Consider the following 57,671-nt stretch of genomic DNA (forward strand, 5'->3'; position numbering starts at 1 on the left):
CCTCACGAGGCGGCCAGCACCGTCCAAATGCCCGCAGGCTGCCGCCGAGCAAGCCATTTCTAGCATTGGCATTGTGACTACGCCGCGCTGTACTCAGGTTCAGAACGCGGACCGCGCCGGTCGCCGACGACCGCCACCAAGGACCGCAATGACCGACGCCGCTCTCCTTCTCCGCGAGACCGGAAGCCCCTGGATCGACTACCACCAGTTCATGCTGTTCGACGTCGAGTCGACTGAGGCCCGGCCATCAAACCTCGCCCCGGCAGGAGACGGGGCCATCGCAGTCAGCGGCCACGGAGGAGGCAAGTTCTTCACCTTGGGTGAGATGACGGATGTCGTGGTGCACTTCGAGCTCTGGACAGCAGAACCCGCGCCGCCCACGTCTCCGTTCGAAGATCGGTTCGACGGGGCTTTCACCGTGGACACGGGTCGCGTCGTCCTCGGCTCCGTCACCGGCTCGCCGGCGGACGTCATCATCGACCTTCCCGTCCCCGGCCCTTTCCAGTTACGCGCGTTCCGCAGCAGCACCCCCACCACGAACGCCGACTTCCCGGATCTCGACTATCGACGCGAGCGATGGCTGCTCCAGACCTGGCCATCCAGTGCACAGACGTCACCAACGTAAACCTGCGCGGCATGCGCCTCCCGCGCCAGCTACCCGTATTTCACGATGGCCGGACGTTCTACGGGGACAACACGCTGATGCTGGCAGGTCAGTCACACTGCGGAAATCTACGAGCAGCCACGAGAGCTTCGCCGCCCCTGCGTCACGTCCCCGGCTGGCTTCCGCATCCTGGATCAGCGCCAGACCACCGCGCCTAGCTGCGGAGGTTGTCGATGACGAACTCGGCGATCTTCTTGACCGCACCGCAGGGATCGGCTCGCCACGGACCGGCTTCCGGCTTCCCCCACGTGTTGGCTTTGATGTGTACCAACGTGTTGTCGTCGACACCGAGAGCCAGCCTGCACGCCAGCGGCCCCTGGTCCCGCCTGCTCGGGATGTTCTCTTTGATTTCCACGATCACGGCCGGGTAGCCGTTGATCGTGACCTCTTCCCAGTGGTTGCCGGTATCGCGGCCAAGTGCACGATCGCTGTACAACGTGCGGATGCTCTCCCGCACCGGCGGAAACCACGATGTCGTCACGTCGACCGACGGACCGAGCACGATCAGGCATTGGCCGTCGCGGGTCTGTTCATGCCTGCCCTCACCGAAGCCGATGCTCTGCAGCTGCTCCACCGTGATCGCCGAGCACGGATCGGCGATGAACTTGGCGCCGTTCAAAGGCGCCGGGATCGGCGGGACCGACACCGACGGTTCGGGTGGCGAAGGTGGCGGGCTCGTTCCGCAGCCGGACAGCACGACCATGCCGCCGGCCATCAGTGTGGCGAGCCCGCGGGCCAGACGTCGTGTCACGAAGGATCGGCTCCCGGTTTGATTTGCCAGCGACGGGGTTCCCCGACCACCTCGACACTCGTGCCGACATCCGGGATCTTGGGGAAGTTCGTTTCGATGACCGTCAGCTCGAAGCCGCTTCCGATCAGCGCCTCGACAGAGGTGATCATGCCGGAGATGAGCGCGATGCAGTCACGCCAGAACTTCTCGAACGCCGAGTTGACCGCGTCCACGAAATCCTTGACCGCTAGAACCGCCAGAGGTGGAAGAGCTGTCGACGCGAGCAGGATTCCGAACTTACCGGCCAGCGCCGACAGGTTGGACGCACAGTTGCCGAGCGCGACCAACAGGTTCTTATAGGTAGCGATCACCGTTGTCGCGACCGTACTCATCGTTTTGGTCAGGCTCACGATGGAGACCTGACCCTTGTTCAGACCATCGACGACCATCCCGGAATACATCGAGAACTGATCGTAGGCATCCCCATGCCAGGCGGCCGTCAGCGACAGCTTGGCGTCATTGACGACTTCAGCCGCTTCCTTCAGCGCACTCTCCCGGGCGAACGCCTCTGCCAGTCTCAACGTCTTCTTCAGGTCGCCGGCGACGAACACGCGGAGCTTGTCGAGCAGCCCGATGATCCCGTTCGCACCGATCAGGTTCGCGTACTCCCGGATCTTCTGATCCGCGGCCTCCGGATAGCTCATCGTGGCCAGATCCGCCGCCGCCTGGCCCGGGTCGGGGGTGGTCACTTGATCTCACCCTCCAGCTTCTTCATCCGCTCATACGCTTCCTGATCCAGCTGCTCATAATGGTTCGCGGCCTTGCCCAACGCCGCGCTCAACACGGCGAGCTGCGTCGAATTCTCGGCCGTGATCCGCTGAATCGCGTCGATGGCCGCGTTGTACCGGTCCACCGTCCCCATCCCGTTAAGCCCCGGCATGATGTTCGTGACCGTTCCCGGCAAACCCAGGTCGTACGGGCCGAGCGCGACATCCGCCAAGTCCACCACCGCGAAGTCCTGCAGCAGCCCCGCCGCGTCCGCGATCGCGTCGGCCGCGGCCCGCAGCTTCTCCGGATAGACGTGATACCCCTGACCGGCCCCAGGATCGAACGGATCCGGAAGACTCATACCAGCCGCTCCTCATCCCGAACAGCCGCGATCGCCGCCTCATACCGCTGGGCCGCGGTCTCCTCAGCCCGCTGGATCCCCAGCAGCAGCTGCCGAGACAGACTCGACGCGCTGTAAGCCTTCATCGCGGCCACGTCCACCGACACGTCGACCAATTCACCGGCCCCGGTCACCGTCACCGACCCCAGCTCCCCCGGCAACGCCCACGTGACACGATCCCGCGCCGCGGCCACCGAGGCCTGCTCGACCGCGGCCACCGTCGCGTCGATCTCCCGCGCCAGGTGATACAGCTCGTCCTCGTAACTCACCAGCGACCCCGCCCCTCATCCTCGAGATCATCATCCAGGAAGTCGAGCTCATCGAAACTCTCCTCCTCGACCTCATCAGCATCTCGGCGAACTGCGCGCGGCTCGGCTGCCGCGCCAGCCCTGGGCGCAGGCGGCGGAACAGAATCGTCCCGATGCTTGGTCACCGATCCGCGGCCCGGGTCGGGAACCCATTCCTGGTCCTTGTCCACCACCGCGCGCATCTTGACGACGCCGACCTGCGCGGCCTCACGCCGAGCCGCCGACACCGCCTCAAGCACCGCGGGCCCCAGCCGCTGCGGATGCGTACTCCGGATCACATGATCCGCGATCGTCAGATCCGCCAGTTTGCCCTGACCGGTCACCACCGCCGACGCGAGACCGTCAGCCGATCTCCCGGTAAACCGGGCCTGCTCCAGCTCAGCATCAAGCTCACCAGCCTGCTGCCGCAGCTTGGCCACATTCAACGACACGCTGGCTCGCCCTCCCCGTCCGCCCGACATCTCCCCTACCAGCCGCCCCCACGGCCCGACCGCGATCACTACACGAGCGTAATCGGCCGAGCGGTCAGCGTAGTCGAAACCGCAGATCCGTGTCTCGTTGTTCCGGTCACTCTGCAGCGATCAGCAGCAGTTCGACGCGCCCTCGCGCTGAGGCCTAACTTCGCGCCGGCCGCGTTCACCCACGACCGCAAGGTCTCATGGTTAACCCCCAGCTCCCGGGCGATCTGACACAACGGACGATCACTCGAACCGACCAGCTCCACCGCATCCCGACGGAACTGCTCCGGATACTTCGACGAACGCGACACCAAGACATCCTCCCTCCAGACCCACGTCTGGAATCAAGATGTCCGGATCCAAGGGGCAACTCCACACAGCCGATCACAACCACAGTAGGCACATGTTCACATGACCTAAGGCGCCAACTGGCAGCCAAGTCGGAGTACTGACGCTTGCCATCCCACCGGTATCGGAACGGCGGAAGCATTCCGGCCGTTGGGCATTGGCCGCAAGACCAGCAATCGGTGACGAGCTGAGAACGACGGGCTCCCACCGCTTGCAGCAGGACGAGGCGGACTGATGTCGCTCGCGGCTGTGGAGTTCCACGAGTCGCGATGACTCCATCTGTACCTGGGTACGAGGTTCCTCAGTTCGAGCTTATCTCTTTGGCCCACCCCGTTTCATGCGTACGAATCGTTCCTGTGGCCGCAGGAGCTCTGGAAGACTTCATTCAGCGCTGCCGTACGTGGCGGTCTTCTCCGCGCCCACGGGGGCAACACAGGACGAACCCGGCCCGTGTCGGATCGCTTGAATCATCCCTACGTCCGCAGGGAGCACATCTTGACGAGCTTCGAGGCGTTCCGCGTGTTCGGATCATCCCCGCGCCTGCGGGGAGCACCAGCCGAAACGCCTTTCCCCACCTTTCACCGTCGGATCATCCCCGCGTCTGCGGGGAGCACGCGAGCTCGGGGCATCCGGGGGTGGAGCAGACCGGATCATCCCCGCGCCTGCGGGGAGCACACGCTGGTGATGTCCGGCAGGGTCTGCCCGTACGGATCATCCCCGCGCCTGCGGGGAGCACGACGAGGAGACCGCCACCCGCGTGGTCAAGGGCGGATCATCCCCGCGTCTGCGGGGAGCACAACCCGCCAGTTGCGTTCGTCCATGTCGCGGACGGATCATCCCCGCGCCTGCGGGGAGCACCGCCCGACGGCCTTACGGGTGAGACCGGTTGACGGATCATCCCCGCGCCTGCGGGGAGCACTCGCCGCTGTGCGTGAATCTGTTCACGATGACCGGATCATCCCCGCGCCTGCGGGGAGCACCGCCCGGCCGCCTTGGCCAATTACGAGTTTTGCAGATCATCCCCGCGCCTGCGGGGAGCACGGGGTGAGGGCATGGCAAAGCCCGGAGATGATCGGATCATCCCCGCGCCTGCGGGGAGCACTCTCCGACGGACGAAGGCCAGCATTCACGACGCCGGATCATCCCCGCGCCTGCGGGGAGCACTCTCCGACGGACGAAGGCCAGCATTCACGACGCCGGATCATCCCCGCGCCTGCGGGGAGCACATGCGCCGGTGACGCCGGGTTCGCGTCCTTCGCCGGATCATCCCCGCGCCTGCGGGGAGCACGGCCCCCGCTACCGCGTCGGCGATCTGCACGACGGATCACCCCCGCGCCTGCGGGGAGCACGTCGACGACATGCTTCTGATAGCCCAGGAGGCCGGATCATCCCCGCGCCTGCGGGGAGCACCCCAGTCGGCTTGTCCGGCGCGTTCTTTTCCTCGGATCATCCCCGCGCCTGCGGGGAGCACAGCAGATGCGGTCATCACCTACAACGGGGATCGATTCGGATCATCCCCGCGCCTGCGGGGAGCACGGGGTGTGGATGGTGGTGCTGCAGGTGCATTCCGGATCATCCCCGCGCCTGCGGGGAGCACGAGAAGAGTGATTCGAATCGTCATTCATCGTCCGGATCATCCCCGCGCCTGCGGGGAGCACGCGACGCCGATCGTGAGTGAACGCGAAAATGCCGGATCATCCCCGCGCCTGCGGGGAGCACCTGGTCTGGCGGTAGGACGCTGGACCAGCCGGCGGATCATCCCCGCGCCTACGGGGAGCACAACGTGCCCTTGCGGAGCGCGTCGTTTGCCCGCGGATCATCCCCGCGCCTGCGGGGAGCACTCCCCAGACTCCGCGATCGTTTCGCGCACTGCCGGATCATCCCCGCGCCTGCGGGGAGCACCGGGACGAGGTGTCGGTGATGTGGCCGCCGAGCGGATCATCCCCGCGCCTGCGGGGAGCACGTGACGGCCCTCTGACCTGGGGCTTACCTGATCGGATCATCCCCGCGCCTGCGGGGAGCACCTGATTCTCATGCTTACCGGACTTCTAGCCGCCGGATCATCCCCGCGCCTGCGGGGAGCACACTTCCTGACCTGCGGCGGAACGTCGGCTGGTGGCTGTTTTGCTTCACTTTGCTTGGCTATGAGTTGGTGACGTTAGTCCTTTTTGCGGAATTTTCGTCTGGCGTTGCGCCGTTTCCAGACGGTCTCATCGCGTGTCGAGGCGCCCTCTGTGGTGCCGTCCGCGGTCGGCGGCTGGGGGCGCTTGCGGGACTTTCCTGCGACGTAGGTGGGGATGGTTCGTCTGCGCATGAGGGTGATGCCGTCATAGTCGACGGGTGTCCAGTCGTGTCCGTGTACCTGGAATTCGAGTCGCTGTTCTCCGTGGGCAGAGTGGACCATCAAGGCTCGGCCTTCGGCGACGAACTCGACGATCCGTTCTCAGATGAGCTCACGGACGCGGGCTGAGACGTATCCGACGTAGACGCCAGAGCTGATTTCCAGCAGCCAGCGGGTGAGGTGGCCGCGGAGTCCTGGTGGCACTGCCGTGAGAACGATGACCGTCATGCCCCGTCTCCATAGGATACTCCGCCGGGAACTGGGTCGTGTCGGTCATCCCACAGCGACGCGATGGTGTCGATCTCGAAGTATTCGTAGGTGTCCATGTCGCTGGTCTCCTCGCCGAGCAGCAGGCCCTAAATGTCGCGGGCACAGCGCTGGAGCAGCTTTCCGTCGTGCAGGGCGTCGCGGACGTGTCGGCGGGTCTCGGCCGCGATGTCGAGGGACGTTCCGGCGGCGATGTCGAACGCTGCGGGGATCGTCAGTTCGGCCTTGTAGAGATCGGCGATGTCGTAGACGAACGAGCGGTGGTGTCCGGTGTGGACGAAGCCGAGTGCGGGTGAGCATCCGAGTGCGACGATGACTGAGTGGACGATGCCGTACAGGGCTGAGTTCGCCGCGGAGAGGGCTTGATTGATCGGGTCGGCTGTGTCCCAGTCGGTCCGGTCGTAGAAGCGGCCGGTCCACTCGACGCCGGTCCGATCGGCATGTTCCCGGTAGATTCGGCGGACGCGGGTGCCTTCGCGGCCACGTAGTTGCTGCATTGTCAACTCGGCCACGTCTTCGTCGGGGAAACGCATGGTGTACATCGTCCGCGCGACGCGCAGCCGGGACCGGCTGTTGGTCACCGCCTCGGCCTGTGCCTGGATCAGGCGCGAGGTTCGGGCCAACGATGCGCCGTGCGCGTAGTAACGCACACCTCGTTCACCGACCCACACCACGGTCGAGCCGCTGTCGGACATCAGCGCGATCGCCTGGTGCGTGATCGTCGTGCCGGGGCCCAACAGCAGGACACCAACGGCTGCGGCGGGGATGTGCACGGTGCCGCGTTCGTCGGTCGCGGTGATCGCGTTGCTGTCCCGGTTGACGACACAGCGGTCCAGGTAGAGAAAGGACACTCGGTCGGCCGCACGAACCAGCTCCTTCGGCGTAGACGTGCGTCTGCCGACGGTGCTCATCCGGCCCCTCCTGGGCGGGAGAGGGTGAGCAGCCCGCAACCGTAGGCTTTGGCGCGTCCGATGCCGAAGGTCAGCGACCGCCGCATGGCGTCGACGTCTTCGATGTCGAGGTGGCCGTCGAAGGTGGCCATCGAGATCGTCACAGACGCTCCGCCCCTACCGAATCGCCGCACGGAGCGGTCCACCACTGCCAGGTCGGGCTCGCCCGCGCCGGTTGTGCTGGGCGCGATCCGGAAGCCCAGGCGCTCGGCCCGGTCGAGCAGCCACTGCTGTTGCTGTTCGACGGTCACGTGCCCGAGGGGTTTAGTCTCGGTCCATTCTTCGCGCCGGCCTGATCGGACCGGGTTCGCGGTCAACCGGAACTGCCAGCGCTGCCCTGCCCGCAGGCTGCCCAGCAGACCGTCGTAGGCGGCGGTCTGCCATGCCTGGGTGGTGGGCCAGCCTGCTTGTTCGACCAGGTGGGTCAGATCTGGTTTGTCTGGGCTGGCGATGAACAGCAGCACGCGGTGTGTGGCGTAGGTGTCGAGCCGCCACAGTATCCGGCCGTCCTCGGTGGGCCGGGCGTCGGGAAATCCGGCGAGGACGGCGGCATGCATGGCCTGCGGTGAGGACAGCAGTTGCTGCGCGCCGCGTCGCCGGGGGTTGATCTGCATTTTCGTCAGGAACATCTTCTACCCTCCCAGCACTGTCATCGGATCATGTTCCGGTGCCGGGTCGCTGACTCCGTGCGGGTTGGGAACCTCGACGGTGTCGCGCACGACGGACCGCCAGGCGTAGTCGCGGTGATTCGGGTCGAAGCTGACGGGGGTGTCCCTGATGGACTCAACGGCGGTCTCGTCCGGTGCGGCGTCCCGGATCGTGGCGAGCCGCACCACACGTTCGCGGTGTTGCTTCTGCACCCGGCTGCTCGCCAGCCATGGCCATGTCTCCAGCACGTCGTGCAGGGACTGGTCGGACACGCCGAGCACGACCGGGCCGGCGGGCGGGCAGGAGCGGCGACCGAGGTAGAGCGGGAAGTGCGGCGCTCGCACTGCCTCGTCGATTCCTTCGACGAGTGCGCGTTCGCCTTCCAGCACGGCCAGGAAGGTCGCGTCCGTGAGGTAGTAGCGGGTCGACAACGGCAGCGACTGCCAGTCCAGGTCGCCGTTGCGGTCGCGGCGCGGCCGCTGCGCGGTCTGGAAGTCCCGGAGGAGTTGCCCGGGCTGGTCGATGCGCACACCGAAGCTCAGGTCCAGCAGTTTTTCCAGCGGGTCGGTGCGGCGCAGACCGCGCGCGGCGGCGATCATCCCGATGATGCCGCTTTTGGTGGGGGCGATGTCGGTGCTGCGTCGGACGAACCGGCTGCCAGATCCCCAAGCCTGCAGCGGCCCGGCCAGACGCAGCGCGACCACGCTCACGACTGTTCCTCGAGGCGTGTTCCGACCAGGATTCCGACTGCGGTCAGCAAGTCGTGCAAGGCGACGTTCTCACCGAGGTCGTCCAGGCTTGCAGTGTCGGTGCCGACCCGGGTGACCCAGGTCGTGACCGGCTGCTCGCCGTAGGCGCGTTCGATTTCGCGGGCTTCGTCGCGCAGCGCTTCCGCGGCCGCTTTGACTCGTCCGCCTTTTTCGAGTTCGCGGACCGGGTTCTCGAACGCGCCGACCAGGTTGATCGGCTGGCGGTCGCGGAGCTGCACCACGACGGCTTCCGGAAGAGTGCGGTTGGCGAAGGTGTTCTGCTTGCCGGTGGGCATGGACCGGACGAAGGCCTCAACGAACGCCTGAACCGCGCGCTGCGTTGCCGCGTTGTCGCCGAGGTTGTCAGCCAGCCGGTTCACATCGACGGTCGCGTAGCGGTAGAGAGTGGAGGAGTTGAACTCGACCGTGCCGATCATCCCGGCTCCGGTCTCCTCGTCGGAGTTGAGGTCGTCGACGGCGGTGAAGTAGTCGAACTCTGTTTCCACCGGGTGCACGCTGATCGCGTGCGCGACCTGGGCCGCGGCGTCGACGTTGATGTCGGCCTGGTCGGCGACCATCCGCCCGAACAGGGCGACGTCCACCGAGTGATCCCGGTCGGCGAGGTCCTTGACTTTCGCTGCCTTCAACGCCTTCGGGACATCCTCGGCGTCTGCGGCGTCGATCGCCGCCGCGGCGAGGTTCTGGATCTGCCGGCGGCTCAGGAACACCAGGTAGCCGGCTTCCGCGACAGCCTTCTTGTCCGCGCCGGTCTTTTTCGGCGCCTTGACGTCGATGCCGACGGCCCGGATGGTCTCAGCGGCGAGATCGTTGGCGCGGTCGGCCAAGTCCGGTGACTGCTCGGCGATCATCGTGGCGAGCAACTCGACGATGCGTTTCGTGCGCACTCCGAGTTCGGAACGGTCGAGGTGGTCATCGAACGCGACACGGGTAGCGCGTTTCCAGGCCTGGCTGGACACCCGTGCTCGGCGAACACCGCCATACACTGCGGATTTCGGCGCTCCTGTGTCGTCGCGGTTGATATTGCTCGGCGGCACGGTCTGCAAGATGTGGATATCGATCAGGGTACGGTTCATGGCTGTCTCACTTCTCGGTGTCGGGAACGAATACAGAAGCGTCGGTGGCGTCGTCTTCGGCTGGGCGGGTGGTGCGGTAGAAGGCGCGGCCCCATGCCAGCCGGACCGAGTGAGCTCGGCCGGGTGTGACCAGCCGGGCCAGGTCGTCGGCGAGGCGGGCGTAGTCGATTCCGCGTTGTTCACCGCGCAGCAAGGTGATCAAACCGCGGACATGGGTCAGCACCCCTTCCATTGACCCGGCGGTCGCCGCGGCCATGAACCGGCGCGTCACAGCATTTTCGCTGCGCTGGTCACTGAACCGAAGCTGACCGACCGCTGTCCCCAACGACACGCCCGGAACGTGTGCGGGCACGGACGACGACTGCTGATGCAGGGCATACAACGTAAGTGCGGCATGCGCGGCTTGCTCGGCCCAGCTAGACGTGTCCCCGTCCCAGCTCAGGGTCTTCGGCACGGCGCCCACAGTGAGCTCCCAGATCTCCGCAACGCTGCCCGCGGGTTTACCAAGCCCGCGACGCAGACGAGCGAGATCGGCACGAGCCGCCGGTGCCCCGCGCAAGTACTCCCGCTGCAGCCGCTCGAGACGCCATTCCAGGGCGTGGCCCAGCGTGCCCAGCCGCCGCGGCGCCTGCTCCGCGACACCAGGAGGTGATCCGCTGTCGGTCGTGGTCATCCCGTTACCTCCATAGGAGTGTTCGAGCTGGTGAATGCCAGAGGCAGGGCTTTGCGCAAGGCTGCGTTGAACCAGACCTCGGCCAAGGGCACGTTCACCAGACGCTGGTTGACTTCGCGGCCGGTCCACGCGGCCGTGGGAGCATTTCTGATCAGCTCCGCCGTGATCGGCCGACATCGATCACGGACAAGCACCTGCCACGCGGACCTAGCCGCGATGAGATCTTGCCGCGGGCGCAGCCCTGCCAGCCACGACCGGTACGGCTGCTCCAGCGCCGCGTAGAGGATTTCCCTGGCCCGGTCGCCGGCACCGGACTGCGGTCCGGCGCCGGCTGCCTGAGCGAGGTTCTCCGCCAGCCGCCACACATATCCGGCCACCTGGCTGGCGTCACCGACGGCGCCTTCGGCGGCCCTGCCCGCATCCGGGCGGTCCTGACGAAGCAGTACCACCGACATCGGCAGCACGTCGTCGATGATCTCCGCGACCGTCGCGTTCTGAGCCCCGTACACCGCGCCGTGAACCCGCAGACGCACCACGAAATCCTCGGGCAGATGGTCGTTCTCAGCCAGATCGCACAACCACTGCAGCACACCAGGAGCCAGCCACGACGCCGGCTCCCCAGCCTTGCTCCGCCGAGATGAGATCGACGGCAGCATCGCCGCAAGCCCTCGCCACACCGAACGCCCCGGATCGTGCCCGAGCGGCATGTAGACCGTCCGCCCGGCCTTCTTGCTCTGCGGCTCGCTGTGGCGCCACGCCGTGTGCGGCTCGACATTCTGCCGATTCTGAGGCTGCATCCGGTCACCGTTGGCCAGCACCACGCCCGTCACGCCGTCTCGATCACCCTGCAGCCGAACCCGGCGCGTCTGCCAGGTATACAGCTGAATCGCCCCCGCAACGGGGAGCTCTTCGGACCAGGCCGGGCCGTCGACATCACGCTCCCACGGCGGCACATCCGCGGCCCCGCCGACTCCGACATAGGTGCCGGCATCCCGGGCAATCAGGTTCAACAGCAACGTCTCCCGCACCGTGACACCCTGCGCCAACACGCCACCGATCTGCCCAGACCACCCCGGCCCGATCGGATACCCTTTGCCGTTCTTGACTTTGCGGTCGCCTACCGCGCCTGACTTGATGCCTGACGGGTCGAACGCGTGCGTGTGCACCAGCCACCGGGCCGCTTCCGCCGCGCTGATCCGGGAGAGATCCGACGCCGACCGGGTCGTGAACAACGGTTCACCGTTCGGGACGTCCGCGACGATCTTCTCCAGCCCGGACACCTCGTTCTTCGCCGTCCGCAGTCCCGGCACCTGAAAGAACGGGGCCTGCTCATCGAAGAGATCGAACCGGTGCCGCACCTTATGGGCGTATTTCTCGATCTGCTCCATCGGCAGTTCGGTCAGGTCCCACAGCCGCGCCCACGCCGGCTGATCCTCCGGCCCGGCAACCGCGCGGTGCAGGAGCGCCAACAACAGACGCGTGATCGCGAACGCCTGCGTCGACACTTCCCCACCGATCACCGCAAGCCTCGAGGCCTGCTCAAACACCTCCAGCATCGACACCTCCCGCTCACGACCCTTGAACGGAAGCACCGTGATCCACGGCTCGTCCAGCAGATTAAATCCGCTGTTGTTCGAGGCATTACTCATCAACTTGGAATACCTCAATTCCTTTCGACTTCCACGCACAGGCAGGCGCAGTGTCTCCGCTGGTCTGAGAGCCCAGGTGACGCTCATCAGCTGACATCGTCGTATACCTCCAGCCCATTGGCGGAGGTGTAACGGACGCGACGACCGGTGATCTCGCCCCACCCGTCCTGGTCGATCCGTAGGGCTGGCTGGCGGTAGATCAGCGGTGAGTCTTCCCACGCTGGTGGCGTGGCCTGCCACAGTTCGTCCTCTGCGGCGGCATTGCTGAAGGTCAGCGGCAGCCGGAGCGTGCAGGACGCCATCACTTCCGCCACGTGATCCGGAGGGGTCTGTTGCGTGGGTATCAGCAGGCCTCCGTCATCGTCACCGAGCCATGAAGGCGTGCGCCACTGGCCGCTCCCGTCGTCGCAGACCAGGAGCACCTCCAGGCTCGGCGCGCCGTCACGCACCTGTCCCTGTCCCCGGGCGGTCTCGTCGTCGGCCTCACCGACTCCGGCCGATACCCACCCGCTGATCGTGGTGCCGGGCATCGGCGGTTCCGTGATCTGGAAGGTCTTGGCCTTATCCTCCCGATTCGCCGTTCGCTGTTCCCAGTACTCCGCGGCCGCGGTCATCGCCTCGCGCCACTGCTCGGGGCCGATATCGTCAGGTCCGTAGGCCGTTTGAACCAGTGGCGCGATATCGCCAGGCAGCTCGATGGACGCTCCGAAACGTTCCCGCAGGACGGCGGCAGCACGTAGCAGGGCGTGCGCGCCGTAGACGTGGCGTTCAGCCAGCGGTTCCAGGGCAGGCGGGGCCTGCGTGAAGTCCGCGCCGGTGACGTAGACCCTCGCCGTGCGCAGCGGTTCCGGGCGCTCGTTCTGATCAGCACCTCGCTGATGTCGGTGCAACCGCCCGATCCGTTGCAGGATCAGGTCGATCGGCGCCAGATCCGTAACCAGAAGGTCGAAGTCGACATCCAGCGACTGCTCCACCACCTGCGACGCCACGACGATGCGCCGCGCTGGCCTCGCCACCGCACGATCCGGTGGCCCGAAACTGCCCAAGAGTGCTTGGTCATTATGGAAGCGGTCGGCCGTGATGAACCGGGAGTGGGCGATTGTCACCTCGCCGGGAAACTCCCTTTTCAGCCGCTCGGCCGTCTCCAGCACACGGCTGACCACATTCCGCACGACCAGTGCTGTTCCACCACGGGAGAGTTTGTCACGCAGCAACGCCACCAGCTCATCGTGATCATTGAGCCCATCGGCGAATCTCTCGACCAGCACACGAGTCGCTCTGCCGGAGGAGTCCGCGATCCGCGTCGACACCGCGTCGCCGGAGGTCCAGGTCAGCGCCGGGTAGCCGATATCGCCGTCGAGGCAGGCAAGATCCGCAGCGGTGTGTCGGTCGCGGCCGCGCAGGTAGGCCTGCACCAGCATCCGCCGCTGACCGGCGGGCAACGTCGCCGACAGTGCCACCACCGGAATCCGATACACACCCAGCCAGGTGAGCACCTTGGTCAAGTAGGAGTTCATATACGCGTCATAAGCGTGAATTTCATCGATCACCACGACCTTGGCCGCCAACGCCAGGTGCCGCAGCATCAGATGACGCGCTTTCAACCCCGCGAACAACAACTGATCGATCGTCACCACCGCGAAATTGGCCAACAGCGCCTTCTTCCGCCCCGACAACCACGAATGCGCGATCACCGCGCGCCCACCCCGTGCATCGTGATCGTCGCACCCGATCTCAGCCAAACGTCCCGCCCGCACCAGCCCCTGAAACAAGCGGTTGAACCGCGCCTTCCCATGTCCGAGCATGATGGAACCACCCACCTGCTGCTCGTCGGCACCGATCGCGTCCAGCCAGGCCATCACCCGGGCGAACATGGCATCGCTCGTGGCCTGAGTCGGCAACGCCACCAACAACCCGCCCGCCCCCCACCGGGCAGCCATGATCTCCGCCGCGGCCAACGCCGCCTCCGTCTTGCCCTCCCCCATCGCCGCCTCGATCACGAGCAACCCCGGTTCCGGCATCATCCGCGCGACCTCGCACGCGGCCACCTGAACCGGTCGCGGTGTCGCCCCCTCCGGCAGCTGGAACCGCGACGCGAACAACGCCGCAACCTCGACGTCGACCACATCCACGTCCGGTTGCCACGGCACCGGAAGACGCAACACCTCCAGCGCCCGCAGCACACGCTCCGGCGCCTCAGTCACCTGCGGCAGCCGGTCACCATGGAAGGCAAGCAAATCACTGTTGCTGGCAATCCAATCAGCAATGATCACCAAGGCCGTGACAAGGACTTGGAACCGCGCCGACAGCACGCGTTCACCCCACACCGGCAAGTGCTCCAAGGCACCCGATCGCGTGGCCATGCGCGCAACCAGCTCCCGCTGAACCTCCACCCACCGGCCCTCTCCGTACAGCCAAGGGACCTCACGTGGTCTCGCAGCCCGCTCATCGACCGCAGCAGGCGGGACACCGTGATGGCCGCCGACCACCACACCCCACGACCGCGCTGCAGACTTCGGCCACCGCTGCTCAAGCAACCATCGAACCAGCAAATGCTGACCAGCCACAGAATGATGAGTCAGATGCCGGTCCGGCAGCTCCGACTTACTCAGCGGCAGGTACAGGTCATGCTCACCCATCCGCTGCGCCAGCACCGTGCACTGGACCGCAAACGCAGGCGTCGCCTTGCCCAGATCATGCACACCGGCAAGAAACCTCACCGCGGCCCGGCACTGGTCAATATCCCCGTCGAACTCCTCAGCAAGCAGGCGCACAACGCTCACCGGCAACCAGTCCCTGAACAAGCCGGCCACAACATCAGCCGAATCGTCCATGTGCTGCCACAACGGCAACCAACCACCAGCCTCATCCACCGACTTCGCCCACACCGATCGCGCGGACGCACTCAACGACTCCGGCCCCATCAGCACCTCCACCCTCCCCGTCACGCGAGGGGCGCACTATCGCACGAGGCACCGACAAAATCGTGACCACACCGGCTGATCACCATAGCTGCGGAAGCACCCGGCGTTCGACCGTACTGCGGGGACGCCCACAGCGGATCCACTCAGCATCGCGGAGAGTGCACCGTGGGCGCTGCTCGACCTGCAGACGCAGCAGATTATCCCCACGTACGCGGGACCTTGATGCGCAGAGAGCAGCTCAAGGTCCCGTCTTTGCGAACTATCCCTGCACCCACGGGGAGCACACTGTCGTTCGTGGGCCACGGCCACGCCACCGGATCATCCCCGCGCCTGCAGGGAGCACCGGAGCGGTGGTCAGTTCGATCCAGCCAGGCCGCGGATCATCCCCGCGCCTGCGGGGAGCACGACCCGATAGCTCTCCACGTACCGCTCGCGTTCGGATCATCCCCGCGCCTGCAGGGAGCACCCGTCCACCGTCGCGCCATCGCGCCGGTGCACCGGATCATCCCCGCGCCTGCGGGGAGCACGGTGCGGGGCCGCTTTCCGTTGACTGGTCAGACGGATCATCCCCGCGCCTGCGGGGAGCACACCTCCGCCTGCCCCGATTGGTGCCGCCCCCCTTCGGATCATCCCCGCGCCTGCGGGGAGCACGCGGCCCAGGGTCACGCAGGTGCCGCCGAGCGCGGATCATCCCCGCGCCTGCGGGGAGCACTCAGTATTTCCCGTCGTCGTAGAAAACCACCACGGATCATCCCCGCGCCTGCGGGGAGCACACTTTCGGTCGGTCGGCGGGTTCCGGGTCTCCCGGATCATCCCCGCGCCTGCGGGGAGCACTACACGTTCGCGGATCAGCGGCATTACCGCGCGAATCATCCCCGCGCCTGCGGGGAGCACGCCATTGCCTTCGATTGTCTCCCACGCCATTACGGATCATCCCCGCGCCTGCGGGGAGCACTTCGCGATGTTCGCGTTACCTGCCTCGCTGCGCGGATCATCCCCGCGCCTGCGGGGAGCACGCCGAGCGGTGGCGCGGCACGCCGGGCCACTACGGATCATCCCCGCGCCTGCGGGGAGCACACTTGCTGACCTGCGATGATAGCGCGCCCGCAGCCCAATCTGCTTCGGTTTGCCTTGGCCGAACCTTCGTCCACGGTGGGTAACTCCTGTTCAGGTCTCGTCGTTGTCGCCTTCAGCTGAACTGATCTTGTCCGGCCCGGAAGCGTTGTGCCGAAGTTCTAACGTCTCGATCTGCCCTACACCACGGCTGGATCCCGACTGCACCCAGGTGGTGCGGCGATCCGCGATGGCAGGGCTCTAGCTCGGGCGTGGCCCAACTGACGCCACGAGCCCCCTTCACTCGCTAAGGACTGCCCATCGGGGCGTAGGTCAAATAGCAGTCAGCAGCGGTCTCGACGATGACTGCTGTCGCTGTCTCACCCGACGGGAGGGCACCAGCGGTAAATATGGGATGTGAAGGTCCGAACAGGGTGAAGACCTCATCGATCTTCACCAGCCGTGTTCCGCTGTGTCCCTTCGCAAGGTCGAGCTCAGCACGAGACGCGCAGTACGGCCTTGCGCGCTGTTCCGGGTTTCGATCGTCTTCGCACCATCGCGCGGCGGCGCACGTCACGTCGCTGCGATAGTCCCTGCCGTTGTAGTGAATCCGGTACGGAAGGCCTCTTTCTCCCGGCAGGGCGTAGCCGACGTGGTTCGCCACCTTGGAATTGAACGCAGCTCCACCTAGTACGACGAGCATCAACAGGACAGGAACGAGCACCATCAGCACACGCCGCAAGCCGCAGTGTCGCCGTGCCGGAGACCGGTCATCGCCGCATCGCGGCGTGGAGACAGGTTCCTGTGCCGGCATGCTGACTTTCTTCCCGCATGACGAAACATACTCAACCGCCGTAGCCACAGCGGTCTACTCTGAGGCCGTCTCGCACAGTCTCAAAGAGCTAACGGTCGGCGAAGGGGATGTACTCCACGGGCAGGTCCATCAAGTCCCAACGCAGAAGGTTGTCCTGCCCACTGCCGGTGAGGATCTCGTAGAGGAGCTGGGTGACCGGCCCGGGATGCTCACGCCATTCGTCCGCGCTCTGGTCGTGGTAAGTGATCCTCCATCTGTCGGGGTCGCCGGAATCGGTGATCCAGCAGAAGGTTCCACCTTGGCCGTCGGATCCCCACGGCAGCAAGCCCCCAGGTTCGGGATACAGGGTGTAGTCGACTTTGTCGAGGTACTCGAGATCCTCGTCCCCGAGGATCTGCAGCAGTTCATCGAGGGCGTTCTTGTACTTCACCCATGCTTGATCGTTGGCGACCGGGCTGTCGATCTCGATCCGTCTGAACACCCCGCCTGGGAACCGGGTAAGCAGCTCCTTGTAGTCCGACGGCAGCGCGGTGCCCAGATCCTGCTCGACGAGTGCCCAAGATCTCTCGGGAGTGAACTGCCACTGCCAGCCCAATAGGGCGGCGATCTCGCCGACGAGCGAGGAGGCTTCGGCGCGCGCCATCGTTCTCCCAGGTCTGGCCGGATTGAGTGGCCGCAAAGTGTCTAGAAAACCCGAAGCCTATAAGGTCAACGGGTTGAATGATTGCTCATACCGGGACATGTCCCAGCCAAGGATGTTTCGCTTACCTTGATTCTTCGCAAGTTCGAGCATCACTGCCGTCATCGTCCGCTTCGTTCGCGTCCACGCGTCCGGGCTATGCCGACTAAGGTAAACCACGTGCCATTTGTCAGGGTCGGGCGTCCAGAGAAGCCAGAAGAATGCGCCACCTGTGTCGTCGGTGGCGAACGGCACAACTCCGCCAGGTTCGGGAAATGGCGGATAAGTATCATATTCGTATTCCCTGGCTGTCTTCACATTGGCCAGAGCCTGATCGAAATCACCCTGAAAAGCCTCAAGGTAGCCGTTGCCCTGTATTGGATTGATGAGCCTGACCACGTGACGAAACATTCCCGACGGGAATCTGGTCATGAATTCTTTGTAATCAGCCGGGAGGGGCGTTTTCAGGCGACGCTCGACGACATCCCAGTCCACTTCGGGAGCCACGGAGCCGCTCCAATCAAGCGCGGCGGCAATACTATCCACTTCAAGGCGATAGTCGGCGATAGTCAACGCGAGCTCCTTCACAGTATCCGACGCCAGGTCAGACAGTATCATGCCGGGCCAGCGACCTGGTCCCGACATGACTCTCTCAGCGAACTGTTCGCAGAGCGACTATTTTACTGGCACACTGCCCGCGGCGGGTTGGGGACATTCTCCACTAATGCGAGACACCGGAAGTTGCCTTTCATACCCCATGCCTTGATATACAGCCTGGCCGGCAACGCGTCTCCCGGACTGTTGTAGTAGGCGCTGACCCGATAATAGACTCTTTCGCCCTGGCGCACAGCTCGAGCGATCGGCTCTTCAATGTCCCATTGCATGACAGGCGTGTTGGCCAGCCTGTGCAGCGGTACGATGTTCTGCACATTATGCACTCCGCCGAACATCGAGGCGATGAGGTGCGACCGGTGGGTGACGTTCTCGATGTGCCCGACAGGAGTGTCCGGGTCGCCGTCCTCTCGGGGCACTACTGTAATAACGCACGCTGTTCCACCGGTGGCGCGGCTTGCGGGGACATTGTTGTAGGTGAAGTTCTGCATCCGGTCGTTGACGACCCAGCCGGCTGAGCCGTCAGGGCATTTCCTGTCGTTGTTCTCCTCGCCAGGGCCGGGTTCGGGGAGAGGTCCGGGGAAAGGGTAAGGATCCCGCCGAGGATCGTTCACCGGCGGTGCGTGCGGGTCACGCTGGGGCTTCGTCTGCACCTCGCAACCAGGCCCGGCGAGACTGTTCACGGCAGCCGGCTTGCACCTGATCAGTCGCTGGGCCAAATCCCGCAGTTCGCTGGCCAGCCGTCGCCCCGCGACCTTCAGATCCTTGAAGGTCCGGATTCCCTTGACGATCCGGACGACGGCGGATACGGCGTCAGGGATCTTGCTGAGCACGGACGCGATCTTGAGGATGGGCAGGGCGTTGATGACTGTCATGACGCAGGCGATGAAGTCACCCTCGGTGAAGCACCGTTTGGCATCGGTGAAGCCGACGATGTCGAGGATGATCTGTCCGCCCTCGGCGACGATGAAGTCAAGCAGCGGCTTGTTGGCCTCGGCGCGAGCGCGGTTGTAGTCGTCGACAGCGGCTTGCCCCTTCTCGGTTCGCAGCGCATCGGCTTCCGCCTGCGTCAGCTCAGGGATCTCACTGTCGTCGGTGATGGCCTGTTCCACCTCCGCGCGCTGCCGTGCCTCGTGCTCCAGGCGTAGTTTCTCTTGGAGTTCGGCCAGTTGCTTCTGGATGTCCGCGGAGACGGCTGCGACGTTGTTGGCTCGGGATTCTGTGTCTTTGGCGTAGTTTTCGGCTCTGCTCGCCGCTTGGTCGGCGTCGCGGGCATGCTCTGCGGCCCGGTTGGCGGCTGTACGGGCGGCGTCGGCGTCACGCTGGGCTTGTTCTGCTGCCTGCTGGGCGGCAGCAGCGTCTTGTTCGGCCCGGGTGGCGGCGGCGCTGGCCTCGTTCGCCGCGGTGGTAGCGGAGTCGGCTGCCTTACGGGCGGCGCGGGCATCGGCTTCAGCCTGGTCAGCGAGGCGTCCGGCGAGTGCGGCATCCGCGGCGGCCTGATTCGCCGCCGCTCGAGCGGCTTGCGCGTCGGCCTGGGCGCCGGCGTCGACGACGTCGGCTTCGGCTGCGGCCTTGCGCGCTGCGGCTCCGTGGATCGCAGCGTCGGCCGCGGACTGTTGCGCGGCTGCGGCGGAGCGGGCGGCGGCCGCAGCGGAACTGGCCGCGGCGGATGCGGCCTGGTAGGCGGGAGCGACGTCGGCGGCGGCGTTGCGGGCGGCGTCCGCGGCGCGCTGGGCCTGGGCGGCGGCGTCTGTGGCGGCGGCCTGGGCGGCCTCCACCTGGCTGTTGCCGACGTCCTTGGCGCGGTTGGCGACCTGGATGATGAAGTCGGCGTCGATGTCCGCACCGGTGAAGGGGCTGACGATGGTGATGGCCTGATCCGCCGGTGCCGCGATGCCCGACGCGGACTGCACCGACGCGGTCGCGGCGCGGGCGGCGATGCCGGCTTGGGTGGCGGCGGTGGCTGCCTCGACGCCAGCGGCGTTCGCTTCATCCCGGGTGCGGTGGGCCGCGTCCAGAGTGATGGCTGCTTCCACGGCGGCTTGCTGCGCGAGGTTCGCGGCGTTGCGCGCGTTCTCCGCCGCGCGGGCCTCGGCCGCGGTCGCTTCCTCGGCGGAGGCGCGGGCGCGCAGTGCTTCGGCATGAACGGCGGCGGCTTCTCGTTCAGCGCGGGTGGCGGCCTCGTTGGCTCGGGCCGCTGCGGCCTGGGCCTCGTTCGCGGCGGCGCGGGCCTTCTCGGCGGCGACTTCGGCTTCGCGGGCGGCCGCACGTGCCTCGGCGGCGGCGGCCTGCGCAGCGTCGGCGTGGGCGCGGGCCCGTCCGGCGGCGGCGTCGGCTTCGATCGCGGCCCCGCGGGCCCGGCCCGCTGCCGCTTGAGCGTCGTCGGCGTGGCCACGGGCGGTCAGTGCGGCGTCCTTGGCCTTGTTGGCGTCGGCTCGCGCCGCGTGAGCCGCGGCCCATGCCTTGTCTTTGTCCGCCTGTACGACCTCGGTGGATTGCTGCATCCGCTGCGCCAGGTTTTCCAGGGCGGTGGCCTTCTTGTCCGTGGTGTCCGCGGACTGGGCGATCGCCGCGGCCTCGTCCCGTGCCCGGAACGCGTTGGCTTCCTCGCTGCGGGCGCTGGTGTTGGCGTCCGAGGCGATCTTCTCCTGGGCGCGGGCGTCTCGGGCGGCGTCAGCGGCGATCTGTTCCTGGGCTTGGGCGTCTCCGCGTTTCCCTGCCGCGATCCGCTGCTGGGCCTCGGCGTCCAGGCGTTTCTGGTGAGCGGTGGCGGCGTCGCGCTGGGCGGCGTCGCGGTGCTGGGCGGCCTGGAGTTGTTTGGCTTCGGCTTCCTGCCGTTTCGCGGCGGCCTGCTGGCGCCAATGCTCGGCCTCTTGTCGTTTCGCGGCGGCGACGTCGCGTTCGCGTTCGGCGTCCACACGGGCTTGTTTGACGTTCGCGGCGTGAACGCGGGCGTTGCGAAGCGCGGTTTCGGCGTCGACCCGCGCCTGGCGTGCCAGCTCGGCGGCCTCGGCTGCCGCGGTGGCCTGGTCTTTGGCGGCCTGTGCGAGCTGGGCGGCCGCGGCGGCGTGGGATTCGGCGTTGAGCCGCCACTGCCGGGCGTTCTCCTGGTGTGCTTTGGCCTTCTCGGCGGCGTCGGTGGCCGCCGCGTCGGCGGAGATCGCGTCGACGGCGTGGGCGGCGGTCTCGGCGGCGCGTTTCGCCGCGTCCGCGGCGGCGGCCATGCCTTCCACGACCTTCGCCCACTGCGCGCCGTGCGGCATCCCGTTCTGCAGCAGGATGTCGACCTGGGTCTTCGCACCCGCGGACGCCGCCTGCGCGGCCCGGGCGTCGGTGACGGCGCGGCCGACCTCGCGGGCGACGTCGCCTTTCGCGCGCTGGTACAGCTCCGGGTGGTAGGTGTGCCCGGCCTGATCCGAGGCGAGCAACCGGGCGGTCTCGCGGGAGATGTTCGCCGCGGAGGTCATGTCGTTCGCGGTGCGCTCCAGGGCTTTGACCCCGTCGGCGTGCGCGGCGAGCAGGTTGGTCCGGGCGCGCATCGCCCGCGCGGTCCGCTGCGCCAGATCCGATGCCGCGACCGCGTCCTTGCGTTTCTGTTCCAGCTCGGCCAGATACCGCTCCCGCGCGTCGGCGTCGCGCTGAGCCGCGGCCAGGTATCCCGTCTTGAGGAATTCCGCGATCGCGGCGTCCCCGGCGGCGAGCGCTGCCTTCGCCGCCGCGGACACCTCGGGAGTTCCGCGGTCGGCGGCGACCTGGACGTGCATCCGCCGCCGGTTCTTCAGTTCCGTGTCATAGGCGCCCTCACGGCGGTCCTGTTCGGCGGCGATGTCGCGGCCGAAGGCCAGGAAGTCGGCCCGGTCGTAGGCGTTGCCGGCCAGCGCGCGGGCCACAGCGGCGTTGAACACGGGGCCGCCGGTACCGGCGAGCGGTTCGATCACAGCACGGTTGAAGGCGTCGGCGTCGGCTTTGCGTTTCCTCGCCGCCGCCTTGGCGTCCTGCTGGCCGTGGTCGAAGAACGCCGGGATTGCGGTCGCGTCGCCGGCTTCAGCCTTGCGCAGGGTGTCCCGCGCGGCGGCCCGGACCTCCTCGTCCTCGTCGAACGCGGCGATGTCGGCCAGCAAGTCCAGCTGCAGCTGCCGCAGGACCGCTTCCTGCTCCGGATCGCCTTCCGGCCCGGACGCCGGCGGCGTTGGCTCGCTGGCCGCGGCGGGGCTGGCGGGCGGCTGCCACTCGCTATGACGGGCGCCTGGCGCGGAGAGGGCGGCGACCGAGCTGCCCGGTCCTGCTCCCCCGGCCACCAGGGCGGCGGCCAGGGTCACCACCACGGTTCGCCGGCACCACCGGCTGGTCAGGATTCCTTGTCTCGCGCGGCGCATCCGTCTCGGCATTCGCACAACACACCCCACCCTCGAAGAACGATCTGTGTCAGAAACACCTGGCTCACGGTCGGGTCGTGGCCAGGCGGAACGCACCTGCCGGTCAGGGGCGGGTGGTCATCCGGTCATAGCCCTGCTGAGCCTGGTCGCGGGCTCCTGCCCACCGTCCGGCCTCGTCGCCGGCGAACGTCGTTTCCGTCGTCCAGCCGCCGCGCTGTTTCTCTGCGCCCGTCACGATCGCCGCCCAGACCGGGTCGGTTTCCGCGGCCGCTCGGTCTTTCACCGTCTGCCAGTACCGGGCCTGCTCGAGACAGAGCCGCCGTTCGGTCTCCCACGCCTGCCGTGCTTCCTCGGCCTTCTCCCGCGTGGTGGCCCAGGCCCGGGCGGCGACCAGACGGGCCTGCTCCGCCGCGGCCTCCCCAGCGTTGCGGGCCTCGAGCTCGGCCGCCTCGGCGTCAGCCACCAGCCGCGGGATCACCGCGTGATACTGGACCCCCGCGTCCTGCGTGCGGAGCCGGAAGATCTCCACATCCAGCGCCGCCGCCGCCATCCACCCGGTGGCGAAGAACTCCCGCACATCGGTGTCCGTGCTTCCCGGGCGCAGAGCATGCTGCGCGGCCAGCCGGACCTGCTCACCAGGATCGGAGACGCTCAGCAGGCGGACGAAGTCCCGCTCCTCCGCAGCGATCACCTGCCGATGCTGCTCATCGGACTCCCGGGCGGCGGTGTCGAGCGCTTTCGCTTCAGCGAAACCGATCCGCACGAAACGATCCCGGTCAGCGTCACTGCCCTGGGAGGCCTGTTTCGCGGCGGCGTGAACCCTCGGCGAGTACTCGACGGTATATGTCGCCAGCACACGCTGGACGAAATCGCGATTTCTGGCCGAATTCTGCTGGGCACGCTCCCGCGCTTCCCGGAATCCGGATAACACGAATCGCTGCAGTGCGGATTCCCCTTCGTCTGACCATATTGCCTGCCACGCCGAGGCTCGAACTAGCGTCTCCCCGTGATAGAGAGCGATCTGGCGCACCATCGGATACCACGGCGACTGTTCGATCCCCGCCACGCCGTGCCCCGCCGAACCCCTGACGACGGCAGAAGCGTTGCCGGGTAAGGAAAGTGTGATCGCCAATCCGATCGCGAGCGCCCTGCAGACGGCAGCAACCTTCACCACGATTTCCACTCCCCCCAGTAGCCGCGCGATCACGCAGCCGGGAAACTATGGCACATCCTCGCAAGCACTCCCCATCACAACGTGACGGCGATCACAGCAATTTGCCTCCGTTGATCACGGCTGCGTTTCGGTTGCCCAGGCCTATTGACGGCAATTTGTCATGGGCGCTAGTTGTCGTCAGGCTCGCGTTTCTCTCGCCGCCCTGAAGGGGCGGTTTCCGCTGAGCGGTAATACACCATTTGATTCAATCATCATGCCATCAAGAGGGGGATTAGTTGTGAGACGTTCCGGTAGATCGACAGCGGCATCGCGCCTGCCGCGACAACATCCAGGACGGTCGGCCGCGGTGTTCACCGCAGCCGTCATGGCGTTCAGCATGCTCGCCGCCGCACCAGCCACCGCCGCACCTGACGTCAGCCCCAGCACACCTGCGGCCCCAAGCCCCGCCACACCACCGGCCGCGACGCCTCCGGCTCCGATGCCCCTGACCGTCGGCGCGCTGCCCGGGGCTCCCCAGAAACCGGCTCGGCAAGCACCAAAGGCCACCCTGGCGCAGTCCACCGATGCCGAAAAGGCCAAAGCAGCCGCCATTCTCGGCATCGTCGCCGGCCCGGAACTGCTGATCCTCACCGACCGCAACTTCACCGCCGCCATGTACTACGCGGCCGACGACCTGGACAAGCAGAAGCCGCTCGAGCCCGAGCACCGGAAGGTCAAGGACGCCGCCGTCGCCGCTCTCGGCGAGAGCGACGACGCCTGCACCACGTTCATCAAGTCCGGCATGGCCGCGGCCAACGTCCAGGATCAGGCGATCGTGGCCGAGCGCCGCGCCCGGCAGGAAGAGGAACGTACCGCCAAAGCCAAAGCCGCCGCCCTGCTCGGCATCCCGGCCGACAACACCGTCCTGGGGAAGTCGGTCTATGAGTTCATCGTCTACCTCGACCTCCACGCCGACAACCACAAGGACACCGCGGTCAAGGAGGCAGCCCGGGCCGCGCTGAGCGGCACCGCCGAAGCACAGTGGACCTTCCTCACCGTCGGAGTCTTCGACGAGCACAGCAAGGACGTCGACCGGCTGATCAGGGAGGACGAGGCCAAATCCGAAGCGGAGAAAGCGGCCGAGCGCGCACGAGAGGCCAAGGCCAACGCCGCCTGGCACGCCCTCGGCATCCGCGGCGACACCGCCCTGGTCAACCTCAGCGACCAAGACTTCGTCATCGAGATCTGGAGCCGCGCACCACGCGACACCGAAGTCCACGGAGCCGCCGAAGCCGCCGTCCGCAGCCGCAACCCCGCCGACTGGAAAGCCTTCATCGACCACGGCGCCAAAGACGCCCACCTACGCGACATCGACAACGCACTCCGCAAACGCGACGAGGAATACGTCCGCCAGATCACCGAGATCCGCACCCGCGCAGAGAAGAGCCGACTTCACCCCGCGCTCGTCACCGCCGCCGACACCGCGCTGGGCGGATCGCCGGTTGACCGAGAACGCTTCCTGCGCGTCGGCCAAGACCAGAACCTATCCCAGTCCCTGAGAACCTTCTCTACAGTATCGAATAACGCTTACCTCACCGACTCCAACGGCCGCGCAACGCTCACCCTGTGGCAACCGGGTAACCACCCCGAACAGGCGTGGAAGATCGAACCCGGGCTCTCCGACCCCACCTGCTTCTCGCTACAGTCGACCGCCCGTCCCAACAACTACCTCCGCTGGGACAAGAACAAAAGAGGAGGCGGCAGCCCGCAAGAGGCCTATGTGACCGTCTCTCCCACCGATGGCACACCCGCGTTCAAAGACGAGGCCACATGGTGCCTCCATCCCCTCATGATCCTGTTCAGCCCCAAGGGAAACGACAGGCTCTACCTCTACCCGGAGGGTAAGAGCTATGCCGGCACCGGATGGGAAGTGGACACCCCAGTGCCGCCGTCACCGTTCGACCTGACCTACCGCCGCGACAACTACGCCCGCGAGCGTCTCGGGCGAGCAATCGCAGACCCGGTACTGGATACCAACAACCTCGGCTACCGTGAGCACGAACACGGGCGTATCTACTACACCCGCTATACCCGCCCCGTGGCCAGCATCACCTACAGTACAGGAGTCGTCTACAACGGCCCCATCCTCGACAAGTTCCTCGCACTCGGGGGCCCGAACGTCCTCGGCGGCAGTATCCACTCGCACACCGCCGCTGCCGACGGCCAAATACTTCGTCTTTCCTACGCTTTTGGAAGCGCGGAGTCTCTCTTTATCGCCTGGAGCCCGGCCACTGGCGCCCACGAAGTCCACGGCGGGATCGGCGTCACCTGGAGCCAAACCGGTGACGTGACCGGACCGCTGGGCTACCCCACCACCGACGAGACCGGCTTCGGCAACGGCACCGGCTACTACAACCGGTTCACCGGCGGATCCGTCTACTGGATGCCCAATATCGGCGGCATCACCATCACAGGCGACTTCCACGCCCGGCACAAGGCCCTCGGCTACGAAACCGGGCCACTGGGGCACCCGATCGAAAGCGAACGTCAGGCCCAGCTCGCCGAGGCGAGTGTCCCGAGCGTCGAGCGTCAGCGGTTCTCCACCGGCGCGCTCTACCGCTCCCAGACCAACGGGGTCATGGCCGTCCACGGCGAGATCTACAAGAAGTACGCCGAACTCGGCTACGAATCCGGTTTCCTCGGGCAGCCGACATCCGACACCCTCACCGCCTCCGACGGGGTCGGCAAGTACGTCAACTTCAGCAACGGCACCGCCATCTACTGGCACCCCGCCACCGGCGCCCACGCCATCTACGGCAATATCCGCGCCCGCTGGAATGCCCTCGGCGCCGAGAAGTCCTACCTCGGCTACCCCACCACCGACGAACTCCCCCTGCCCAAGGGCCGCCGCAACGTCTTCCAGAACGGACGGATCGACTGGAGCAATGAGAGCGGCAGCACCATCGACTACAAGACCGTCACCATGACACCCGGTTCGATCGAGCTCAAGAACGCCAACGGCGGACGGTGCATCCAGGTCGCCGGCGTCGGCCAGGACGCACTGCGCGACAGCGCCGGCACCGAACTCTGGGATTGCGTCGCCGGCGCCAAGCAGGTCTGGAAACTCACCCCGCTCGGCGACAACAAGTACAACCTCAAGAACCAGAACTCCGGCAAATGCCTCGACCTTGCCCCCAATTACAACAACGGAACCTCGATCACCCAATACACCTGCCACAACGGTGTCAACCAGCAATGGGAATTCACCACCGCCGCCAACGGCACCCTCGCCCTCCGCAGCGTCTACTCCGCCAAAGTCGCCGAAGCCCTCGGTAACGGCACCGCCAACGCGACACCCGTAGGCCAGTGGGCCGACCTTGGCAACCCCAACCAACGCTGGACCAGCATCCAGATCAACACCACCCCATAACCCCACCAGGGTGCTGGCTTCACGACTGTGGAGCCAGCACCCGCCTCCCCTGCCGATGCCGAACGGCAGTCGAGCCACGTCCCCGGCTGGCGCTGATCAGACACGCCACGATGCTGCTCCAGCCGGTACGGGTTCCGCGTGACGACCGTTGCTTCTCCTCTAGACTTCCGCGGTGATCGCATCATGGGGGCTCGATGCCGCGCTCGAGGTCGGGATCGCCGCGTTCTGCGCGGGCGACGAGCCGCCGAGCGACGACCTGTTCTGGGAACGGCTGACCGGCGCGGGAGTCGAGCCGTGGCTGGCCGAGCGGCTGCTGGTCTTCCTGCCGATGGTCTACGTCCGGCGGTTGCTGCCGGACGTCACGTATCCGGACGCCGTGCGCGACTCCCGCGGAAAGGTCCTCCTCGCGCAGGAGCCGGTTTTCGTGGCGGCGTTCGATCGCGCCCAGTACGCGACCCGCACGGAATTCGAGCGGATCGCGTTCCGCAGCAGCACGTTCGCCGTGATCAACGAGGCACTGAACGCCGGATCGCAGCTCACGGACCTGGAACTCGCCGAACCTGTACTGTTCAAGGACCTCGAACCGGCCGTCGAGGGCGACGGCGGCGTGCCTTCACCGCAAGCGACGTTCGAAGCTTTCCTCCGCGAACACGGCATCCCCCTGGGCGAAGACACTCGTGTCGAGACAAAACTCGTCGTGCACCCCGCCCCGGAAGGCGTGGTGATGACGCAGGTCGACTTCGCCGTGTCGCATCCAGCGCTGGCTGAGCCGTGGCTCGTCGAGAGCTTCGCCGGGCACGGCACCACGTGGCGTGAGGCGATCGGCCGCGCGGTGTACATGTTCAGCCTCGGGGCGTTGCATCCCCTCATCGACGGATTGCTGCTACCTGGCGCCGCGGCCGATCAGGTCCAGCGCGAGCGGTACGACCATCCGGACGGGGCGTTCGAGCTGGTACTGGGCGCGCAGATCAACATGTTCGCCGAGACCGTGCCGTCCGTCGAGCCGCTGCTCGATCGGCTGCTGGAAGCGCTGCGCGCGGACAAGCTCAGCCGTAAGGTGCACGGGCTCCGGCTGTTCGTCGCGCACAACGACAGCGCGCTCCTGACCAACGAAGTCCTCCTGGACAGCCGACCGTGGTCCGGCGGCGAGGCGGTGGTGGCGGAACAGCCGGCGCTGCTCGCCGACGGACGGGTCGCGACGCGGCTGTTCGGGCTCCTCGTGCCCCTCGACGCCGGCGGATTCGAGCGATCGTCGCAACAGTGTCGATCTCTATGATGCCATCGCGGCCTGGAAGACCTCGAGCGGTGTTCGCCAGTCGAGTCGCTTGCGTGGGCGAGTACTGAGCCGGTGCTCGATGGCGGCCAGGTCGGCCGGCGTGTGGATCGAGAGATCGCTGCGTTAGGGCAAATACTGACGAGCGAGACCGTTCGTGTTCTCGTTTGTCCCGCGCTGCCACGGTTTGCCGGGTGAGCGAAGAACACGCCCTGGCGGAACAGGGTGGCGATATCGCCGTGGTGCGCGAGCTCGGATCCCTGGTCCCAGGTCAGGGTGAGCCGGAGGTCTGGGAGCAGGCCGCCGAAGGCGGCGATGAGGGCGTCGCGCACGGTCGCGGCGCTGTGATCGCCGGGCAGGTGCACCAGCTTGAGGTAGCGGCTGGTGCGGTCGACCAGGGTAGCGACCGCCGACTTGTTGCCGCGTCCGACGATCAGGTCGCCTTCCCAATCACCGATCCGGGTGCGTGTGCAGACGACCGGTGGCCGGTGGTCGATCAGCTGGGCTGGCGTGACGAACCGACTTCGTCGCTCGTCGGGGCAGTTCATGACGACCTCGCAATCGCAGTAGCCGCCGAGTTCGGCAAGCCCCGCGGCGACTGGACTCCAGTCGAGATCGTGGCCCTCTGTCCAGGACCGGGCATGGCGCAACGTGTGGTCGCAGCCCTCCGAGAGCACGAGCCCATCCACGAAATCGACGGGTGCCGCGAGCTGCTCACGACGAATCGGCAGCGCCGCTGCGCGCCTCTCCTGGTCGGCCCACTTGTACTGGTCACGAAGCTGCCGGCGCCTGGCATTGTCGGGCGGAACTGTCACCCTGCGATGATCACGCGAAACATCCGCCACGGCGACGCCAACCTCGAAGCGTCCGAATACGCTCGCCACACCTTGGTGCGATCAACCAATACGCCCCAATGCGCCCATCCGGACGCCTGACGCAGGTCGACGGAGATGCGGCGGTGGCGAACGGCGCGCCCGCAACGTGACATCGGCCAGGCTGCCAAGTGAACGACTGCACTGCGACCGCCGCTGAATTGCAGAACCCCCGGCCGGACCCGGAATCCGTCCCACCCTGCACGACCGCTTTCGGTGACGCGCAACCCTTCATAGAAAACCGCGCTTTCGTCGAATCGATTACGACTGCAATCGGCTGCGTGCTGGCTATTCGTTCGGTTGCTGCCAGGCGAGTTGGACGAGGTCCCTCTGCCTCTGGCGGTCGATCAGCCAGCCCCTGCTGGGTGGCAGCACCTGAGGGCGCATGCCACCCAGCAGCGGGCCCTCGTCCCGGTCGCCGGACATCAACAAGCCGGGTGTGCCAACCTCGCGCAGCCTGCTGAGGAACGGCTCGAACAGTCCGCGCCCGGCCCCGCCGGTGCGCCTCGCCAGCACCACGTGCAGGCCGATGTCCGAGCCGTAGACGACCAGCGGTAGCAACGGCATCAGCGGGTGTGCCTTGTGGGTGGCGATCATGTCGTAGTCGTCCACCAGCACAAAGATCACCGGCCCCTGCCACCAGCTCCTGGCTCGGAGCTGCTTGAGTGTGACGTCCGGCCCGGGCAGCCTCTTGAGTAGCGCCTCGGCCGCCTCGGCGAGCAGGCCGCAACTGTGCTTGTCGCTGGTGCCGTAGCCGAGCAGGTATTCGTCGACTTCGCCGAGCAGTCCCCGGCGGTAGTCGACCGCTATGATCCGGGCCTCTTCGGGCCAGTAGGCGTGCTGGATCCGCTTGACCAGCACGCGCAGGAACGCCGTCTTGCCGCTCTGGGCATCGGCGAACAAGAGGAAATGTGGGTCGGCCGCGAAGCCTTTCTACCCTCGTTGAACACCTTCTCTCGGGCCGGTTCCCGGATGAGCCGGTTCAGGTGGCTGACTGACAGCCCACGATATCGACGTGTCTGCGCGAGAACTCAAGGCTCGGGCTGATGCCCGAGGCGTCACCGACCATTGCCAATCCGGCCAGTATGGAGAAGGTTGATCCACTGGGAGCGCGCGCGGTGATCGTCGTAGAGCTGGCCGCCGGCCAAACGATAGTGCGGGCTGCCGAGCAGGTTCCGTAGTGACATTGTGCGAGTTCTCTGTTTCGCGTTGCCGGTCATAGCAGGTGCGGCATGCCGGGGATCGGGGTGAGGGTGGCAAAGGCCCGCAGGTGGCCAGCGGCGGTCAGTCACCTGCGGGAGATCTTGCGGTAACTGACCGCCGCGCTGCTGCCCGCGGGACACGTTCTCCTACGGCCATCGGAGCATCCCCTCGTCGTTGACCGTAGGGTGCTTTTCGCCGTAGGGAAGTTCGATTCGACTGGCGTAGGCGTCCAGTCTTTCGGCGATCTCGGTAAGCATCTCGGTCACGCTTCCCCAGTGGGTCGCGCTGAAGCCGTCGCCGGGCGCCATCGTCATGATCACGCCGTGGTCGGCGCCGGCACGCAAATCCACGCACAGTGTGCCGCCGGTGATATCTCGGCAGATGGGCACAAGCGCAGTGCAGAACGGGCCTCCGTCAGCACCCGCCTGGTTCTGGTGCACCTGGCCTGGGCCGCAGCACGTCGGGTCTGTTGCTGCAGACTCCGACATCCGCCGGTATTCCTCGTGGACTCGCCGTACCGCGAGGGGAACGTACGCTGGTGGCACCAGGTCACTGGCCCGTTGGTCGTAACGATCGACGATGCCGTCCATGAGCGCCCACCAACTTACGAGGTCGGCTGGGAGAACGAGTCCGATGCGGCGCTGAAGCTCGCGGACATCCTCTGCAGGGCCTGGAGGACGGATCTCGCGGGCGGTGGCTGGCGCGTGTTCCCGCAGCAGGTTCATGATCTGCCGCCACAGCAGGTTCACCCGTGATGTCACGAAGCCCTACCTTCTCAGCGTGGTGCCTCGGCGTTCGGCGCAGGTGAGATGTGTCCGGAATGCTGAGCGTGCACTCCCATGGCCATGAATCCATGCTGCCAGGTTCCTACGACGTGTACCGAACCCGGAAGTGGTCCAGGTCGTACGGATTCAGGACCGCTGTTTCCACAGCGGAATTAGGTGATCCTCGTCGAGGTTCCGGTGCTGGTACGGATTCCGCACTTTCGTGGCACACGATGAGGTCGGCTGCGTTGACCGGGTCAGGCTTGCGGCTGGATACGCACTGCGGCAAGGGTTTTGTCGTCGTGGCGTTTCGCGCGCGGCAGCGTCCGCCCGCCGGGATCGGCGTCGCCTTCCCAGGTGTGGCAGCGGGTCAGGATGTCGTGCAGATCTGCCGCGGTCATCGCGCTGATGGCGGGCCAGTCGGTGATTCCCAGGTGTTCCATGGGTGTGTAGGCGCCGTCTGTCGCCACGATCGCCCATGGTATCTCGTCGACGGGGATGGTGGCGCGGATGGCCTGATAGGCCGCGGCCGGGTCGGTTTCCGCGATCCAGTAGCCGCCGGGCCGGTTGCGGCGGGCCGCTTGCCGGCGCTGGAGTGTGACCAGCAGTCCGCGGTGGGTGTCGTCGAATCCCGTGCCGGCGGCGAGGCGCTGCTTGTACTGCCGGCGTTCGGGAATGTCGAGGTGGTCGAGCCGGGGATCGGTGATCGTGCGGCCGGGCGCGATCACGAGGTTGTCGCCGAGCATGAGCACGTCGACGTGGTCGTCGCGGTGGCGCAGGGTAGTCACTGTGCTGGATGGGGATCTACCGGCGGTCAGGCCCAGCTGGATCGTGGTGGCGGTGATCGCGTCGGCGAGGGCGTCGGCCAGGTCGATGTCGGGATCGTCATCGAGGCGGTCGCGAAGGTGCCCGCCGAGGCTGTGGGCGTAGGTGGACGGATTGACCGGGACGGGTGCGTGGGCGCTGGCGCCGTCGAGCACGATGACGGCGTCGCGGGTGGTGAAGACCTTGTCGTCGCTGTCGTGGATTGGCGGGATTTGGGCGACGCTGACGTGGACGGCGTTCATCGTTGCTGTCGGGTCATGCGGCGCGCCAGGAGGAGTTGTCTCGTCGGCGCAGGGACGTGATCCGGATGTCGAGTTCCTTCACAGCGGTGGCGTCGCCGTGTTGGGCGCGGCGGATGAAGGAGCCGAGGGTGTGCAGATCCCGGAGACCGGTGAGGATGGGAAGGCCGGACCAGTCGCGGGGGTCGTAGCCGTAGGCGGTGGTGAAGGCGTCGAGTTCGGCGGTGCTGCGCCCGAATCGGATGCCGCCCTGCAGGGTGGGTGCGAGGTCGAGTTCGCGGGGGCCGAAGGCGGGTTCGTCCCAGTCGCCGAGCAGAGCGGTGTTTCCGTCCCAGAGGGTGTTGCCGGGGTAGGCGTCGCCGTGCAGCATGCCGGTGCCGAGGGGGAAGTCGAGTTCGGCGTACTCGGCGAGCAGACGGTGACGTTCGGCCACCAGCCACGTTCTGTCGTCGTCAGGCAGGGTGGCCGAGGAGGTCACGAGGTCGGCGAAGTGCTGTAGCGGCGCGGCCGCGGGCAGGTCGATGGGCGGTGCGGGAAGGTCGTGCAGCTGCCGGAGCAGTGCTCCGAGGTGCCGGGCGCTGGGAAGGCCTCGCTGGGTTTGGTCGTAGTGCTTCCAGAAGGTGACGACGAAGGCGCCGGCGTCGATCGGTTGGCTGACCTCGACTGGTTGGGTGCAGGGGAAGTCGTGGGCGCGGAGCCAGCGGGTGAGGTGGATGGCGCGCTCCGCACGGTGGCGGGTGGCGCGCGGGGCGACCTTGGCGATGACGTCCGGGCCCGCGGTGGTGGGGATGCGGTAGACGGTGGTGGCGTGCCGCCGCAGCAGGGCCGCGTCACCGGGGGCGAGGCCCGCTTCGCGGCACGCGTGGACCAGGGCGGCGGTGTCCGGGAGATCAGGCACGAGCTGATGGTAGTGCTCGTGGCGCCTGCCGGGCCGTGGTCAGGTAGCCGGTGAGGCGGTCGGTGAGCTCGGCGGCATCACGGTGACGGCGTCCGGCGAGGGTAAGCGCGTCCGCGCGCAGCAGCCCGATGGTGGTGTCGATCTGCCGGATCCGGAGCTGGTCGTCCAACGTGAGGACGGGCTCGGCGGCGGCGAGAGCGCCGGTGACGTCGCCCTGGCCGAGCCGGGCGCGGGTCACGTCCAGCCGGGCGAGTGCCTCGTCGCCGTAGGAGCGGTCTTCCAGGGGGCCGGTTTCGTAGCCGTTGATCGCGGTCATGGAGTGGCGTTCGGCCAGCTCGTAGTCGCCGAGCAGCGTCAGGGCGCCGCCCTGGTAGTAGGTCAGCTTTGTCACCGGGAAACTGAGTAGCCCACCGAAGTCGACGACCTCGTCACGGGTTGCGGGTGTCGGGTCCAGGTCGCCGAGCCGGGCGAGCGCGTCGCGCGCGGCCGGGGCGTCCCCGGCGCGCGCGGCCGACCTGGCGACGATCGCCAGCAGCCGCTGGCGCGATTCCGTGCTGACCGGGTACTGGAGTCCTTCTCGTGCCCGTGCGGCGGCTTCCCCGGGTCGCGAGGACCATTCGAGCATCAGTGCCGCGGAGCCCAGTGTCCAGGCTCGCAGCGCGTCGCTGCCCGCGACGTTCGCGAAGGTGCTCGCCGATCGCAGCTGCTGCAGCGCCGCTTTGGGGTCGCCGGCGTTCTGGCTGGCGTGCGCGAGCAGCAGGCACAGCACTCCGGACAGGACAGTCGCTTCCTGCGCGCTGCGTGGGCGGTGTGCGGTCTGGGTGATGGCCGCCAGGGCTTTCTGGGCGTCACGGAGGTCGTCGACCACGGTGGACAGTGGCGTGTGGACATAGGCGACGGCGATCCTGCACAGCTCGTCGCGCAGGTAGCGCAGCTGTTCGTCGCTGGAGGCCAGCTGGGCGGCCTCGTCGGCCATCGCCATCGACAGCTTCGCGCCGTCCCGGATCTGCCCGCCGAGGTCGAGCCGCTCGGAGTCGCCGGCCGGGTCGTCGGCACCGGCTCCCACCGTGGCCCAGAACCGGTTCCTCACCTCCCCAGGGGCCTGGTTCAAGGCCACGGTCAGCAACTCCTGAGCTTCCCTGCCCGGTGTGACCGACGATCCGGGCGCGCTCCAATGGTTGACGGTGCTGGGGCTCAGCCCGAGATGCTCGGCAAAAGTAGCCAGGTTCAGGTTCAGCGCCGATTTCAGAGCCATCGCCGATTGCGCCGTCCACCGGAAATCCACTATCTACGCCCTCCCTATCCCGCTCCACTGTGCCGTCCGGAACCGTGAACTGCAATAGCGCTGCAATGCGAATTGCAGCGTGCTGCAACTGGCTGCAACACCACGGGGTTCCGAGGAAGACGCGGGCGAGGCACGCTCGAAGCACGGCAGCGACACCCCGTTACCCACCACTTATCCGCACAGCACCAACGGATCCCGGCCGCCTCCGGCGACGGATCCGGAAATAGACGACGACACGAGGAACACCGTGACCTCCGACAGCACTGACACCTCCCTCATCGTGGCCATCATTCACCAGGACGACGTCCTGCAATGCACTCTTACACCGCCTTTCCAGGAACCGGAATGGCAATTGCCCTCGATCCCCCACGTACCCCAAGGTTCGATCGAGCACGCCGCCACGTGGCTTCTGTCGGACTGGGGTTTCCCCCGGACCCCGGTGCATCATCTCGGCGCCACCAGCCAGACCGCGCACGGCGTGATGCAGGCCGGGACGCTGGTGATGGCCACCGTCGCCACCCGCACCGACCTGCGCATGCGGGCCCCGGACGTCCGCGGAGTGCGGTGGCGTCATCTGCGCGACAGCTCCCCGGGCTCGCGAAGCGCCGTCGACCGCGTCCTCGACACCCTTCCCCTCGCCTCCGAGGAACGACCGGCCGCTCCCGCCACCACAGCACAACCATCCCTCTGTTCACCGCCGGAAACCAGCGGGTGAGATCCGGCTCGCCCACGGCACCGCGGGCGACCTCCCGACCCCAGCAGTCACCACGACCAGGTGCTCCGCGCCGCGCGCGCCGTGACCAGCTCGCTCCCCGGACGGCCCCCGACGCCGGGCAGCGCAGGCGGCCGCCGCTGTCCGGCGCGTTCCCGCCCCGGCGCGGAGCACCCACCCCACCCCATGCCATGTCCATGACCTTTGAGGAGCTGAACCCAGTGTCACACCAGACCGCTGGCCCGCCCGCCAACACCATGCTCGTCGTCGAGCGCGGTGTGTCCTTCGCTGTCGGAGGTCATTGCTGCGACACCTGGACCTGGCAACAGGCCGGCTACCAATGTGACCACGGGTTCGTCATGTGGCGCTCTCAGGTCCTCGAGGCCCGCCACGCCGCATCCGGCCAGGACGATCCCCGATGATCACGACACAGCTGTCCCGGACCGCGCCCCTCACGGACCGGGACCCGGCCCCTCTGGCCCACCGCCCGGTCATCGAACCTGACGTCCCGCACCGTCTCCTCCGGCTCGGCCGCTAGGCCACCGTGCCATGCACCCGCATCCCGCCCACTGCGGCGACTGCGACCGCGACCAGCACACCTGGGGACCGGCAGCCACCGAACCGGAACGTGACGTCACCGCCTGGACCGTGCGCCTGACCCGACGACACTGCGTCTGCCGCTGTCACTGCGGGAAAGGCGAAACCACCGTCGCCGCCCGCGCCCGCCACCCTGACCCGCCCACCGCCTACCTGCCGCTGGCCGGATCGCTGGACCCCGACCGAGAGCAGCTGGTGATGCTCGCCCCCACGGTTCCCCGGCACAGACTGCCCGCGGCAGCACTGCTCGCCGCGGACCTGCGCCCCTACCGCACACCACCGCTGCCGCTCGCACGGCGCGTGCTGTCCTTCGCCGAAGCACAGCACGCCCGCCGCCCTCTCCCCATACCCGACCAGGCCGTCATGGCACGCGTTCTGAAAAAGCTGCGGCAACTGCCAACGACCGGCGCCAAACACCCACCACCGACCAGACCCGAACCAGACCCGGAACCACCGTCGTGAGCAGCCACACGAACCCGAGGAGCAGCCGTGAACTACGTACTGGCACAGGCCTTCGCCGATGGCGTTACCGAACGCCTCCGCGACTTCGACAACGTCGCCCTCCAAGGCGATATCGACGACCTGGAACAACTCGCCCGATCCGGGATTCCGCTCCTGACCGGTGCACTGCGCGTGCTGCTCGACCAGCACCTGGTCGACAGCCACGGCGACTGCGCGGCGTGCCCTCGTCCGCTGTGGCGCCGCCGGACCCGGTGCCGGCTCCCACGTGATCTCCGCATCCTGCTCACCGACCTGCACACCCTCGACCTGCCCGGCGGCCGCCACGCGCTCCGCTGACCACAACACCCGCCATGGCACAGTCCGGCTTCAGCAACACCGCCTGTCTCCGCCCGGTCACGGTCCATCGCACCGCGAGCTGCGCAGGACCAGCTCGCGGTGCGCGGATCGCCCTCCCGATCCGGGCACAGCTGCCGACGTCATCGACGCTGGCGTCGCTCAGGTCCGTGAAATGCCGTGCGATCTCCCAGACGCTGCGCTGGCCAGCCGTTGTCCGGCCGATGGCGTCTTGTTCCGGACACTACGGCGCTGGGACGATCTGCTCGGACCGAGGACCACCAGATCCGGGGACTTGGAGGCGTGGTGCGGTACTGGGAGGCGATCGGAAACCACGTCGTAGCTGCTTCAGAAACCCGCTCCCAGCAACGCTGACAGTCCACAGGAGACGGTCGCGCGCGAAATCTTGGTACGCCTCGGCGTCCTTCGCTGACGTGATCGGCACGCGAGGAAGCCGACAGGCACAGTGGAAGAAGAATCTGGCTCTGGTTCCACACATCGAGATCTAGCGCATGGACAATGCCCGAGTGGGCCGCCGACACCCCAGCGAGGCGGTAATCCCCTCCGACGGGCAAAGGAGGTACCCGCCGCATCCATCCAACGGCGGTCAGCGGTGGAGATCGCTGCTGCGGCATCAGCACTCATACGCCGCTTGTTTTCTCCTCACTGGAGCGACAAGTGCAATGCAACTGGCAACATTCACGGTTCTTCCTTCACAAAAACCTAGCCGCGCTCGCCTAGACGACGCCGAACCCGCAGCGATCGGGCTCGGCTGCGGATCAACGGAATCCGCCTTCAGGAACATGATCTTGCACTTCGCCAACTGTCCCGGCCAGGGCGCCCGCCCACGCGTAAGCGGGCGCAAACCGGAAGTTTGGCAGTCTTGACCAGCGACGATGCGGGTCAAGGGCTTACCGAGAGGGCTTTGGTGAAGATTCGACGCCTAGGGCTGGTTGCAGATCGTAAGGCAGCAGGCCACACGCAGGAGAGCCTGGCGGCGGCCCTCGGCCTCGATGTGAAGACGGTCCGCCATTGGGAGAACGGCACCTACAAACCCAGCACGCATTTCCTCCAGCAACGTCTCGCCGAGGAACTCCGCATCACCCGCCGGCAACTCGCTCTACGCCTTGATCCCCCCACCGACAGCACACATAACCCATTCGCTGACCACGAGATGGACGCAGAACCGATAGCCGGTGATGTCCCTTCTGCATCTGTTCGCCCCGACCGCTCCCCCGAATTGAGCAGCGCAGGCAAGAACGTCATCAACTGGCGATACGATTCGTCGCAACCGGGAAGCCCTGAGCCCAGCGTGGTGCATTCGGACATACCGCAGCTTCGTCGCGTCCTGGACACGCGGGATCTGCCCGAGGACGGACCTGTTCGCCCCTCTTTCCGGACTGACGCAGGCTGTTCAAACGGTCGTGGCACGACGGCTGCAATCTGACTATGCCGTGCTGGCGGCCGACGTCAACGAGCTGTTGCCTGAACTGCACCGAGCGATCCTCTCCGCACCGCTGACGCTGAAGCCTCACTACGCCGGCCTGCTCGCTCGCACGTATCGAGCAGCTGATGCGGTCGCGGACAAGTTCGGGTACTACGACCTCTCGGCACGGATCATCGACCTGATGCGTACCGCCGCGGCGCAGTCCGGAGACGAACTGCTCGTCGGCAGTGCCGCGTATGTACGGGGCGAGATCTACTTCGCAACCCACGACCTGGATGCCGGTGGCCGCATGCTGACGGCGGCGGCCGACAAGATTCGCGTCAGCGCGTCCGAGACCGCTGCGGCCACGGTACGGCACCTTGCACATGCGGGCAGCCGTCATGGCCGCGCGGGCGGGGAGTGCACTGCGAGCGCGCGACCACATCGAGGAAGCGAAGCAGGCTGCGCGTCAGGTGAATGAGGGCGTCCACCTGGGAACAGTGTTCGGGGTGCCGTCCGTACGTATCCATCAGCTGTCGCTTGCCGTGGAACTCGGCGACGTCGGCGGCGCCTTGCGATTGGCCAGCGGCTGGGCGCCACCGATCACGATGCCCGCGGAGCGCCGCTCACATTTCTACATCGACCTGGGACGCGCGTTTCACCTCGCCGATCAGCCCGAACGCGTGCTCAGCGCGTTCAGGGAGGCCGGGCGCATCGCACCTGAGCACGTTCGTGAACATTCGCAGGTCATCGACGTGGTCGATCACCTCGAGCTCACCACACAAGGGCAGTTGCGTGATGCGTTCGCGGATTTCGCTTCCGGCCTGGTGAAGCCGCAGAGCCGAAGCGGTTTCGGGCTGCAGTCAGGAAGCGAGCAGACGAGGAAGTTCGGCGAGTGAGTCGATCACCCAGTCAGCGTTCTCGCGGATGATCGGGTCGCTGGCCCACAAGTATCCCCACGGGCCGCGGCGGATCAGGGCTGATCGCAACCCGGCGGCGCGGGCGGGCACGATGTCGTTGTCCCGATGATCGCCGACATAGAGAATCTCGTGCGGCTCCCCCGGCGCGAGCTCGGCAACTTTCTGGAAAAACTCGCCGTCTGGTTTCGCGACTCCCCACTCGCCGGACGTGGCGATGGCATCGACGGGCAACGTGAGTCGCCGGAGCAGCTCGGCGGCGCGGTCGGTTTGATTGCCCGCGACCCCGAGCCAATAGCCCGAGGCCTTCAAGGCTTCGAGTGCGTCCCGGACGTCGGGATAGAGATCAGACTCCTCGATCCGCTCGCCAACACCGGCCTGTTCCCGTAGCTGCCGCTCGGCAGCAAGATCGAGGCCGGGTCGGATGAGCTGGAACGCCTCAGCGTTGTTGAAGCCAGCCGCTGTAACCGCTCCCACCAGCCCGGACAAGGTATTCAGCGGGACTCCCAGCCAATCAGCCCACGCCCCCCACTCCCGATCGTCCTTGATCAACGTTTCGCCGACGTCGAACACAACGGAGCGGATCACGCTGGCCATGCCCTTTCTCTGATCATCCACTGGGGACGTCCTGGCCGTGCTTCCACCGCAACGGCCTGGAGGTGCATAAAGGCGTTCAGGTTGCCGACAACGCCGTTCCCCGACCTTAGCGAACGTCGACAATGGACGCAGATCCCGAAGGCTGCACCTCGTACGGACGCGATTCGGCACAATGAACGGTGGATGATTCGCGCACGGGCTTCGGAGTTGATCGTGGCCCTACGCTGCCGGAATGACAGATCACCTAGTCGTGACCACAGCCACCCCAGACCGCGAGTCCGGCGAGAAGCTCGCGGCCTCAGCCGTCGCAGCCCGCCTGGCGGCCACAGCGCAGGTCGTCGGACCGGTTACCTCGTTCTTCTGGCACCTTGGCAAGTCTGGCCTGGGTGAAGAGTTCAACGTGACCTTCAAGACGACTGACGGAAGGTACGCCGAGTTGGAAGCGCACATCATCGCGAATCACCCGTGGGACAAGCCTGAGGTGACGGCCGTCGAGCTGGTCAGGGGCTCCGCCGACTATCTGGCCTGGGCCGAGGACGCGACCCGACCCCGCTAGAGCCCCAGGCGGGCGAGCAAGTCCGCGACGGCAGGGCATGTGCAGCGGCGAGCCAGGCGGCGCGCCACCGTTTTCGTACCCCGCGCCGGACGTACCGATCTGAGGCTGGCAGGCAGCTCCGCCGCGTGGACGAGAGTATCTCCACCGCTTGTTCGACCTCCCGTGCTAGGAGGCAGGACGGGGCCAGCCAGTCTCCGTGTAGAAGTCGGAGCCTGACCGCTACACCTAGGCGATAACGTCGTAGTGAGCGGCGAGCTCGGCAAACTCCGGGCCGCGGCGTCGCGTGGCGCGATCGACGATCCGCTTCATCGTGGCTTTCCCGAGTGGCTGGTAACGCACCCAGTCGGAGGCGAGGTCTTTTGCTTCGGCGAGCCACGCCAAGGCCGCGCGATCGCGGCGCAGTTCCGCGGCGGCGGCCGCAAGGTACAGCCGGTGGCCTGCCTCCCAAAACGCAGGAACGTCGCCACCCTCGACGTCGGGAACCGTGCCGGCCAGGTGGAGAGCTCGCTCGGGGTCTCCGGAGCGGACAGCGAGATCCACGCGCTGGAGCGCTGCCACGCGGGGCCCGAAAATCGCGGCTTCCGTCGCGGTGTCGCCGCGTGAGCGGATGGCGGCCGCGTGTGCTGCCGCCAGGAGGTCTTCGGCTCGGTCCGCGCTTCCGGAGGAGAGCGCGGCCGTGGCGGCGTTGAACAACAGGTTCCCGAAGACGCCGGCGCGGACGGGGTCGCGGTCGAGCATCCGCGGTTCGATGACCGCGGCAGCTTCAGTGGCGACGCGCTCGGCTTCTTCGGCGCGGCCTTGGCGGACGAGGGTCCAGGCGAGGTAGCGCAGGGAGATCGCGGCTTCGACTTCGGGGGCATCGGATTCGGTGGCGGCGTCGAGAGCGCGGGTGGCCGCGGTGAAGGCGAGGTCATCGAGGCCGAGCCGTCCGGCGATCCCAGCGCCGAGCCGGTAGGCGGTGGACAGGACGCGGTGTGCGCCTGCGCGCTCTTCGTCGTGGGCGTCTCGGACGATGCGGCGGGCGTCGGTGAGGACGGCGGGCAGTGCGTGGAGAAGCTCGGCGTGGTGGCCGTCGACGTAGGCGCGCCATGTGCTGTGTGCGCTGGTCGTCAGTTCCGAGAGGGGCAGAACCTCGCGGGACTCGGCGAAGTCGTCCAGGCCGGGGATCCGGGAGTCGGCGGTGATTGCCCTCCGGAGGGGCATGACGTCGACGTCGCGGGAGTGCTGCTCCGGGGCGGCGCCGAGCAGCGCGTCGACCGTGACGCCGAGGGCGGTTGCGAGGCTTCTCAGGGTCTTCGGGCGGCACGTGGCGCGAATGCCCTGCTCGATCCGAGCCACGGTGTCGATGCCGACGCCGGCGGCTTCGGCCAGTTGTTCCTGGGAGAGGTTCCGCCCTTTGCGGAACCGGGCGAGGTTCTCCGCGAACGGGGTCCGTGTGTCTCCGGTCATGGCGCCTCCGGTTTCCGGCCATCCAGCCTAACTCCCGACGGGGCATCCGTCTTCGCAGATCACCAGTCGGCCGGAATGGGCGGCGTCCAGTGCGGCGGCGACCCGGCGAGCGAGGATCGGCTTCAGCTTGGGTGCGGCGTCGTCGAGCGACATCAGGTTGACAGAGACGATCTCGGGGTCGGTGATGTCGAGCCGCGCAACGTCGTCGGCGCTGATCAGACCGCCGTCGAAGATGAACGCGAGTCCTTCGGGCATGCGGTCGTCGGCGGGGATGTAGTCGATGACGATCAGCTGACCAAGCGGCCGGGTGATGCCGAGTTCTTCCCGGATCTCACGGGCAGCGGTGCGCCACGGCGGCTCCCCTTGGTCGCAGGCGCCGCCGGGGATGTCCCAATGCTCTTTGTAGGACGGCTCCACGATCAATACCCGGTCGTCCTCGTCGCGGTAGAGGGCGCCGGCGGACATTCGTTTCCGGTTGAGCGAGCGCACGTAGTCGTCGAACGGCAGGAGATCCACGTCGCGGAGGCTAGCGTCTTGGCGCCGATCCGGCTGATCTATGCCTTTCACGCCTAGTTCGCGCCGGTGTTGCCACTCAACTGGTCGTCACGGGCTGTGTTGTTGTCAATCACTCTGCGACAAAGTGCCTGGTATGAGAACACAGTGGTGGCGACAAGAGCATCGCTTGCTCGTCGTCATCACGCACGGCCAGGCGATCGAAGTGCTCGCCGGACTTGTGCGCAGCAACCAGGACGGCAGATGGCCCCGCAGGATTGCGATCGGCACCGGACCAAGCGCCGCGTTCACTTGTCCCCGAGACAAGCGACCTGATCGATGCCCGCGATCAATCGCCAGGACCTGCCGCGCGTCGAGCGCCCCCGGTGACGGCGGTAAATGCGATGACCGGCGAGGACCGGAATCGCACTTCGCGTCGAAACCGTGTCTGACCGGGGACGGCGCCTTACGCAGAAGGCACGCGCGATTGGGAGTGTTGCCGACACACTGCGTCACGTCATGGCGACAAGCGCCTGGCCGTCTCGGCGGAAGTCAGCCACGAAGCCGACGGCAGTCCTTCGGCCCAGCATTCTGCCGAGCACCTCAGAGCGGTCTCCATGCCTGACGCCTCGAAGAATTGCCGAACACGCAGAGCTATTTCCACTGCTCAAACACCCAGACCGCCCGGTTGCTTCAGCCACCACCCGGTCGACCGTCCTGGTCGTTCGCTCCACACGACCTGAAGATCACCCCAACAAAATCGAGAGGACATTGCACGTGGGTTCCAGTGTCGCCACATCCCGGTTGATGCCGTCAGAGCAGCTGGCGGGTCAGGAGCGGCGTAGTCGTGTGCGGGTGATCGACGCGCTGGTTGACGGCAAGGACAACTACGTCGAGGACCGGAAGGTCGCCGACAAGATCGCTCAGGTGCTGCCGGGTGGTTTCGAGGGTGCGAAGCGTCTTTTCACCGAGGATTTCTGGTTCCGGGTTCGGGTATGCCGCATGTTGATCAGCCGCACTGAGGTGTCTCACTTTGTGCTGCTTGGCGTTGATCAGTGTGAAACAAGTGCCGCGCCGCTGCACAAGCTCATTCACCGTGACGCCCCTGATGCGGTCGTGGTGTATGTGGAGCCGGAACTGGACAGCGCGACCCATGCGCTCGCGTTCGACACGAGGACCAACGAGCGTGGGCCTGTCGTTCATGTGGTCCACGACGACATCTACGACCCGGCCCTGCTTACCCGGCTGTTCGAGAGCTCGAGTGTTCCACTGGACGCCTCCGAACCAGTCGCGTTGCTGCACTGCGCCACACTGCCGTTTCTCCCGTCCGGCAGCGGCACCACCCCGGCGGAGGTCACTGCGGGCCAAATCGACACGCTTCCCGAGGGATCGTTCATCGCTGTGAGCCACCTGTGCATCCCCGACGGCGCGGCGGCCGTCAGGGCGGCGAATGTCCTCGAAGAGAGCTTCGGTACCCGGCTTTGCCGCCCGGAAGCGGAGATCGCCACGTTCTTCGGGGGCTTCCCGCTTGTCGTTCCAAGCCCTCTGACAGCTCAGCCCGCGCTGGTTCCGTGTTCGAAGTGGTACCCGCCCGGTCCGCTTCTGGAGCGCTTCGCCGTGGACGACTACAACGTGGGAGCCGTGACGCACAAAGGAAAACCCTGGCCCTTTGCCTAGGCATCCACATCGCAGAGGGCCGCCCCAACCGGCCCTGTCGTCCACAGGGGAGGACACCTTGCATCACACGCCACAGTCCACGACGACTTCGGACTCTGAGGAACCGGCGTTTCTGCCTGTGCTGGTGTTGTCCGCGACTGAGGACGAGCACCGCGATCACGTGATTCCCCGTCAGTTCCATCGGGATAGGTCCGCGGTCGCGGTCGGTTTGGTGGCCGAGTTCATTCTTCGGGGTGCGGCGACAATCAGCGGCGAGCGCGTGAAGATTCTCAACGGAACCGAGATCGAGTGGCTGGCCGCGCCGTGCGGTCGCGCGATCCGCGCGATCTTGTCCCGTGATCTGACGGTCGGCGACATGCTCGCTGAGATCGAGGGTCCTGCGTACAGGGTGGCCTGGAGTGTGCTGAAGCGGGAGCGCGTCGCACGCAGGAGCCTTCTGCGCAGATGGGTCCTGACGGATCCAGACCTAATGATCGAATGGCGTCACGTGCTCGCGTCCGCGCATCTGGGTCACAGCACGGACAACGCGCGGGCCGCAGCGCTCTGGGCGATTCTCCACGGCGCCGGGGTGCACCGTGTTCAGCTGCAGGCATCGGGTCTGCAGCCGCGCGACGCGTGTCCCGACATCATCCTTCCTCTGCTGCGGCCTATCCGCCGGACTCCGGCCATCCTGCGTCAGCACCGCTGAACCAGCGCCCCAGCCGCTGTTCTTCTCCCCTGCCGGCTCTTTCCGGTCGGCACTCCCCGTCCCATTCGTTCTGCGTCCCCACGGAGACCTTCATGACGAGATCGCCCCGCTCGGCACCCCCGCGCTTCTCCACCGTGCTTGGTTCCCTGCTTGTCGCCATGCTTCTGCTCGCTACCTCGGCCTGCGGGCTTCTCGGCGGCGGCACCGAAGAGTCTTCTGGTTCGCAGCCGAAGGTGGCGGCGACCTTGATGACGATCCTGGATTCCGCTCCCTTGCGGTGGGCGATCGATCAGGGGTACTTCCGCGCCGCCGGAATCGACGTGACACCGGTCCCCGCCGAGAGCGGGCAGGTCGGCATCACCAAGCTGCAGGCCGGGGACGCCGATATCGCCTACGCCGGTGATGTCGCGATCATCTCGGCCGTCGCCACGGGTGGCCTGGACCTGCGGGTGATCGCCCAGGCCGCGATGGCGGGACCCGAAACCATGTGGATCATGGTCCGTGACGACGGCTCGGTCCCGACGGTGGCGGACCTGGCCGGGAAACGGATCGCGCACAACGGCGTCAACGGTGTGAGCCACATGCTCATCCGCGCCGTGATGGCCACACACAGGGTCGACGACTCGACCGTGCAGTGGACGCGAGCGAACTTCCCCGACATGGCAGGCCTGCTCGCCCGCAAACAGATCGACGCCGCGCTGCTGCCCGAGCCGTACATCATGGCGGCGAGCAAGCAGAAGGTGAAGCCGCTGATCGATCCGATCAAGGGCGGGGGCTTCGAGCAGTCGATCCCGACCGGCAGCTACGTGGTCACGGCCGCCTGGGCGCAACAGCACCCGGCGGAGATCGCGGCGTTTCAGCGGGCGTTGCGCCGCGCCGCGGCCGAGGTGACGTCGAAACCCGAGATCGTGCAGCAGCTCGCCGTGCGGGAGATGAAGGTCGACGCGGGCGACGCGCAGTTGATGAAACTTCCGATCTTCCCGCTCACGCCGTCCGCGGTGCAGCTGCAGCGCTGGGCGGACCTGATGCACAGCTTCGGCGTGATCAAGCAGCCGGTCCGTATGTCAGACCTGGTTATCGCTCCCCCACCGGACCAGTAGTCGCTGTCTCCGTCCGCCGCCCCCGGCACGTACCGCACGAGTGCGGCACGCCACCACTCCCAAGATCACGAAAGCACGCAACGATGCCTGAATACCCACGCCGATCCGCCTCCGCAGCGGTACCCGCCCCTGATTGTCCACAGTGGATCGTCACACGGGCCGGGGTCCGGGCCGCGCTGGGCGGCCGCAGGGACGACCCGGGGGCCCTGTCGGCGGCGTGGCGCATCCGTGAGTGCATGCCCGCCTTCGCAGAGACGATCACGGCCGAACACGAGTTCCGGGACCGTGTCCTCGCCCAGGCGTCTAGGGACGGTTTCCGGCAGTACGTCGTCGTCGATCCCGACCTCCCACCATGGATGCCCGTACACGAGGTGCTGCCGGCCAGCAGCGGGACTCGCGTGCTGTACCTGCTCAGTGACACCGAATCCGCAGTGCGGTCCTGGATGGTCGCGACCTACCACGACAACCCGGATGTCAGCTGGATGTCCTCCTATCCCGGCCTCGGCGCCTGCCTGCGCGTGGCCGCCGGGACCGGGGAGATCACCCTCGACGCACCGATCTGGGTTGTGCTGTCCTCCGCGCTCCAGCACACCTGGGATCCGCAGGCACTGCTCGCTGACCTGTGGGACGTGCTGCCTGCGGAAAGCCGGGTGTCGGTCACCCACGTAGCCCCACAGCACCCGGCCACGACCCCGGATTTGGGACGCTCGCCGGTGGAGGCCGCGTTCACGAGCTCCCTGCCATCGCCGCTGATCCTGCGCCCCATCTCTGAAGTGCTGGACATGTTCACCGATCCGCACGAATGGGACCTCCTCCGGTGCCACGGCGTGGAGATCCAGGCCTCGCCGGACACCGCAACGTCAGTGTCCACCCCGGACACAGCGTCGGAGCTGATCACGGTGATCGCACGCCGCCCGCCCCGCACGAGACCACTTCCGTCTAACAGCACCGTCGATCACGCGAGGAACCCCGGCCATGACCTCGACGCCTGACCCGTACTTCCTCACCCCGCAAGGGACCGTCCCCGATCAGCAAGCCGAAACCGACAACCCGACCATCGGCCGTATCAACGGCTTCCTCCTCGACGAGACCTTCGAGGTCCGATCCGATGGAGTCTTCGCCGCGGACCGGGAACTGGCAAAGCGCATCGACGCAGACGTGCCCGGCTACCGCTGGTGCGTGCTGGCGCAGCACCGTTTCCTCTACGACGTCATCGCGTTCGCCGCCGAGGAGCGAGGGATCAGCCAGTTCGTGGTCCTGCGCGCCCCGCTGCCTCTCGGGCCGGAGAAGAAGACTCCGTACACCCTGGCCAAGGCATACGTCGGTGCACCCAGCATGGTGCTGGTGGCTCGCGAAAACATGCTTTTCGGCCATCAGGAGACGGCCCTGGCCGTGCTGGAGGTGGAACGAGGCGCGGCAGTCAAGGCCGCAGTCCACGAGGTCCACCGGCCGCTGCACGAAGTCCATCAGCGCGGGAACTGGTCGCTGGACCTCACAGCACCGGTGTGCCTCACGATGGTCGCCGATCCGTCGCACTGGCCTGGCGACGTCACCGACCTGATGCGCGCCTACCACGAGGAACTCCCTCCCGGCAGCGTGATCGGCGTAAGCACCCTTGGCACCGCGCCTCCGGGGAGCGCGGCGGCTGCCGCGCTCGATGACCTAGCCAGGCACCTGGCGTTGACACCCGAGCCACAGCTGACCCCGCGATCGCAGGCTGAGGTCGAAAGCTGGTTCGACGGCACCGGCTGGAAGCTCGAACCCCCCGGCGTCGCGCCGGGGTCGCAGTGGTGCGGCCCGCAACCTGCCGACATCGCGGGTCCGGAACTTCCCGTGTGGTGCGCGATCGCGACGAGGACCGCGTCGTGACGACGTCGACCATGATCGTTCAGGACACCGCTCACTCCCAGCCTGCACACGCCGCCTGGATCGCGGATCTCGTCGACCACGCCGCGATCAACGTGGCCCCGCGCGGGCTGAGCAAAGTCACCGACGCCGGTCCACTGGATTGCGACAATGCCGGAGAGTGGCTCTCGAGCGTGCTCGGTCGCCAGATCGAGCACCGCCACTCCTCATCGGAGCACCTGTTCGTCGACGTGACCACGCACAGCGCGGTCCGGCTCGTCTGTGTCCGGTGTGATACCGGCGAGTCGATGATCTACATGGCGCAATCCCCCGGCACCGGCTCCGACACGGACCTCTACCGGCAGCTCGTCGACGCCGCTCGATCCGCCCCAGGCCCCGGCGACAACTGAGCCCACTGCCCGGACCGACAGGCCATCGCATGCGGAGCCTCAAGCCGTCGCGCCCCGAAAGGACTGTCCAACTGGCACGACCGAGGTGTGGCGCTAGTGCCACACCGGGCCGCCGACGTCGCCGACGTCGCCGCGCACCGTCACCGAAGAGATCCGGTGGCTCCACAGTCGCGCTCCCCGCATGCCTGCGGGGAGCGTCAGGAAGCACTATCAGAGAAGGGAAACAGTGAAAGCAAGCACGAGAGCCCGCCGCCGTGGCGGGTTGCGCGTCGCCGTGGCCGCCCTGGCGACGTTGTTCGCCACCGGCCTCGGCGCCGCGCCGGTCGCTGCCGCCGACGGCGGGAACCACGGTGCGGCCACGGCCGTACCCGCCAGCACCACCAGCCCGGCCGCCACCGACACCGGAGGCGACGATGTGTCGCCGATGATCGTCGGCGGCGAACTGGCCCCGCAGGCCTACGCCGGCGCCGGGTCGATCCAGTCGAAAAAGAACGGTGTCCCGGACTGGCACTCCTGTGGCGGGGCGCTGATCGCCCCTCGGTTCGTCGTCACCGCCTCGCATTGCCTGACCAAACAACCGCCCGCGCCACAGCGCGCGGACGAGGCAGGCGAGCTGGCATGGCGGGCGTTCCAGCAGGCACCGCCTCCGCAGCGCGCCGGGTTCGGCACGCAGGCGGAACCGCACGATCCGTCGCAGTACACGCTGCGGATCGGGTCGACCAACCGGTTCCACGGTGGCGTCGTCACTAGTGTCCGGTCCATCTCCACTCCGACTGGGTGGGAGTGGGGCATGCCGGACCAGGACGGCTATGTCTGGGACATCGCGCTGATCGAGCTCGACCGTGCAATTCCGTCGTGGCTGGTCAAGCCGGCGAAGCTGGCCTTCCATCGTGCGGGGCATCCGGCCCGGGAGATCGGGTGGGGCATGCGTGACAACGGCTGGATGAGCTTCGCCTCGGCGAAGGGCGGCGGCTGCGGCGAAATCCTCGCCGTCGAGCCGGCATTCCCCACCCACCTCTGTCAGAATCTCACCCCTTCGTCGTGAGGACCCGACCCCCATTTACGGCCGCCGTGACCCAAGCCCAGTCCGCGTAACGGCCGAGTTTCCCTTGATACCAACGTGGCGCATCCGCTCATCGGCATCAACGAAAGCTGCTGATTCGGTTGTGCCACAGCATCTTCGAATGACGCGGCGCGTCACGGGCACCCACTGGAACAGCTCAGCGGGCGTGAAAGAATGGTCAATCCCAGTTTCATGGCACTAGTGCCATTTCAGTGCCAAGATCTTTGGGAAAGTGTCATCGATTTTGAGACCCTACAACAGCGCTGCAGGGTCTCGCCGCTCGCGACATGTCGATCTCGTGCGACCTGCGCATTCTCCGTTGTCTCACGATGACGTCACCATGACCCGTCTCAAACACGTGGCCATTTCCTCGGCTGAGGTGGTGACCCGACGGCTGCGGCGACCCGGCAGCGCGGACTCATCCGACGGTCCTCATTGCGGCAAGAGAGGGCATTGCGGTGGCCTGCGAGGCACACCGGATCCACCTATGGTCAGTCAGCGGTCAAGAATTACCGGACATGCTCGGAGTGGACGATCGCTGCAGGTCGCGTCCAGCTCGTCGAGCCGCACAGGATGTCACCGTCCTTTGCGGACCATGGCGGTGATCAGTTGCCCCTCGTTGATCGTCAATGGTCCGGTGCTTGTTTCTGTTACGACGCCGAGGGCTGCGGCGAGCGTGTGTCCGTGTATGTCGAGTGTTGCCTCGGTCAGCGAGCTGAGATCGGTGATGGCGGCGCGGGCTCGTACCCACCCGGTCGCGCCGACGACGAGCGCCGCGACCAGAGCGGGCCACCAAAACGTGCCGAGAACCAGCGCGGGCCACGCCCAGCTGCCGACGGTCACCGCAGCGGCGAACGCACCGTTGACTGAGGTGATCTCGGTGCGCGCGGTCTCGGGCAGCACGAGCCACAGCCGTGGCCAGGCGAACGTCAGGTCCAGCCCGTACCGGTTGAGCGCGACCTGTTCGACGGCGTGGATCCGATCACCCATCCAGGTCGGTCTGCCGGGTTCGGCCATGGCCAGCTTAGTGACGCGTTCGGCGGCGAGGTTGATCTCGTGCTGGGCCGCGGCGTCACGGGACTCGATGGGATGCGCGCGCTCGAGGTCTCGGCGCCGTTTGAGGTGAGCGTGCCAGCGGGTTCGGCGCCGCACGGTCAGCCAACGCGCGAAGACTGCGAACGGTCGAGGCCAACGGCCGAGCCAGACTGCTCGTGTCATTCCTGTCATGGCCTGCACTACCAAGCCGACGGCGGTGGCCGCAAGCAGCAGCGCGACGATCACGACCGCCTGACCACTGCTGGGATGCCGGCCGACGGCGGCGCCGGACACCTCACGCACCGCCATCGTCCAGTCCAGCGCATGCGCATGCCCAAGGTTGACGCCCAATAGCGCGCCGACCACGAACAGCGCTCCGGGCACGAACAGGAGCCCGACCCACCGCTCGGCCAGTTTCTTCGCCAGCTCCTGAAAGAACCCGCCCATCAGATCTGCAAACGTTTCATCGCGGCGCCAGTGACCTGGCACCGCGGTACCGGCCCCGCCGGCGCCGTCGCGGCCACCCGATCGCAGCGGCCGTCCGGGCAGCCGAAGCGCTCACCATCAGCCTGACCGGGACCAGCGCCGGGCAAGCCGACGCTCAGCGAGCGAAGCGTCGTGACGCCATCGGTACCGAGCAGCTGGCCGAGCAGGTGAAGTATCGGCCGACGAGCCGCGGCTTCCTGTTCGATCCGCGACAGCTGCGTGCGCTTAGCGTCGTCGTGCTGCGCGATCTCCGTGCGCAACATCGGCAGCTCCTCACAGAACGCCGTCAACACGAGCCGCTCAGCAGAGTCCATGCGAGTTCCTCTCTGACCGCAATTCGGGTGGACATCAAATCATGGCGGGTCACGGGCCGCTGTGGATCAGCGGCTCCCACAGGTCGATATGGCCACAGACCCGTTGTAGCACCGGTTCGAAGTCCATATACCCCCGCCAACAGCGATACTGTCAATGACCTGGCCCGGCGGAAGCCTCCGCCATCGCGCCCACAGGGGGAGATTCGGCATGTCGTTCGATGAGCTATTGCGGCAAGTGCGGCAACGCGTCGACGACTGTCAACGACTGGGCCGAGCCGACGATGCCATGTCTGATTCGGCCACGGCTGACGCCATCAGGTTGTGGCAGGCCGCCCAGCCACCCGATCCCGAGCACCCTACCCACGAGGATGATCAGCGTCTGGCGGTGGCTCGCCAGACACTGGGGTGGCTGTCACATCTTCGCTGGACCGCACAACCCACACCCGACAATATGCACGCGTTCATTGACGCTGTGGTGTTCCTGGCACCCGTTGCCGACCATCCTGCGGCGATCCCCGAACCACTGCGCCAATTTCTCGGACCAGCCGCCGACCTCCGTATGCAGGTCGACCTCGCTCTCAGCTTGCTCGACGAGGCGAAAGACACATCCGATCCACGCCTGATCGACACCGCCATCACCCTGCTGAGCACCGCCGTGGCCGCCGCCCCTGTGAATCATCCCGACCGAGCCGACATGCTGTCGAACCTTGGCCACGCCCATGGCCAACGCTATGTAATCAGCGGGGGTCTGGCCGACCTGAACCAGGCGGTCGACCTCGGTGAACAGGTCGTGGTCATCACGCCCCCGACTCACCCCGGCTGTGTCCTCAGAATGGCGCAGCTCGGCGTTTGGTACGGCACGCGGTTTCAGCGCATGGGGGTGTTGGCGGATCTGGACCGGGCCATCGCCCTCGGGGAACGAGCCCTGGAGCTCATCCCCGCCGACGATCCTGATCATGCGCGCACGCTGGCCAACCTCGGCATCTCCTACGCGCAACGATATCGGCGCACCCAAGTGTTGGCACACCTGGACCAGGCCATCGACTGCGGCGAACAGGCCGTTTCCGCCATATCTACCGACCACCCCGACAGGGTCGGCATGTTGTCCGTTCTCGGCTTCAACTACGGTCAGCGGTTCCAGCGCACGGGGATGCTAGCGGATCTGGACCGGGCCATCGACCTCGCCGAGCAGGCCCTTGAACTCACCAGTAGCGGCCATCCCGAACACACGTCGATACTGGACAGTTTCTGCATCGCCTACAGGTCTCGTTTCGAACATTCAGGTGTAGTTGCGGACCTGGACCGCGCGATCGACTGCGGTAAACAGGCCGTGTCCGCGACCCCGGCAGACCATCCCGGCCGCGCGGTGCGACTGTCCAATCTCGCCGATGCCTACCAGGCACGGTACAAGTGCATCGGCGCGCGGGCGGATCTGGACCAGGCCATCGACCTCGGAGAGCGAGCCCTCGCCGTCATGCGGGGTGACGACCCCGATCGAACACTGGTGCAGTCCAGCCTCGCCTATGCATACCAATACCGCGATATGCCGGCGGACCTGGAGCGGTTCATCGAGCTGATCGGGCCGGTGGTCAATGACCTTCCGGCTGATGTCCCCTACCGTGCGAAATACCTGTCCGACCTAGGTGGCGCTTACGGCAAGCGGTTCAACCGCATCGGTGCGCCAGCGGACCTGGACCGTGCGATCGCATTGAGCGAGCAAGCCTTGGCCGCCACACCCGACGATTTCCCCAACCGCGAGCCGGTGTTGTCCAACCTGTCCATGCTCTACCACCAGCGGTATGAGCGCACGGGCACACTGGACGATCTCCACCACGCGATCGAGTTCGGCAAGCAAGCCCTGACTGCGGGCCCGACCGGCTACCTCCACCCAGCCGCCATACCGACCACACTCGGCGCGGTCTACCTGCTGCGGTTCCGGCACACCGGCGCGCAACAGGATCTCGACCGCGCCATCGAAATGAACGAGCTAGCGTTGGCCGCCAGCACAAACGACAACCGTGACCAAGCGGGTCCGCGGGTCAACCTCTGCCAGGCCTACTACCTGCGATTCGAACGCACCGGGTCTCCGGCGGATCTGGACCGCGCGATAGAATTGGGTGATCCCGCTCTGTCGGCGATTCCCGCCGATTCCCTCGGGCGGGCTCCACTCCTCTCGTGCCTAGGCACCGCCTATTTCCACCGGTTCAAGCAGACCGACGTGACGGAGGATCTGGAACACGCGATCGCACTGATTCAGCAGGGCATCGACGCCACTCCCACCGATAGTCCGGAGCGGGTGCGACGCTTGTACTGGCTATTCGTATGCCTCCTGTGGCGTGCCGAGCGCAGGCAGGCGCTCGCGGATTTCGACCACGCCATCGAACTGGGGGCCGCGGCGCTCACGGTCGCCGACGACGAGAACCCATACCGGACGCTATTCCTGACCGATCTCGGCCGGTCGCATCACCAACGCTTCACCCACACCAAGGCGCCTGCAGACGTGGATCGCGCGATCGACTTGTTCGAACAGGCACTCGCCGCCATGACCATACGCGACCCCAAACGCACGGAGACGCTGTCCAACCTCGGGGGCTGCTACCACCAACGGTTCCTGCACGCCGGAGCGCGGCCGGATATGGACCAGGCGATCGAGCGCGGCGAGCAGGCCGTAGCCGCCGCGTCCGACGCCCCCGAACGCTCTGCGATTCTGTCCAACCTCGGACTCGCTTACCGCACCAGATTCGAACGTTTTCATGTGTCGGCGGATCTCGACCGGGCCATTGACCTGATCGAGCAGGCATTGAGCGCCATGGGCGCTGACGATCCTGGTCGAGGGACTCTGCTGACCAGCCTCGCCCTCACCTACGAAACGCAGCACATACACACGGGTGTGTTGGCCGACCTCGATCGGGCCATCGAGTTGTATGAGCAGGTGGTGGCGACCGTGAACATCGACGACCCGAATAGGCTGGCGTACCTGTCCGCCCTCGGTTTCGCTTATTGCCTGCGCTTTGAGCGCACCCAGGTGGTGGCGGAACTGCAGCGCGCCATTGACCTGCTGGAGAACGTCGATAGTGCAATGCCAGCGGACGATCCCAAGCGTGGGGGCGACGTCCTGTCCAAACTCGGCATCGCCTATCGCTCTCGGTTCGAGCGTCTGGGAGAGCTGGCTGACCTCGATCACGCCATCGACCTGGGCGAACGCGCCCAAGAGGTGTTGCCGACGATCGACCCTGGACACCCAGCGGTGCTGTGCGATCTCGGCCTCACTTACTTCCGGCGGTTCGAGCATGGTGGCGTGTTGGCCGACCTGCAGCGGGCCATCCACCTGGGCGAACGTGGCATGGCGAGGTGGTCAGGCGACCACCTCGGTCATGGCGGGGTGCTGTCCAATCTCGGCATCGCTTACCGCATTCGGTTCGAACGTACGGATGCGTTGGCGGATCTCGATCGCGCCATTGACCTTGGGACGCAGTCGATTGCGGCTGCGTGGTCCGTCAGCCCCGCCACTCACGGCGGGAACCTGTCCAATCTCGGCATCGCCTACCGCTCTCGGTTCGAGCGTCTGGGCGTGTTGACTGACCTCGACCAGGCCATCGAATTGGGCGAACGCGCGCAAAAAGCGCTGGCAAACGAGGACGCCCCAGGAAGAAACCTGGCCAATCTCGCCCAAGGCTATCTGCTGCGGTTCGAACATACTCATATGTTGCCGGACCTCGATAGGGCCATCGAATTGTTCGAGCAGGCCGTCGCTACGTCCGTTCCCGACAATCCCTTACGATGCCAGCATCTGGGTGAGCTCGGCTACGCCTACCAGCGGCGGTTCACCGCCACCGGCCAGGCCGTCGACCGGGGGGCGCTGCGAGAACTAGCAGCGCAGGTCGCGTCGGCGACGACGGCCTCGCCTGCACAGCGAGTTTCCGCGGCCAACCACGTCGGGCTCCTCGCGCACGCGATGAACGAGCACGCCACCGCGGCGGAATTGTTCGATGCCGCAGTGGGGCTGGTACCGCTCGTAGCCCCTCGCGAGGGCCAGTGGGAAGACCAGGATCACCAGGTCGGCAAGTACCGGGGCGGACTGGTAGGGGACGCGGTGGCGGCTCACTGCGCACTCGACGACCCCGCCGCTGCGTTGGAGGCCGCTGAACTTGGCCGGGGCGTGGTACTCGCCACCACCATGAACACCCGCACCGATCTCACCGACCTCAGCCAGAGCCACCCCGAACTCGCCGCCCGGTTCTTGCAGATCCGAGACCAACTCAACACAGGCCAGACCACACACAACAGCCCAACAGAAAGCGCGGTCGGCGACCTCCGGAGGCGTAAGCACCAGTGGGCCGAATATGACACACTGCTCGCCGAGATCCGCCAGCAGCCAGACTTGGCGCGATTTCTGCTGCCGCCCCGTATCACCGAACTGAAATCTGCAACGGCTGGTGGCGCGGCCGTGTTGGTCAACGCCGGCCAGTACCGCAGCGACGCCATCATCATCACCACCGACAACACCACCAGCGTCACGTTGCCGGATCTCGCGTTCGCGGAGGTGGAATCCCGTGTCCAGGAACTGTTGGCGGCCACGCACAACGGGAACTCCCTGGCAGGCACACTGCGGGCCAAGCGGGTGCTGGCCGATGTCCTCGCCTGGCTGTGGGACGCGGCCGTCGCACCGATTCTCGACACCATTCCCGGTCCGGGCGACGATGCGCTGCCGCGAGTATGGTGGATGCCGATCGGGCTGCTTAGTCTGTTCCCGTTGCACGCCGCTGGCCACGCTGGACAGCCTGGCGCCCCGGACCGGGTCGTGTCCTCATACACGCCGACCATGCGCGCTCTCGCCCACACCCGAGGACGGCCGTCGACGACCGCCCGCCGCCAACTCACCGTCGCCCTCGCCAATACCCCTGGGCTGCCAGATCTGCCGGGAACCGCCGCAGAGGCAGCAGTCCTGCACACACACGACCCGAACACGTCACGGCTGACCGGCAAGGACGCCACGACCGCTCGCGTCCTCGCCGCCCTAGAGGATGCGACCTGGGCTCACTTCGCCTGCCACGCCAGCGCCGACCTCGCAGCTCCCTCCCGCAGCGGGCTACGCCTGCACGACAGCATCCTGCGCGTGCCTGACATTAGCCGTCTCCAATTGCCCCACGCCGAACTGGCTTACCTGTCCGCGTGTTCCACCGCGCACCCCGGAACCCGGAATGTCGACGAAGCTCTGCATGCAGCCTCCGCCTTTCACCTCGCCGGGTTCCGGCACGTCATCGCCAGTCTCTGGCCGCTCAACGACCACATCGCCGCCACCGCAGCAGCCGCCTTCTACGCTCGCCTACCAGCCGCGCCCACAGCCGACCGCGCCGCCTTCGCGTTACACGCCGTCACCCAAGACCTCCGCACCGAATACCCCAACCGCCCCGACCTCTGGGCAGCACTCATTCACAGCGGCGCATAGTCGGCAGCAAAAGGCCGCATTCCCCAGATCAACAGGGACTGTAAAACGAGCGGTGTAACTCCCGATCATGGAAGTGCACCTGATGACCGACATGATGTTCGATGTGGAGAACGCTGGGGACTCGAAGCCCGAGATGCTTTGGACGGCTTGGACGAAACAGCATGAACCCATAAATTCGCAAATCTTCCGTAAAGCCGACGCGTTATCGTCGGCAGTGAAAGAAAAGTTCAAGATACTCCGCTGACGTGACTGGCCACTCGCAGCCTTGCACCTTACCCTCCGTCCTGAAGTCGGCGTGCTGCCAAGGACCGGATCAATCGCCCTGGCCGAGCATTGCACTGCGGGGGCAGATGCCCGTCAGCCTTCCGGGGTCGAGCCTAACGGCCTTGTGCCCGATGATGTCCTAGATGCCACAGCGCCGCGTCCGGTCATGGACGCATTGATCGAACATTCACAACGTGCCATTTTTGACTTTGACGAGTCGACTGGAGGACGAGTTCAACCCCGTAAGAATATTTAACCCGTCACGCTCGAATAGACGGCTGCAAACTGGTCCAACGGTTTAGATCGCGCCTCGCAATGCTCTCGACATGCCGATGTGCACGCATCTCGTCCGGCGATCGTCGCACAGCCTTCGGAATCCTGGCGTCGCACTCGTGTGTTCTGCTACTGCTCAAGGAGAGCGGCGAGGTCGTCAGGCCCGAACCCGGCGTCCAGGAGGAGCACCTGGCGGTCGTCGTCAGCGATCCAGCCCCACAACCGGGCGTGGAGCACGACCTCGCGCTCACCGCGGCTGCGACAGATCGAAGCCGGCGAGCGGTGCATCGTCGGGTGATGGAAAACGAACCGGCGGGCGCTGTTCACAGTGCAGCAGTTGCTGTAGAGCGCAGTGGCGGTGACACCCGGCCTGCGAATGTCGCGCCCCAGGGCGGCGAGCCGTGGCGGCACGGCAGACGGCTGGTACATGGCCAGCGAGTGGCGGCGGGTCAGCAGGACATGGATGGCCATCGCATTCTCGATCCCCGTTCCCCCGCCCATCCGTATCACCTCCTCGTTCGGAACGAGATGAACCGGGGTAGTCAGAGGTCGCGAGCGCCTTGCGCTCGAAGACCGTCAGAATCCACCAACGGTTCGAGGAGAGATTGCGTGACCCTGGCCGCCGGGCTGTTCGCCCCTGTCGGTTTGGTCGACCACCAGCGCGATCTCGCCCGAGCCGGTACCGGCCGGGGCGCAGGTCCTGGACGAAAGGGACATCAGCCCCTGCTCGCCGGCGCCCCCGCCGGTGGAGTCTGGAGGCACGGCAAACCTGTCGATCTGTGGGGCACCGATGTGCTCGGCAGGTACAGGTGCGGATCGAGTAAGGGGGCAGGGCCATGGCTGCACCGGTCGTCGTCGGTGTCGACGATTCACCGGCTGCCGCGGCGGCGCTTTCCTGGGCGGCCGGGGAGGCACGGCTGCGTGGTGCGGAATTGGTCGCGTGCACCGTTGTGGACTCGCAACGGTTACGGCACCCCTTGCACACCCTGGCCGGAGCTTCGGGCCGGTCGTTGGCCGCGGCTGCGGGCGGGTACCCGGTGACCGTTCACCGGCGTGTCGGGGAGGTAGCGGACGAGTTG

At 66.6% G+C, this 57,671-nt stretch carries 48 protein-coding genes, 2 pseudogenes and 2 CRISPR repeat arrays (1 of these 52 running past the window's edge); of the genes and pseudogenes, 19 read left to right on the forward strand and 31 right to left on the reverse strand.

The window, feature by feature from the left end; all coding sequences use genetic code 11:
• Nucleotides 1-148 precede the first annotated feature (148 nt).
• A complete protein-coding gene (locus tag LCL61_RS28210; RefSeq protein WP_340682537.1) occupies nucleotides 149-625 on the forward strand; it encodes a hypothetical protein in 477 nt (158 codons plus the stop codon).
• A 193-nt stretch (nucleotides 626-818) separates the two neighbouring features.
• On the opposite strand, the gene LCL61_RS28215 is transcribed toward LCL61_RS28210, so the two are convergent.
• The 19 genes and pseudogenes from LCL61_RS28215 to LCL61_RS28300 form a co-directional block, all read right to left on the reverse strand.
• The gene (locus tag LCL61_RS28215) at nucleotides 819-1,415 is read right to left on the reverse strand and encodes a DUF3558 domain-containing protein (protein WP_340682538.1); all 597 of its coding nucleotides are present in this window, start codon (nucleotides 1,413-1,415) and stop codon (nucleotides 819-821) included.
• Complete coding sequence (locus LCL61_RS28220) at nucleotides 1,412-2,143, reverse strand: hypothetical protein (RefSeq protein WP_340682539.1); 732 nt, start codon at nucleotides 2,141-2,143, stop codon at nucleotides 1,412-1,414. Before LCL61_RS28220 ends, LCL61_RS28215 begins: the two co-directional genes overlap by 4 nt.
• A complete protein-coding gene (locus LCL61_RS28225) occupies nucleotides 2,140-2,523 on the reverse strand; it encodes a hypothetical protein (protein ID WP_340682540.1) in 384 nt (127 codons plus the stop codon). Before LCL61_RS28225 ends, LCL61_RS28220 begins: the two co-directional genes overlap by 4 nt.
• Nucleotides 2,520-2,831 carry a hypothetical protein gene (locus LCL61_RS28230; protein ID WP_340682541.1) on the reverse strand — a complete coding sequence of 104 codons (312 nt, stop codon included), beginning with the start codon at nucleotides 2,829-2,831 and terminating at the stop codon, nucleotides 2,520-2,522. Before LCL61_RS28230 ends, LCL61_RS28225 begins: the two co-directional genes overlap by 4 nt.
• On the reverse strand, nucleotides 2,828-3,370 hold the full coding sequence (locus LCL61_RS28235) for a YbaB/EbfC family nucleoid-associated protein (RefSeq protein ID WP_340682542.1): 543 nt from the start codon (nucleotides 3,368-3,370) through the stop codon (nucleotides 2,828-2,830). The genes LCL61_RS28230 and LCL61_RS28235 overlap by 4 nt, the downstream gene beginning before the upstream one ends.
• Entirely contained in the window at nucleotides 3,370-3,639 is a 270-nt protein-coding gene (locus LCL61_RS42690; RefSeq protein WP_425342067.1) for a transposase, read from the reverse strand. Before LCL61_RS42690 ends, LCL61_RS28235 begins: the two co-directional genes overlap by 1 nt.
• A 561-nt stretch (nucleotides 3,640-4,200) precedes the next feature.
• Nucleotides 4,201-5,761: a CRISPR direct-repeat array (repeat unit 29 nt; unit sequence CGGATCATCCCCGCGCCTGCGGGGAGCAC).
• Between the two features lie 73 nt (nucleotides 5,762-5,834).
• Nucleotides 5,835-6,245, reverse strand: a pseudogene (gene cas2e, locus LCL61_RS28240) (type I-E CRISPR-associated endoribonuclease Cas2e).
• A 128-nt stretch (nucleotides 6,246-6,373) separates the two neighbouring features.
• On the reverse strand, nucleotides 6,374-7,195 hold the full coding sequence (cas1e, locus tag LCL61_RS28245; RefSeq protein WP_340682543.1) for a type I-E CRISPR-associated endonuclease Cas1e: 822 nt from the start codon (nucleotides 7,193-7,195) through the stop codon (nucleotides 6,374-6,376).
• Nucleotides 7,192-7,863, reverse strand: coding sequence for a type I-E CRISPR-associated protein Cas6/Cse3/CasE (gene cas6e / locus LCL61_RS28250; protein ID WP_340682544.1), 672 nt, complete (start codon nucleotides 7,861-7,863; stop codon nucleotides 7,192-7,194). The genes cas1e and cas6e overlap by 4 nt, the downstream gene beginning before the upstream one ends.
• A 3-nt stretch (nucleotides 7,864-7,866) precedes the next feature.
• Complete coding sequence (gene cas5e, locus LCL61_RS28255; protein WP_340682545.1) at nucleotides 7,867-8,592, reverse strand: type I-E CRISPR-associated protein Cas5/CasD; 726 nt, start codon at nucleotides 8,590-8,592, stop codon at nucleotides 7,867-7,869.
• The gene (cas7e, locus tag LCL61_RS28260) at nucleotides 8,589-9,725 is read right to left on the reverse strand and encodes a type I-E CRISPR-associated protein Cas7/Cse4/CasC (RefSeq protein WP_340682546.1); all 1,137 of its coding nucleotides are present in this window, start codon (nucleotides 9,723-9,725) and stop codon (nucleotides 8,589-8,591) included. The genes cas5e and cas7e overlap by 4 nt, the downstream gene beginning before the upstream one ends.
• Nucleotides 9,726-9,732: 7 nt before the next feature.
• Nucleotides 9,733-10,398: a type I-E CRISPR-associated protein Cse2/CasB gene (casB, locus tag LCL61_RS28265; protein WP_340682547.1), complete on the reverse strand. Its 666-nt coding sequence runs from the start codon at nucleotides 10,396-10,398 to the stop codon at nucleotides 9,733-9,735.
• Nucleotides 10,395-12,047: a type I-E CRISPR-associated protein Cse1/CasA gene (gene casA / locus LCL61_RS28270; protein ID WP_340682548.1), complete on the reverse strand. Its 1,653-nt coding sequence runs from the start codon at nucleotides 12,045-12,047 to the stop codon at nucleotides 10,395-10,397. The genes casB and casA overlap by 4 nt, the downstream gene beginning before the upstream one ends.
• 86 nt (nucleotides 12,048-12,133) lie before the next feature.
• Entirely contained in the window at nucleotides 12,134-14,983 is a 2,850-nt protein-coding gene (cas3, locus tag LCL61_RS28275) for a CRISPR-associated helicase Cas3' (RefSeq protein ID WP_340682549.1), read from the reverse strand.
• A 302-nt stretch (nucleotides 14,984-15,285) separates the two neighbouring features.
• Nucleotides 15,286-16,048: direct repeats of the CRISPR family, unit length 29 nt; unit sequence CGGATCATCCCCGCGCCTGCGGGGAGCAC.
• A gap of 283 nt (nucleotides 16,049-16,331) precedes the next feature.
• Nucleotides 16,332-16,751, reverse strand: a complete 420-nt coding sequence (locus LCL61_RS28280; RefSeq protein ID WP_340688696.1) for a hypothetical protein — start codon at nucleotides 16,749-16,751, stop codon at nucleotides 16,332-16,334.
• A gap of 175 nt (nucleotides 16,752-16,926) precedes the next feature.
• Nucleotides 16,927-17,481: an SMI1/KNR4 family protein gene (locus tag LCL61_RS28285; protein WP_340682550.1), complete on the reverse strand. Its 555-nt coding sequence runs from the start codon at nucleotides 17,479-17,481 to the stop codon at nucleotides 16,927-16,929.
• A gap of 57 nt (nucleotides 17,482-17,538) precedes the next feature.
• Nucleotides 17,539-18,090, reverse strand: a complete 552-nt coding sequence (locus tag LCL61_RS28290) for an SMI1/KNR4 family protein (protein WP_340681759.1) — start codon at nucleotides 18,088-18,090, stop codon at nucleotides 17,539-17,541.
• A 107-nt stretch (nucleotides 18,091-18,197) separates the two neighbouring features.
• Nucleotides 18,198-22,454, reverse strand: a complete 4,257-nt coding sequence (locus tag LCL61_RS28295) for a DNA/RNA non-specific endonuclease (protein WP_340682551.1) — start codon at nucleotides 22,452-22,454, stop codon at nucleotides 18,198-18,200.
• A 154-nt stretch (nucleotides 22,455-22,608) separates the two neighbouring features.
• Nucleotides 22,609-23,688, reverse strand: a complete 1,080-nt coding sequence (locus tag LCL61_RS28300) for a hypothetical protein (RefSeq protein ID WP_340682552.1) — start codon at nucleotides 23,686-23,688, stop codon at nucleotides 22,609-22,611.
• A gap of 337 nt (nucleotides 23,689-24,025) precedes the next feature.
• Here LCL61_RS28300 and LCL61_RS28305 point away from each other — a divergent pair, with 337 nt between their 5' ends.
• Both LCL61_RS28305 and LCL61_RS28310 read left to right on the forward strand, forming a co-directional pair.
• A complete protein-coding gene (locus tag LCL61_RS28305; RefSeq protein WP_340682553.1) occupies nucleotides 24,026-27,088 on the forward strand; it encodes an RICIN domain-containing protein in 3,063 nt (1,020 codons plus the stop codon).
• 172 nt (nucleotides 27,089-27,260) lie between these two features.
• Nucleotides 27,261-28,364, forward strand: coding sequence for a DUF6348 family protein (locus LCL61_RS28310; protein ID WP_340682554.1), 1,104 nt, complete (start codon nucleotides 27,261-27,263; stop codon nucleotides 28,362-28,364).
• 242 nt (nucleotides 28,365-28,606) lie between these two features.
• On the opposite strand, the pseudogene LCL61_RS42695 reads toward LCL61_RS28310, so the two are convergent.
• The 6 genes and pseudogenes from LCL61_RS42695 to LCL61_RS28340 form a co-directional block, all read right to left on the reverse strand.
• Nucleotides 28,607-29,245: pseudogene (locus LCL61_RS42695) on the reverse strand (IS30 family transposase); the annotation flags it as partial.
• A 276-nt stretch (nucleotides 29,246-29,521) separates the two neighbouring features.
• Nucleotides 29,522-30,136 (reverse strand): hypothetical protein, encoded by a 615-nt coding sequence (locus LCL61_RS28320; RefSeq protein WP_340682555.1) that lies wholly within the window; start codon nucleotides 30,134-30,136, stop codon nucleotides 29,522-29,524.
• 446 nt (nucleotides 30,137-30,582) lie between these two features.
• Nucleotides 30,583-31,197: an SMI1/KNR4 family protein gene (locus tag LCL61_RS28325; protein ID WP_340682556.1), complete on the reverse strand. Its 615-nt coding sequence runs from the start codon at nucleotides 31,195-31,197 to the stop codon at nucleotides 30,583-30,585.
• Nucleotides 31,198-31,457: 260 nt separating this feature from the next.
• Nucleotides 31,458-32,267: a hypothetical protein gene (locus LCL61_RS28330; protein ID WP_340682557.1), complete on the reverse strand. Its 810-nt coding sequence runs from the start codon at nucleotides 32,265-32,267 to the stop codon at nucleotides 31,458-31,460.
• Between the two features lie 13 nt (nucleotides 32,268-32,280).
• The gene (locus LCL61_RS28335) at nucleotides 32,281-33,162 is read right to left on the reverse strand and encodes a phosphotransferase enzyme family protein (RefSeq protein ID WP_340682558.1); all 882 of its coding nucleotides are present in this window, start codon (nucleotides 33,160-33,162) and stop codon (nucleotides 32,281-32,283) included.
• Complete coding sequence (locus tag LCL61_RS28340) at nucleotides 33,155-34,417, reverse strand: hypothetical protein (RefSeq protein ID WP_340682559.1); 1,263 nt, start codon at nucleotides 34,415-34,417, stop codon at nucleotides 33,155-33,157. The genes LCL61_RS28335 and LCL61_RS28340 overlap by 8 nt, the downstream gene beginning before the upstream one ends.
• A 109-nt stretch (nucleotides 34,418-34,526) precedes the next feature.
• Between LCL61_RS28340 and LCL61_RS28345 the strand changes: the two genes are divergently transcribed.
• The 6 genes from LCL61_RS28345 (at nucleotide 34,527) to LCL61_RS28370 (ending at nucleotide 38,876) form a co-directional block, all read left to right on the forward strand.
• On the forward strand, nucleotides 34,527-35,162 hold the full coding sequence (locus LCL61_RS28345) for a hypothetical protein (RefSeq protein WP_340682560.1): 636 nt from the start codon (nucleotides 34,527-34,529) through the stop codon (nucleotides 35,160-35,162).
• 546 nt (nucleotides 35,163-35,708) lie between these two features.
• Complete coding sequence (locus tag LCL61_RS28350; RefSeq protein WP_340682561.1) at nucleotides 35,709-36,218, forward strand: hypothetical protein; 510 nt, start codon at nucleotides 35,709-35,711, stop codon at nucleotides 36,216-36,218.
• 27 nt (nucleotides 36,219-36,245) lie between these two features.
• Nucleotides 36,246-36,554 (forward strand): hypothetical protein, encoded by a 309-nt coding sequence (locus LCL61_RS28355; protein ID WP_340682562.1) that lies wholly within the window; start codon nucleotides 36,246-36,248, stop codon nucleotides 36,552-36,554.
• A gap of 880 nt (nucleotides 36,555-37,434) precedes the next feature.
• Complete coding sequence (locus LCL61_RS28360; protein ID WP_340682563.1) at nucleotides 37,435-37,998, forward strand: helix-turn-helix transcriptional regulator; 564 nt, start codon at nucleotides 37,435-37,437, stop codon at nucleotides 37,996-37,998.
• Complete coding sequence (locus tag LCL61_RS28365) at nucleotides 37,976-38,458, forward strand: hypothetical protein (RefSeq protein ID WP_340682564.1); 483 nt, start codon at nucleotides 37,976-37,978, stop codon at nucleotides 38,456-38,458. The genes LCL61_RS28360 and LCL61_RS28365 overlap by 23 nt, the downstream gene beginning before the upstream one ends.
• Entirely contained in the window at nucleotides 38,379-38,876 is a 498-nt protein-coding gene (locus LCL61_RS28370; RefSeq protein ID WP_340682565.1) for a hypothetical protein, read from the forward strand. Before LCL61_RS28365 ends, LCL61_RS28370 begins: the two co-directional genes overlap by 80 nt.
• On the opposite strand, the gene LCL61_RS28375 is transcribed toward LCL61_RS28370, so the two are convergent.
• Nucleotides 38,841-39,482 carry an HAD family hydrolase gene (locus LCL61_RS28375; protein ID WP_340688697.1) on the reverse strand — a complete coding sequence of 214 codons (642 nt, stop codon included), beginning with the start codon at nucleotides 39,480-39,482 and terminating at the stop codon, nucleotides 38,841-38,843. The two genes, LCL61_RS28370 and LCL61_RS28375, sit on opposite strands and share 36 nt — an antisense overlap.
• 259 nt (nucleotides 39,483-39,741) lie before the next feature.
• On the opposite strand from LCL61_RS28375, the gene cutA reads away from it, so the two are divergent.
• Nucleotides 39,742-40,047, forward strand: coding sequence for a divalent-cation tolerance protein CutA (gene cutA / locus LCL61_RS28380; RefSeq protein ID WP_340682566.1), 306 nt, complete (start codon nucleotides 39,742-39,744; stop codon nucleotides 40,045-40,047).
• 225 nt (nucleotides 40,048-40,272) lie between these two features.
• Here cutA and LCL61_RS28385 read toward each other — a convergent pair whose 3' ends face one another.
• Together LCL61_RS28385 and LCL61_RS28390 are read right to left on the reverse strand one after the other, a co-directional pair.
• Complete coding sequence (locus tag LCL61_RS28385; protein WP_340682567.1) at nucleotides 40,273-41,496, reverse strand: helix-turn-helix domain-containing protein; 1,224 nt, start codon at nucleotides 41,494-41,496, stop codon at nucleotides 40,273-40,275.
• 27 nt (nucleotides 41,497-41,523) lie between these two features.
• Nucleotides 41,524-42,012, reverse strand: a complete 489-nt coding sequence (locus LCL61_RS28390; protein WP_340682568.1) for an NUDIX hydrolase — start codon at nucleotides 42,010-42,012, stop codon at nucleotides 41,524-41,526.
• Nucleotides 42,013-42,843: 831 nt separating this feature from the next.
• On the opposite strand from LCL61_RS28390, the gene LCL61_RS28395 reads away from it, so the two are divergent.
• The 7 genes from LCL61_RS28395 to LCL61_RS28425 all read left to right on the forward strand — a co-directional run bounded on the left by LCL61_RS28395 (nucleotide 42,844) and on the right by LCL61_RS28425 (nucleotide 48,753).
• Nucleotides 42,844-43,665 (forward strand): SAM-dependent methyltransferase, encoded by an 822-nt coding sequence (locus LCL61_RS28395; RefSeq protein WP_340682569.1) that lies wholly within the window; start codon nucleotides 42,844-42,846, stop codon nucleotides 43,663-43,665.
• A gap of 118 nt (nucleotides 43,666-43,783) precedes the next feature.
• A complete protein-coding gene (locus LCL61_RS28400) occupies nucleotides 43,784-44,353 on the forward strand; it encodes a hypothetical protein (RefSeq protein WP_340682570.1) in 570 nt (189 codons plus the stop codon).
• A gap of 158 nt (nucleotides 44,354-44,511) precedes the next feature.
• Complete coding sequence (locus LCL61_RS28405; protein WP_340682571.1) at nucleotides 44,512-45,453, forward strand: ABC transporter substrate-binding protein; 942 nt, start codon at nucleotides 44,512-44,514, stop codon at nucleotides 45,451-45,453.
• Nucleotides 45,454-45,689: 236 nt separating this feature from the next.
• A complete protein-coding gene (locus tag LCL61_RS28410) occupies nucleotides 45,690-46,445 on the forward strand; it encodes an SAM-dependent methyltransferase (protein WP_340682572.1) in 756 nt (251 codons plus the stop codon).
• Entirely contained in the window at nucleotides 46,429-47,322 is an 894-nt protein-coding gene (locus LCL61_RS28415; protein WP_340682573.1) for an SAM-dependent methyltransferase, read from the forward strand. Before LCL61_RS28410 ends, LCL61_RS28415 begins: the two co-directional genes overlap by 17 nt.
• Nucleotides 47,319-47,708, forward strand: coding sequence for a hypothetical protein (locus tag LCL61_RS28420; protein WP_340682574.1), 390 nt, complete (start codon nucleotides 47,319-47,321; stop codon nucleotides 47,706-47,708). The genes LCL61_RS28415 and LCL61_RS28420 overlap by 4 nt, the downstream gene beginning before the upstream one ends.
• Before the next feature lie 226 nt (nucleotides 47,709-47,934).
• Complete coding sequence (locus LCL61_RS28425) at nucleotides 47,935-48,753, forward strand: trypsin-like serine protease (protein WP_340682575.1); 819 nt, start codon at nucleotides 47,935-47,937, stop codon at nucleotides 48,751-48,753.
• A gap of 594 nt (nucleotides 48,754-49,347) precedes the next feature.
• Here LCL61_RS28425 and LCL61_RS28430 read toward each other — a convergent pair.
• Nucleotides 49,348-50,253 (reverse strand): hypothetical protein, encoded by a 906-nt coding sequence (locus LCL61_RS28430; protein WP_340682576.1) that lies wholly within the window; start codon nucleotides 50,251-50,253, stop codon nucleotides 49,348-49,350.
• Nucleotides 50,253-50,606 carry a hypothetical protein gene (locus LCL61_RS28435; protein WP_340682577.1) on the reverse strand — a complete coding sequence of 118 codons (354 nt, stop codon included), beginning with the start codon at nucleotides 50,604-50,606 and terminating at the stop codon, nucleotides 50,253-50,255. The genes LCL61_RS28430 and LCL61_RS28435 overlap by 1 nt, the downstream gene beginning before the upstream one ends.
• Before the next feature lie 208 nt (nucleotides 50,607-50,814).
• On the opposite strand from LCL61_RS28435, the gene LCL61_RS28440 reads away from it, so the two are divergent.
• Nucleotides 50,815-56,055 (forward strand): CHAT domain-containing tetratricopeptide repeat protein, encoded by a 5,241-nt coding sequence (locus LCL61_RS28440; RefSeq protein WP_340682578.1) that lies wholly within the window; start codon nucleotides 50,815-50,817, stop codon nucleotides 56,053-56,055.
• A 666-nt stretch (nucleotides 56,056-56,721) separates the two neighbouring features.
• On the opposite strand, the gene LCL61_RS28445 is transcribed toward LCL61_RS28440, so the two are convergent.
• A complete protein-coding gene (locus LCL61_RS28445; RefSeq protein ID WP_340682579.1) occupies nucleotides 56,722-57,093 on the reverse strand; it encodes a hypothetical protein in 372 nt (123 codons plus the stop codon).
• Between the two features lie 335 nt (nucleotides 57,094-57,428).
• Here LCL61_RS28445 and LCL61_RS28450 point away from each other — a divergent pair, with 335 nt between their 5' ends.
• On the forward strand, nucleotides 57,429-57,671 hold the 5' portion of the coding sequence (locus LCL61_RS28450) for a universal stress protein (RefSeq protein WP_340682580.1). Its footprint extends 615 nt past the window's final position; 243 of the gene's 858 nt are visible here — the first part of the coding sequence; its start codon is at nucleotides 57,429-57,431; its stop codon lies off the right edge, out of view.

Source organism: Amycolatopsis coloradensis (assembly GCF_037997115.1).
Classification (GTDB): domain Bacteria; phylum Actinomycetota; class Actinomycetes; order Mycobacteriales; family Pseudonocardiaceae; genus Amycolatopsis; species Amycolatopsis coloradensis_A.

Coding starts and splice junctions, on each gene's coding strand:
- LCL61_RS28415 (WP_340682573.1), top strand. CDS start 46,429: ATGACCTCGACGCCTGACCCGTACTTCCTCACCCCGCAAGGGACCGTC.
- LCL61_RS28440 (WP_340682578.1), top strand. CDS start 50,815: ATGTCGTTCGATGAGCTATTGCGGCAAGTGCGGCAACGCGTCGACGAC.
- LCL61_RS28410 (WP_340682572.1), top strand. CDS start 45,690: ATGCCCGCCTTCGCAGAGACGATCACGGCCGAACACGAGTTCCGGGAC.
- LCL61_RS28210 (WP_340682537.1), top strand. CDS start 149: ATGACCGACGCCGCTCTCCTTCTCCGCGAGACCGGAAGCCCCTGGATC.
- cas1e (WP_340682543.1), bottom strand. CDS start 7,195: ATGAGCACCGTCGGCAGACGCACGTCTACGCCGAAGGAGCTGGTTCGT.
- LCL61_RS28285 (WP_340682550.1), bottom strand. CDS start 17,481: ATGGCGCGCGCCGAAGCCTCCTCGCTCGTCGGCGAGATCGCCGCCCTA.
- casB (WP_340682547.1), bottom strand. CDS start 10,398: ATGACCACGACCGACAGCGGATCACCTCCTGGTGTCGCGGAGCAGGCG.
- LCL61_RS28340 (WP_340682559.1), bottom strand. CDS start 34,417: ATGGCTCTGAAATCGGCGCTGAACCTGAACCTGGCTACTTTTGCCGAG.
- cas6e (WP_340682544.1), bottom strand. CDS start 7,863: ATGTTCCTGACGAAAATGCAGATCAACCCCCGGCGACGCGGCGCGCAG.
- LCL61_RS28385 (WP_340682567.1), bottom strand. CDS start 41,496: ATGACCGGAGACACACGGACCCCGTTCGCGGAGAACCTCGCCCGGTTC.
- casA (WP_340682548.1), bottom strand. CDS start 12,047: ATGAGTAATGCCTCGAACAACAGCGGATTTAATCTGCTGGACGAGCCG.
- LCL61_RS28430 (WP_340682576.1), bottom strand. CDS start 50,253: ATGGGCGGGTTCTTTCAGGAGCTGGCGAAGAAACTGGCCGAGCGGTGG.
- cas7e (WP_340682546.1), bottom strand. CDS start 9,725: ATGAACCGTACCCTGATCGATATCCACATCTTGCAGACCGTGCCGCCG.
- LCL61_RS28445 (WP_340682579.1), bottom strand. CDS start 57,093: ATGGGCGGGGGAACGGGGATCGAGAATGCGATGGCCATCCATGTCCTG.
- LCL61_RS28280 (WP_340688696.1), bottom strand. CDS start 16,751: ATGGTGCTCGTTCCTGTCCTGTTGATGCTCGTCGTACTAGGTGGAGCT.
- LCL61_RS28435 (WP_340682577.1), bottom strand. CDS start 50,606: ATGGACTCTGCTGAGCGGCTCGTGTTGACGGCGTTCTGTGAGGAGCTG.
- LCL61_RS28405 (WP_340682571.1), top strand. CDS start 44,512: ATGCTTCTGCTCGCTACCTCGGCCTGCGGGCTTCTCGGCGGCGGCACC.
- LCL61_RS28370 (WP_340682565.1), top strand. CDS start 38,379: ATGGCCGCGCGGGCGGGGAGTGCACTGCGAGCGCGCGACCACATCGAG.
- LCL61_RS28225 (WP_340682540.1), bottom strand. CDS start 2,523: ATGAGTCTTCCGGATCCGTTCGATCCTGGGGCCGGTCAGGGGTATCAC.
- LCL61_RS28330 (WP_340682557.1), bottom strand. CDS start 32,267: ATGAACGCCGTCCACGTCAGCGTCGCCCAAATCCCGCCAATCCACGAC.
- LCL61_RS28350 (WP_340682561.1), top strand. CDS start 35,709: ATGCACCCGCATCCCGCCCACTGCGGCGACTGCGACCGCGACCAGCAC.